The following is a 55,935-nucleotide window of genomic DNA, read 5'->3' on the forward strand; positions in this document are numbered from 1 at the left end:
CCGGGCTGCCCCCCCAAACCCCACACCCCCCGGCGGGGCTGCAGATCCCCCCCCCCCCGCGCTCCCCACCCCCCCCCCCCCCCCCCCCCCGGGGGGGGGGGGGGGCGCCCCCCCCCCGAAACGGGACGGGCAGGGGCGGAGGGGGCGAACAAACCCCACCCCAGCCCACCCGGCACCCGCACAATGACCCCATGCCCGACGACCTCGACGCCCTCGAAACGCTCCGCACCCGCTGGACCCGCGCCCTGGAGGGATCCCGCAACCCCGCCGCCCCGGACCGGACCCCGGACCCGACCCCGACCCCGGACCCGACCCCGTACGCGGACAACCTCCTCACCCGCTGGCGGGAGCCTCAGCGCCGCTACCACACCCTCACCCACCTCACCGCGGTCCTCGACCACATCGACGTGCTGGAGGAGTACGCGGACGCCCCGGACCTGGTGCGCCTGGCCGCCTGGTTCCACGACGCGGTCTACCTGCCGGACCGCTCGGAGAACGAGGAACGCTCGGCCCGCCTGGCCGAACGCGCGCTCCCCGAGGCCGGGGTCTCCTCCCCCGACACGGCGGAGGTGGCCCGCCTGGTCCGCCTCACCGTCGGCCACGCCCCCACGGACGACGACCGCAACGGCCAGGTCCTCTGCGACGCCGACCTGGCCGTCCTGGCCTCGGCCCCGTCGGCGTACGCGGAGTACGCGGCAGCCGTCCGCGAGGAGTACGCCTTCGTCCCGGACGAGGCGTTCCGCGCGGGCAGGGCGGCGATCCTGCGCCAACTCCTGGACCTGCCGAGCCTGTTCAGGACGCCGTACGGTAAACGGGAGTGGGAGGAACCCGCCCGGGAGAACCTCCGCGCGGAGCTCACACGTCTCGGCACCGACTCCGGGTGACCGGGGCCTCGCGGTGACTGCACCGACGTAACCATGAGGAACCATGAGGCCCCGAACAATCCAGTACGTACCGGAGCCCCATCGCGCCTATCCTCACCGGCATGCGAGACATGGGCGGGGACCAGGTGTCGGAGGCCGTGGCGGGCAGCGCGGCACTGCTGCGGACGGTGACCGGGCGAGACTGGGAGGGCGTCAACGCGGGTCGCCTGGACTGGAGTTGCCGCAGGACGGCCGAGCACATCTGCCTCGATCTCCTCATGTACGCGGGCCGGCTGGCCGTGCGCGCCCCGGGCTACGTCCCCTTCGAGATCGTCATGACCCACGGCACCGACAACGCGGGCGTCGTCGATGTGATCGAGACGACCGGTGCCCTGCTGACCGCCGCGATCCGCACGGCACCCCGCGAGGTGCGCGCCTTCCACCCTGCACCGTTCCGCAGTGCGAACCGCGAGGGCTTCGCCGCCATGGGCGTCGCCGAGGTCCTGCTGCACACGCACGACATCGCCGAGGGCCTCGGTATCGCGTACGAGCCCCCGGCCGAACTCTGCGAGGGGGTCCTCACCCGGATCTTTCCGCACGTCAGGCCGGGACCCGACCACTGGCGCACGCTGCTCTGGGCGACCGGCCGCGGCGAACTGCCCGGCCGCGCCCCGGTCACCGAGTGGACCTGGAGCAACAACCTGGTGATCGCTGCCGAGCGGCTCACCCTGCAGGGCGTCACGCCCGCAGCCGCCGCCGATCTGCGCGCGGGCGGCACGGGCGGCTTCGAGTGGATCGAGGGCGGCCCCTTCGAGGGCACACGGGACGCCGCCGGAATGGTCATGAAGGCGTACGAGGCGGGGGTGCACCGCCCTGAGTGGGGCCTCTTCGTCCTGGTACGGACGGCGGACGGCCGAGCGGTCGGCGGCATGGGCTTCCACGGCGCCCCCGACGAGGAGGGCCGCGCCGAGATCGGCTACGACCTGGTGGAGGGCGCCCGCGGGCAGGGTTACGCCACCGAGGCGCTGCGCGCCCTGGCCGGGTGGGCCCTCGCGCGTGACGACGTGAAGTCGCTGTTCGCGACCGTCGACCGGGCCAACGTGCCGTCCCAGGGCGTGATTTCCCGCGCCGGGTTCACGCGGGTGAGCGGGGACCTGGGGCAGGACGGGGAGCAGTACGCGTACGAGCTGCTGAGCTGAGCACGCCGGGCCCGTAACGCATCCGAAGTCACGAACCCCCCGGCCCCGCCCACCTCTTGGCCCTCCGCAGCCCCGCCCCGTACAGCAGCCGCACCACCTCGCGGCTGCTGACCTCCACCGCGCCGGCGCGCACGGCGTCCTCGTACCGGTGCGAGGGGATGTCATAGTGATCGCGCTCGAACGCGCGCCGGGGGGCGCCCAGGTCCTCGGCGAAGGCGTGGAGTTCGTCGTACGAGACGTCGCTGATCAGGTGGGACCACACGCGGCCGTGTCCCGGCCAGGTGGGCGGATCGATGTAGACGGTCACGAGGGCGGGGTCCCGCCGCCCGCCGCGCCGAGCAACCCGACCGACGCCACCTTCACGCCGGCCTGGTGGCACACCCAGTGCGGGTCGGGACCCAGCTCGGGTTCGACCTCCAGGGCGTGCGGGTCGCCGGAGCCGCAGACAGGGCACAGCGGCCAGCGCCCGTACCGTTCGAGGAGACCGTCCTGTACGTCCTGGGCGACCAGGCCGGTCACGTACTCCGCGCCGTCCGGCCACTGCTCGACCCACCAGCGGCGCTGCACCACCGACTCCTCGACGAGCGAGACGACATCGGCGTCGGCGACCTCGCGCGCGGCCAGATCGGCGAGGACGCGGGCGCGAGCCGCGTGCAACGCCTGCTCCAGAGGACTGACAGGGCCGCTGCCGGGGTCACGGGTGGGATCACCGACGGGGTCGGTGGGGTCGCCGATGGGGTTCATGCACCTATTGTGCGCACCCTTGACCGTATGCCCCAGCGGAAAATATCTTTCAGGCGTGACCAATGAAGTGAAGGAAATTTTCGCCGGTGAGGCACCGCCCGCCCCGGCCGCCCTGGCGGCGAAGGTCCGGACGCTCGCCCCCTCGATGACGCGCTCCATGCAACGGGTCGCGGAGGCCGTCGCCGCCGACCCGGCGGGCTGCGCGGCTCTCACGGTCACCGGCCTGGCGGAGCTCACCGGCACCAGCGAGGCGACGGTGGTCCGCACCGCCCGCCTCCTCGGCTACCCCGGCTACCGCGACCTGCGCCTCGCCCTCGCCGGGCTCGCCGCCCAGCAGCAGTCGGGCCGCGCGCCCGCCGTCACCGCGGACATCGCGGTCGACGACCCCATCGCCGACGTGGTCGCCAAGCTCGCCTACGACGAGCAGCAGACCCTCGCCGACACCGCGGCCGGGCTCGACATGACCCAGCTCAGCGCGGCGGTCACCGCGCTCGCCACGGCCCGCCGTATCGACATCTACGGACAGGGGGCCTCCGGCCTCGTCGCCCAGGATCTCGCCCAGAAGCTGTTGCGCATAGGGCTCATGGTCCACGCGCACAGCGACCCGCACCTCGCCGTCACCAACGCGGTGCAGTTGCGCGCCAAGGACGTGGCGATATCCATCACCCACTCCGGCTCCACCGGCGACGTCATCGAACCCCTCCGGGTCGCCTTCGAGCACGGCGCGACGACGGTCGCCATCACCGGCCGCCCGGACGGGCCCGTGACGCAGTACGCGGACCACATCCTCACCACCTCGACGGCCCGCGAGAGCGAGCTGCGGCCGGCGGCGATGTCGTCCCGGACGAGTCAGCTGCTGGTGGTGGACTGCCTGTTCGTGGGGGTCGCCCAGCGGACGTACGAGACTGCGGCGCCGGCGCTGTCGGCCTCGTACGAGGCACTGGCGCACCGGCACAGCCCGCGAGGGCGCTCGCGCTAGCCGGCCCGGGCAAGCTGGATGCCACTGGATGCCACTGGATGTCGTTGGAGTACTACGGGCCCGTCGTGGCTGGTCGCGCTCGCGCGGCGGAGCCGCACATGTCTCCGCCCCGCGCCCCCGAAGGGCGCCTTCTCACCACCGCGCACGGAAAGAGCTGCTCCTCATGACCTCCAACGCCAACCACCACGACCTCCGCGATCTCCGCGCCGAGTTGGAGACCCTCACCACCGAGGCGTTCCGGCCCGAGCTCGCCGAGATCGACCAGTTGCCCACGGTCGAGATCGCCCGGCTCATGAACGGCGAGGACGCGACCGTCCCGGCCGCGGTCGCCGCGCGGCTCCCCCTGATCGCCGCCGCGATCGACGACGTCGCGGAGCGGATGGCCCGGGGCGGACGTCTGATCTACGCGGGCGCGGGCACGGCGGGCCGGCTCGGTGTCCTTGACGCGTCCGAGTGCCCGCCCACCTTCAACACCGACCCGTCCGAGGTGGTGGGCCTGATCGCGGGCGGCCCGCGCGCGATGGTCACCTCGATCGAGGGCGCGGAGGACTCCAGGGAGCTGGCGGCGCGGGACCTCGCGGATCTCGCCCTGACGCCGGACGACACGGTGGTCGGGATCTCCGCCTCCGGCCGCACCCCGTACGCCATCGGCGCGGTCGAACAGGCCCGCAAGCAGGGCGCGTTGACCATCGGCCTGGCCTGCAACGCGGACAGCGCGCTGGCGGCCGCCGCCGACCACGGCATCGAGGTCGTCGTCGGTCCCGAGCTGCTGACGGGCTCCACCCGTCTGAAGGCGGGCACGGCACAGAAGCTGGTCCTGAACATGCTCTCGACGATCACGATGATCCGCCTCGGCAAGACGTACGGGAACCTGATGGTCGACGTACGCGCCTCGAACGAGAAGCTCCACGCCCGCTCCCGCCGTATCGTCGCGCTCGCCACAGGCGCCGCGGACGACGAGATCGAGCGGGCGCTGGCCGCCACGGACGGCGAGGTGAAGAACGCGATTCTCACCATCCTGGGCGGCGTAGACGGCCCGACGGCCGCCCGCCTTCTGGAGGAGAGCCACGGCCACTTGCGCGCGGCGCTGGCGGCGGCGCCCCACTGACCAGCACCCTCAGGTGGTGCGCACTCCGAAAGACCCCACCGCCCCCGCCGCCACCGCGGCAGCCCTGCTCCCCCTCCTCGGCGGCCCCGCGAACATCACCTCCGTGGCCCACTGCATGACCCGCCTCCGCGTGGGCCTGCGGGACCGGAGCCTCGTCCAGGAGGAGTCCCTGCGAGCCCTCCCCGCCGTCCTCGGCGTGGTCACGGACGACGACACGTACCAGGTCGTACTGGGTCCCGGCACCGTCGCCCGGGTGACCCCGGAGTTCGAGGCGCTCCTCACGACGGCAGGTGAACTCGCCGCCAAAGGAGCCGAGTTGAAGGAGGCTCAGGGCCGGCGCAACGCCACCCCCACCAAGCTCCTCCTACGCCGCGTCGCGAACATCTTCGTCCCGCTGATCCCCGCCCTGATCGGCTGCGGAGTCATCGCGGGCCTCAACGGCCTGCTGGTCAACCTCGGTTGGCTCCCGTCCATCACCCCCGCCCTCGCCGCCATCGCCTCCGGCTTCATGGCGCTGATCGCGGTCTTCGTCGGCTACAACACGGCGAAGGAGTTCGGCGGCACCCCGATCCTGGGCGGCGCGGTCGCGGCGGTCATCGTGTACGCGGGGGTCGCGAAGGTGACGGCGTTCGGGATGACACTGGCGCCGGGCCAGGGCGGCGTACTCGGCGCACTGGCCGCCGCGCTCCTCGGCACGTACGTCGAGAAGTGGTGCCGCCGCTGGGTCCCCGAGGCCCTGGACGTCCTGGTCACCCCCACTCTCACGGTCCTGCTCACCGGCCTGGTGACCCTGTACGCCCTCATGTACGCGGCCGGCGAGCTCTCGACCGCCATCGGCACGGCCGCCGACTGGCTCCTCGCCACCACCGGCGCCTTCGCCGGCCTGATCCTCGGCGGCCTCTTCCTCCCCCTCGTCATGCTCGGCCTGCACCAGGCCCTCATCCCCATCCACACCACCCTCATCGAACAGCAGGGCTACACGGTCCTGCTCCCCATCCTCGCCATGGCGGGCGCGGGCCAGGTGGGCGCGGCCCTGGCGGTCTACGTCCGCCTCCGCCACGACCGTTCCATGCGTACGACCATCAAGTCGGCGCTCCCGGCGGGGCTGCTGGGCGTGGGCGAACCCCTCATCTACGGTGTCTCGCTCCCCCTGGGCCGCCCCTTCCTGACCGCCTGCGCGGGCGGCGCGGCGGGCGGCGCCTTCATCGGCTTCTTCGCGACGCTCGGCGACAAGGTGGGCTCGACGGCTATCGGGCCCTCGGGCTGGGCGCTGTTCCCGCTCCTGGCAGGCAGCGGAGGACTGGCGACGACGGCCGCGATCTACGCCGGCGGACTGCTGACCGGCTATGCGGTGGGCTTCGGGGCGACGTACGTATTCGGTCTCGGGCCCTCCCTCAAGGGCGCCTTGATCGGCACGGCGAGGGGGACTCTCGATGGCGCTGTGAATGACACTGTCACTGGCACTGGCAGTGGCAATGGCTCTGTCAGCAGCTCTGTCAGTGGCGCTGTCAGTGGCGTGTGCGACCCTTCGGGAAGTCAGGAGAACGCCCGGGGAGGGAACCGAACACCGTGAACCACGCACAGCTCACCGCTCTCGGCCGCGCCCTGCGTGTCCTTGGCGAGCACGGCGACGCGCTGAGCGCCGACACCACCGACGCGAAGCTGCACGAGGTGAAGGCGGACCTGAAGAGGGCCCTCGACCTGCTCGACGAGACGGTCACGACGGCCGCACCCACCACCCGCTGCTCCGAGCACCCGAACGGCCCGGTCGACAAGGCCGCCGCCGACCTCTGCCTGCTCTGCGAGACCCGTCGCCGCACCGCCCGCCGCTCCCAGGTGAACGACGCCTACTCGCACGGCCGCCCCCTCGGCCCGGAAGAGGCCCCCGAGCGCACGAAGTCCCGCTACGGCCTGCGCGAAGACCGCCCCCAGCCCCAGCAGCGCTGGCTCCCGGAAGTCTGGAACGGGCAGGCCTGGCAACTCTGCGGCACCCCCCGCCGCGACCGCATCGAAGCCGAGCGCTACCTCGCCGCCGAGCGCAAGACCCCCCGCCCAGGCATGGCCTACCGCCTGATCCACGAGTTCACGGACTACGAGGTGCTGCGAATCTGGGGCACCCCGGTAAAGATCGACATCGAACCGATGGGCAACCTCTAGACACCGCGCCCCGCGCCGATGCGCTCCGCACCCGTCGGGCGGCCTAGTCCGAACTTGGCGCGGCCGTGCCGTCCGAGGACGTTTCGGGTTTCGTGCGGAGGATCTCGCGGGCCTGCTCCGCGGCACGGGCGACAGCTTCACTGACGAAGTCGAGGAAGCGGGCGACGTTCTCCAGGCGGGTGGCGGCCGGGGTGCCCGGGACGAGGACGCCGACGCCCTGCCGTGCGATCTCGACGATCTGGGCGGTGGACCGGGCGCTGGCCATCATCGACTCGTACCAGATGTCGTCGTCGACGACATAGCGCTCGCGGCGGCGTTCGTCGCGTTCCCGGCGGACCATGCCCTGGCTCTCCAGGAACGCGATCGCCTTGGAGACGGACGCCGGGCTGACCTGGAGGCGCTGGACGAGTTCGGACGCGGTGAGGCTGCCCGAGTCGGTGAGGGTGAGGCAGGCCATCACCCGGGCCGTCATCGTGGTCATGCCCGAAGCCATCATGACGGTGGTGAACGTCTCCTCGTACGCGCGCACGGCCTCGGCGTCACGCCCGTGGGCCTGCGGGGGCGCTTCCACACCTCGGGGCGCCGCCTGCGTGCGCCGGTGGGCGCGGTGCTCGGTGGCGCGGTGGGCCAGGTCGGCGCGGTAGGCCGTGGGGCCGCCGTTGCGCATCACCTCACGTGTGACCGTCGAGGTCGGGCGATCGAGACCTCTGGCGATCTCCGCATAGGCGAGGCCGTCGGCCAGCCCCAGCGCGATCTGCCGCCGTTCCTGCTGGGTGAGCCTGCCTCCGGGCATTTCGGTCTCCTTCGTTCTCCTTGATGCCTCCAGCATAGCGTTCACCTTCAATCCATTGCAACGAGCCGCTAGCCGTTGTTGCATTAGCTTCGAGAGCCGTTGCAACGATTAACCAGCTTTCACCTGCGCTAATGCCGCTCGTTCGCAACAAAGGCATTGAAGGATCATCGAACGCAACGTAGCTTTTCCATCAACGGAAACAACGAACCAAGGAGAGCACCATGCAGAAGTTCGACACCCCCGCCCCGGTTGCCGCCGTCCTGGACATCCCCGCCGGACGCGTCCAGCTCATCGCCGCCGACCGGGCAGACACCACGGTCGAAGTCCTGCCGACGGACGCTTCGAAGGGCCGCGACGTGAAGGCGGCGGAGCAGGTCACGGTCGCCTACGACGACGGCGTCCTGCGGATCGGGACCGCACCGGCGAAGAACCGGATCCTCGGCCCCACCGGATCCGTCGAGGTGACCATCCAACTGCCCACCGGTTCCCGCATCGAGGCAAAGGCCGCCGCCACCGAACTCCGGGGTGTCGGACGCCTCGGCGACATCGCCTTCGAAGGCGCCTACCGCAAGATCAAGATCGACGAGGCCGCCAGTGTCCGCCTCACCGCGATCGACGGCGACGTCGAGGTCGGCCGGCTCCACGGCCCCGCGGAGATCAGCACCGCAAGGGGCGACATCCGGATCACCGAGGCCGTGCGCGGCACGGTCGAACTGCGCACCCAGTCCGGCGACATCTCGGTTGCCGCCGCCACCGGCGTTTCCGCCTCCCTGGACGCCCGCACCGGCCACGGCCGCGTCAGCAACGCCCTCAAGAACGACGGCACCACCGAACTCGACATCCGCGCCACCACCTCCCACGGCGACATCACGGCCCGCAGCCTCTGACCACCGCCCGCCACCGCGCCGCCCACCGCCCGCCGCCTCTGAGCCTCCACACCTCTACACCTCTACGCCTCTACGCCCCTAAAAGGAGCACTCATCATGACCAACCCGGCCATCGCGGCGAACGGGCTGCGCAAGTCCTACGGGGACAGGACAGTTCTCGACGGCATCGACCTGACCGTCCCCGAAGGAACCGTCTTCTCCCTGCTCGGCCCGAACGGCGCCGGCAAGACCACCGCCGTCAAGATCCTCTCCACCCTCATCACCGCCGACGCCGGTGACCTGCACGTCGGCGGCAACAACCTGGCCACCGACCCGCAGGCGGTGCGCGCCGCGATCGGTGTCACCGGCCAGTTCTCCGCCGTCGACGGCCTGATCACCGGCGAGGAGAACATGCTCCTCATGGCCGACCTGCACCACCTGCCCAAGGAGGAGGGAAGGCGGGCCAGCGCCGAACTCCTAGAGCGTTTCGACCTCACCGAGGCCGCCAGGAAGCCCGCCTCCACCTACTCCGGCGGCATGAAGCGCCGCCTCGACCTGGCGATGACGCTGGTCGGCAACCCGCGGATCATCTTCCTCGACGAACCGACCACCGGCCTCGACCCGCGCAGCCGCCACAACATGTGGCAGATCATCCGCGCGCTCGTCTCCGACGGCGTCACCGTCTTCCTCACCACCCAGTACCTGGAAGAGGCCGACGAACTCGCCGACCGCATCGCCGTGTTGAACAACGGCAAGATCGCCGCCGAGGGCACCGCCGACGAACTCAAGCGGCTCATCCCCGGCGGACACGTCCGCCTCCGCTTCACCGACCCGACCGCCTACCAGTCCGCCGCCACCGCACTGCGCGAAAGCACCAGGAACGACGAGGCACTGTCCCTCCAGATTCCCAGCGACGGCACCCAGCGCGAACTGCGCGCCATCCTCGACTGGCTGGACTCCGCCGGCGTCGAGGCCGACGAGTTGACGGTCCACACCCCCGACCTCGACGACGTGTTCTTCGCCCTCACCAGCCCCACCAGCATCCCCAACCAGCCCAACCAGCCCAACCAGCCCAAGGAGAACGTCCGATGAGCACCCTCTCCCTCGCCGTACGCGACTCCAACACCATGCTCCGCCGCAACCTGCTGCACGCCCGCCGCTACCCCTCCCTCACCCTGAACCTCCTCCTCACGCCGATCATGCTGCTCCTGCTCTTCGTCTACATCTTCGGCGACGTGATGAGCGCGGGCATCGGTGGCGCGGACCGCTCCGACTACATCGCCTACATCGTCCCGGGCATCCTGATGATGACCATCGGCTCCACCGTGATCGGGGCCGCGGTGTCCGTCGCCACCGACATGTCCGAGGGGATCATCGCCCGCTTCCGTACGATGGCGATCCACCGCGGCTCCGTGATCATCGGGCACGTCGTCGGCAGTGTGCTGCAGGTGCTCGCCAGTCTGGTCCTCGTCGGTGCCGTCGCGGTGGCCATCGGCTTCAGGTCCACGGACGCCACGGCCCTGGAGTGGCTGGCAGCCTTCGGACTCCTCGCCCTCTTCGCCCTGGCGCTCACCTGGATCGCGGTCGGGATGGGCATGGCCAGCCCGAACGCCGAAGCGGCCAGCAACATGGCGATGCCGCTGATCCTCCTCCCGCTCCTCTCCAGCGCCTTCATCCCGGCCGACACGATGCCGGGCTGGTTCCAGCCGATCGCCGAGTACCAGCCCTTCACCCCCGCCATCGAAACCCTGCGCGGTCTGCTCCTCGGCACCGAGATCGGCAACAACGGATGGCTCGCCATCGCCTGGTGTCTCGCACTGACCGCGCTCGGCTACCTCTGGTCGACCGCGAAGTTCAACAGCGACCCGAAGTAACCGCCATGACAGCGCGGGCCGCCTCCCGCAACTCGTCCCGCCCCAGGGCGGCGTACCCCCGACACCGCGTCGGCGTACGCCGCCCTGGCGGCGATCCCGGACGGCTGCTTCAGGGGAGGCGCGCCTCACGGTTCCTCTCCCGTACCCGCGCCCGCAACACCTCCTCCTGCGCCGCAGGCCCTGTCGACTCCGGCGGGCAGTCCCACTCCCGGCCCCCGCCCATGGGCCGCAACTGAGCGTTCCCGCCCACATGCCCCATCACCTCGCCGACCCGCCCGTCCCGTACGTCGACGACGTGCGCCCCGACCGGCGGCCGCTCCCCGCGCAGCACGGACGCCAGCTTCTCGGCCGTACGTACGTTGCAGCGCCCCAGGACGACCAGGGCGAACGGCTCGTCGCTCGCGCCGGTCACCGGGTCGACACACAGGGACGGCAGGACGACACCCACGCCCGTGAGCGCATCCCGAAGCGAGGCGACGACCTCTTCCGTCGATCGCAGCATTCCTTCACCTCCACGCAGAGTTCACTGTTCGCAACACAGCGTGTCCATCACCCGCCTAACCTGGCCAGACAGGGCGCCCCAACAACATCGACTGTCGGACAGGGAGTTGCCGTGGCAGGACCGAAGGACCTCGACCCGTCGTCATCCCCACGCGCCCTGCTGGGCGCCGAGCTGCGGCATGCCCGGGAGAAGGCCGACCTCAGCCAGGAGGAGTTGGGGCAACGGCTGTTCGTGAGCGGCTCGTTCATCGGGCAGTTGGAGGCAGGCACGCGGCGGATGCAGCCGGAGTACGCCCGGATGCTGGACGAGGTGCTGGGGACGGAGGACTTCTTCGCGCGGAACTGCCGTGCGGTGGCGAAGTCCAAGTATCCGGAGCACTTTGCGGAGGCGGCGGAGGCGGAAGCCACGGCGACGGAGATCCGGCAGTACTCGACCATGCTCATCCCCGGGCTGCTCCAGACACCCGCGTACGCGCGAGCCGTGTGCCGCGCGTATCAGCCGACGGCGCCGGACGAGACGATCGAGGAGCTGGTGTCCGCCCGGATCGATCGGGCCCGAGTCCTCGACGATCCAACAGAGCCGTTGTTGTGGGCGGTGGTTGACGAGGCCGCGTTGCGCCGGACGACGGGCGGTCGCGAGGTGATGACGGAGGCCCTGCGCCACGTCGTCGGCCTGATCCGTCGGCACCGGGTCATCGTGCAGGTGCTGCCGTTCGAGGCAGGGGCACACCCAGCGATGCAGGGCCCCATCAAGCTGATGGACTTCGAGGACGCCCCTCCACTCGTCTACTTCGAGGGTGTCGGCACCGGTCGCCTGGAGGACGACCCGGCCACCGTCAGGCACCACCGCCTCACCTACGAACTCCTCTCGGCCTGCGCGCTGTCCCCCGAGAAGTCCCTGGCCTTGATCGAGGAGATGGCGCAGGATTACGCGCATGAGGAGCATCCCTGAGTACAACCCGGACACGGCCACTTGGTACAAGTCCAGCTACAGCGGCGGCAGTGGCGGCGACTGCCTGGAAGTCGCCCGCTGGCGCAAGTCGACGTACAGCGGCGGCGATGGCGGCGACTGCCTCGAAATAGCCGACGGCCACCCCACCCTCGTCCCCGTCCGTGACTCCAAGACCCCCCTGGGCCCGAAGCTCACGTTCCGAGCCGAGGCATGGTCGGCCTTCGTCGAGAACCTCAAGCACGACTGACTCACCGCCGCCCCGAAGCTCAAGCCTCCCGATTGTCCCGTCGTCGCGGTCCATTGAGGTCAGAATCTGACCTCAATGGTTCCTAGCGTGGCTCTCGACCGACGGACCGGGAACCACGGAGGGCCAAGACCATGACCGACGCCATGACCGTCAACGCGAAGACCACCACCGGCGAGCGCGCCGACCTGCTGGAGGCGCTGGCCAAGCAGCGGCACTTCCTGCGTTTCACCACCCGCGACCTCACCGACGAGCAGGCCGGGCGGCGCACCACCGCGAGCGAACTGTGCCTGGGCGGCCTGATCAAACACGTCACATCGGTGGAACGGAACTGGGTGGACTTCATCCAAAACGGCCCGTCGGCCATGGGGGACTTCACCGCCATGACCGAGGCCGACTGGGCCCGGCGGGCCGACGAGTTCCGGATGCTGCCCGGGGAGACACTGGCCGGCGTACTGGCGGACTACGCCGAGACGGCCCGCCGTACCGACGAACTGGTTGCCGCCCTGCCCGACTTGGACGCCGCCCACCCCCTGCCGAAGGCCCCGTGGTTCGAGCCCGGGGCGCAGTGGTCGGCCCGCAGGACGCTGCTGCACCTCGTCGTCGAGACCGCCCAGCACTCAGGTCACGCCGACATCATCCGCGAGTCCCTGGACGGCTCCAAGAGCATGGGCTGATCGGGAGAGGCAACCCGGCCCCAACTCCCCGACCAGACCGCCCCGAAGCTCAAGCCCCCAGCTCCGAGCCCTCTTTCTGAGGATTGGGAGGCGGGCCCCAACCCGCCCTCCCACCCCGCGAGTTGACTTGAAGCAACCGACTTGCCACGGACAGTCACAAGGGCTTAGCGTGCCCGCATAACGAACAGCCCCCGCCAGGTGCGGCAAACACCTGCGGGGGCTTGACCAACAAGATCGAAAGAGACTCGATCCCATGGCTGACGCCAAGCTTAATGCTGCCTTCCTGCCTACGCACGCTCTCCCACACCCAATGGCCAATCCGGGTTACGGAAAGCGTTCGGCCCCTGACCAACTACCCCGAACAGCCCACGACTTCGCGCACCTCCCGCCCCGCGAAGCGGCCATCGCGGCGTACATCGACAAGCTCCCCGGCGGCGCCGACATCTCCGTAAAGACGCTGGCCAAGACACTCCCGTACGGACAGTGCGCCCTGCGCACAGCCCTCAACAACCTCCAGCGGGCGGGCCACTTGCGCCGGGGTCGCGAACACCTGGCCGACTCGGGCAGCCCGCGCTGGATCACCCGATCGTGGTTCTCCCGTACGCCACGGGACGACGACTGGTGGACGTCGTTCACGCGAGGCGACGTACCGCAGGAGGCGCCGGAAGCTCCTGCCAGGCCCACCCGCTCCCGCGCATACATCCTGCTGGCGGCGCTGGGCCGGGCGACCCCGGCGCTGTCTCTGTCCGCCGCGGCCTGCGCAGAGCTCGCGCCCCTGCTGACGGAATGGTTCGCGAGGGGCGCCACCGACGAACACGTACTCCAGGCCCTGACCTCGGGCCTCCCGACCCCGGTCCACAGCCCGGCCGCCCTCGTCCGCCGCCGCCTGACGTCCAAGCTCCCACCCGAACCCGCCCCCACTCCCGCACGCCCGCCCCTCCGCGTCCTGGAGTGCGCGAAGTGCGGGGTCCCGGGCCGCCCGGAGGCCCTGCCGGGCGGCATCTGCGGCGCATGCCGGGGCGAGGCCGCCCCGCCCCGGCATACCGCCCCTCTGCCGTCCTCCGCAGTCCACGCCCACGCCGCCGCGGCCCGCGCGGCGATGGTCGACCGACGAGAAAGGCCACGCCTATGACCGCTCCCACGGTCCGAAAACACCCAGCCGGGGCACCATGGTGGGAAGGAGGCGACACCACCATGACCTTTGGCACCAGGCGCCCGCAGATGTCCGTCGAGGACTTCGAAGAGCTGGCAAGTAAGGCCCCGAAGAACGTCCAGCTCGAATTCCTCGATGGACGGCTGTACGTGAAGGGTGACCACATCGAGGTCGACGACTTCGAGGAACTCGCCCGCAGGGCACCTGAGGGCGTCAAGCTCGAACTCATCGACGGAAAGCTAGAGGTCAAACCGTTGCCGGATCAGCGCCACAGGGCCATTGTGGTGTGGCTCAGCCGGCTGTTCATGCAGCACCGCCCTGAACTGGCCCTGTACCCGGAGCAAGGGCTCAAGATCGGCGCCTACCGCAAAGGCAACGCATGCGCGGACGCGGCGTTGGCGCCGCTCGATCACTTCATCGCGCAGGACGGCGAATGGGCCGATCCGAAGGGTGTCCTCATGGTCGTCGAGGTCACCTCCCGAGACCGTGACACCGACCGGCGCGACCGCATCGACAAGGTGCGCGGATACGCGGAAGCAGGCATCCCCGTCTACCTGCTCATCGACCGGGACAACGACACCCTCGTCGTGCACAAGGACCTGAAGAACGGGACGTACCAGCAGAGCCCGTCGTACCCGTACGGAGCCGTGGTCGAGCTCCCCGTCCCCGTGAACATGACCCTGGAAACCGAGAAGCTCAAGGACTACGCCGACTGACCCGCCCTCTCAACGCCGAAGGGCGGCACCCCCAGGAGAAGAGGTGTCGCCCTCGGCGTAAAGGCCCTACGAGCGGAGCCGAGGGTCAGCTCAGTGACTTCAGCGCCGACGGGTCGTACGCCGCCAACTCGTCGTGGCGTCCGTCCAGGACCTTCGCTGCCCACTCCGGGTCCTGGAGCAGGGCGCGGCCTACCGCGACGAGGTCGAACTCGTCGCGGTCCAGGCGGTCCAGGAGGTTGTCGAGGCCCGCTGCCGCCGCGCCCTCGCCCGCGAAGGCGCGGAGGAAGTCGCCATCGAGGCCGACCGAGCCGACGGTGATGGTGGGCTTGCCCGTCAGCTTCTTCGTCCAGCCGGCCAGGTTGAGGTCCGAGCCCTCGAACTCCGGGAGCCAGTAGCGGCGCGTGGAGGCGTGGAAGGCGTCCACTCCGGCATCGGCGAGCGGAGTCAGCAGGGCGCCGAGTTCCTCGGGGGTCTCCGCGAGGCGGGCGTCGTAGGCCTCCTGCTTCCACTGCGAGTAGCGGAAGAGGATGGGGAAGTTGGGGGAGACCGCGGCGCGGACCGCGGCGACGATCTCGGTCGCGAACTTCGTACGGGCGACCAGGTCGCCGCCGTACGCGTCGGTGCGGCGGTTGGTGCCCTCCCACAGGAACTGGTCGATCAGGTAGCCGTGCGCGCCGTGCAGTTCGACGCCGTCGAAGCCGATCCGCTCGGCGTCGGCCGCTGCCTCGGCGAACGCGGCGATGACGTCGTCCAGGTCGGCCTGGGTCATCTCCTTGCCCGCACCCGCCTTGCCGTCGAGCCGCAGACCGGACGGGCCGACCGCGGGGGCGTCCGCGAACGGCGGGTCGCCGGCGCTGCGGACCATGCCGATGTGCCAGAGCTGCGGCACGATCTTCCCGCCTGCCGCGTGCACCGCCTCGGCGACCTTCGCCCAGCCCGCCAGCTGCTCCTCGCCGTGGAAGCGGGGAATCCTGTCACTCTGTCCGGCCGAGTCGTGACCGACGTACGTGCCCTCGGTGACGATGAGGCCCACGCCCGCGGCGGCGCGGCGGGCGTAGTACGACGCCACGTCCGCGCCGGGAACTCCGCCCGGGGAGAACTGGCGGGTCATCGGCGCCATGACGATCCGGTTCGGGACGGTCAGGCCGTTGAGGGAGACGGGGCGGGCCAGGATCTGGGCCGCGCGGGAGGGGGCGGTTGTCACGTGAGGGCTCCTGGGGGAAAGAGGTCGGTCGGATGTCGGGCAGAAGGGCGGGATGCGCGTGCATAGGTATATGTGGTGGATATGTGCACGCGCATTGATCTCCGTCAGCAGCGTCAACCGCCTCGCCCGTCACCGCATTCCGGCCCCCGCACACCCACCGCGTGATCCAGCACACGAGTCCGGACCCGCATCGGCCCGACCCCGCAAACGCCCGAGGGCGGCACCCCCTGGAAGAAGGGGTGCCGCCCTCGGTACGAAGGACGGTGATCAACCGGGAGCCGAGGCCCCGAGGTCGATCAGAAGTCCATGTCACCGCCCGGCATGCCGCCCGGAGCGCCGCCGGCAGCGGCCTTCTCCGGCTTGTCGGCGATGACGGCCTCGGTGGTGAGGAACAGCGCGGCGATGGAGGCGGCGTTCTGCAGGGCAGAGCGCGTGACCTTCGCCGGGTCGATGATGCCTTCGGCGATCATGTCGACGTACTCACCGGTCGCGGCGTTCAGGCCGTGGCCGACGGGCAGGTTGCGCACCTTCTCGACGATGACGCCACCCTCGAGACCACCGTTGATGGCGATCTGCTTGAGCGGGGCCTCCAGGGCGAGCCGCACGGCGTTGGCGCCGGTCGCCTCGTCACCCGTGAGCTCCAGCTTCTCGAAGACCGAGGAGGCCTGGATGAGGGCCACGCCACCACCGGCGACGATGCCCTCCTCGACGGCCGCCTTCGCGTTGCGAACGGCGTCCTCGATGCGGTGCTTGCGCTCCTTGAGCTCGACCTCGGTGGCGGCACCGGCCTTGATGACGGCCACGCCGCCCGCGAGCTTCGCCAGGCGCTCCTGGAGCTTCTCGCGGTCGTAGTCCGAGTCGGAGTTCTCGATCTCGGCGCGGATCTGGTTGACCCGGCCGGCGACCTGGTCGGCAGAGCCGGAGCCGTCGACGATCGTCGTCTCGTCCTTGGTGATGACGACCTTGCGGGCACGGCCCAGCAGGTCGACACCCGCGTTCTCCAGCTTGAGGCCGACCTCCTCGGAGATGACCTCGCCGCCCGTGAGGATGGCGATGTCGCCGAGCATGGCCTTGCGGCGGTCACCGAAGCCCGGAGCCTTGACGGCGACGGACTTGAAGGTGCCACGGATCTTGTTGACGACCAGCGTCGACAGAGCCTCGCCCTCGACGTCCTCGGCGATGATCAGCAGCGGCTTGCCCGACTGCATGACCTTCTCCAGGAGCGGGAGCAGGTCCTTGACGTTGGCGATCTTCGAGTTGGCGATCAGGATGTAGGGGTCGTCGAGGACGGCCTCCATACGCTCCATGTCGGTGGCGAAGTACGCCGAGATGTAGCCCTTGTCGAAGCGCATACCCTCGGTGAGTTCCAGCTCCAGACCGAAGGTCTGGGACTCCTCGACGGTGATGACGCCTTCCTTGCCGACCTTGTCCATCGCCTCGGCGATGAGCTCGCCGATCTGGGTGTCGGCGGCGGAGATGGAGGCCGTGGAAGCGATCTGCTCCTTGGTCTCGACATCCTTGGCCTGCTCGAGCAGGGCACCGGAGACGGCCTCGACGGCCTTCTCGATACCACGCTTGAGGGCCATCGGGTTGGCACCCGCGGCTACGTTGCGCAGGCCCTCGCGGACCAGCGCCTGCGCCAGAACGGTCGCGGTGGTCGTACCGTCGCCGGCGACGTCGTCCGTCTTCTTGGCGACTTCCTTGACCAGCTCGGCGCCGATCTTCTCGTACGGGTCCTCGAGCTCGATCTCCTTGGCGATGGAAACACCATCGTTGGTGATCGTGGGGGCGCCCCACTTCTTCTCGAGGACGACGTTGCGGCCCTTGGGACCAAGGGTCACCTTGACGGCGTCGGCGAGCTGGTTCATCCCGCGCTCGAGACCGCGCCGCGCCTCCTCGTTGAACGCGATGATCTTGGCCATGTGAAGTGGTCCTCCCGGACTGGGGTGGATTGCTCCGGACCGCGCCCGCGCCCGCGACGGACGGCCTGCCTGCCATGCGGTTCCTTGCCCCACCTGGCCTGCGGGCCTCACTGACCCGGTCCTCGTTGTCACTCTCACCTGCAGAGTGCTAACGCCAATGATTAGCACTCGCCCCTACCGAGTGCAAGCGGCTCGGGAAGATCCCCAGGTGAAGCAGGGGGCGCGCACGGCGCGAACACAGCCCGAGGGACCGATCGGCAGCGGGCAGACCGAGGGCTTGAACCCTGGTGCGGGCAGCGGGCAGAGCGAGGGCCCGCAGCTGGTGCGGGCAGCGGGGCAGACCGAAGGCCCGAACCTGGTGCGGGCAGCGGGGCAGACCGAAGGGCCCGCACCCCTGGTGGAGGTGCGGGCCCTTCGTCACGTCGAACAGAACAATCAGTCGGCGCGTGCTTCAGCCGGTCGCCAGCCGGACCATGTCCGCCTGCGGCCCTTTCTGGCCCTGCGAGATCTCGAACTCGACCCGCTGGCCCTCTTCAAGGGTGCGGTAGCCGTCCATCTGAATCGCGCTGTAGTGGACGAATACATCCGCACCACCGTCGACCGCGATGAAGCCGTACCCCTTCTCCGCGTTGAACCACTTGACGGTGCCCTGAGCCATGCCTAACTCCCCTATTACTGGCCCTTGCACAGGACCGCACTTCGCGGGCCCGGGTCAGACCTCACTCCCCAATGATTGGGGGTGTGCGCCGGAACGCGTCGACCGCGGCTGAATGTATCTGTCCAACTGCCCTCTGCAACAGGTCAATCGGACGAGAATTCTGAGCGCGACCGATCGGGAATATGCGTAGAATTCGCAAAGATTCAGGGCAAGTCGGGCCCCGTAAATGCCGTAATCGGCTCAAAAAGGCGGGGCACTTTGGCCGCTTCTTGTCGGGCATCGGGCAAGGACTCATATGCGCCCGGCATAAAACCGACTCGAAAGCGAAGCAGCTTCCCCAACTGTACCGCGCTCAACCATACAGAATTGCCCCCTCCGCTTCTCTCACGGAGGGGGCAATTCAATGAACTCTCGGTGATCGCCATTACCCAAGGTAATGTTGATCACCGTGCGTGATGGCGGGTGACGGTCAGCCTCCGGCGACGGCCGGGATGATCGAGACGCCCGCACCGTCCGGCGTCGCCGTCTCCAGGCCCTGCTCGAAGCGGACGTCGTCATCATTGACGTACACGTTGACGAAGCGGCGCAGCTTGCCCTGGTCGTCCAGGACGCGTGCGGCGATGCCGGTGTGGTTCTGCTCCAGGTCGGCGATCACCTCGCCGAGGGTGCCGCCCTCGGCCGTCACCTCGGCCTTGCCGCTGGTGTAGGTGCGCAGGATGGTGGGGATGCGGACGTTGACGCTCATTCGGTGTGACCTCCGGTCGGATGCTCAGGTGCGGCGGGACAGCGCCCCAGGGGCGCGGGGCCGGGCCGGCGGAGCGCGGCCGGCCCCCGCCGGCCCGCGGCGCGGTTACGGCTTTCCGGCGGAGCGCCCCCGCTCATGATGCGAGGCCGGCCTCTCGGAAGGAGTCCAGGTTCGGGCGGATGGTCGCGGTGAGCCCGGTGTCCGAGGCCACCGCGTCCAGGGTCTTGAGGCCGTCGCCGGTGTTGAGGACGACGGTGGTGAGGGTCGGGTCGAGCAGACCGTTCTCGATCAGTTTCTTCGCCACACCCACCGTCACGCCACCCGCGGTCTCGGCGAAGATGCCCTCCGTCTGGGCGAGGAGCTTGATCGCCTCGACGACCTGCTCGTCGTTGACGTCCTCCACGGCGCCGCCGGTACGCCGCGCGATGTCGAGCACGTACGGCCCGTCGGCCGGGTTGCCGATGGCGAGCGACTTGGCGATGGTGTTCGGCTTCTGGGGCCGTACGACGTCATGGCCTGCCTTGTAGGCGACCGACACCGGTGAGCAGCCCTCGGCCTGGGCGCCGAAGATCTTGTACGGCTTGTCCGCCACGAGCCCGAGCTTGATCAGCTCCCGCAGGCCCTTGTCGATCTTCGTGAGCTGGGAGCCGGAGGCGATCGGGATGACCAGCTGGTCGGGGAGCTGCCAGCCGAGCTGCTCGCAGATCTCGTACGCGAGGGTCTTGGAGCCCTCCGCGTAGTACGGCCGCAGGTTGACGTTGACGAAGCCCCAGCCCTCGCCGGCCGGGTCGCCGATCAGCTCGGAGCAGAAGCGGTTCACGTCGTCGTAGTTGCCCTCGATGCCGACGAGCTCGCCGCCGTACACCGCGGCCATGACGATCTTGCCCTGCTCCAGGTCGTGCGGGATGAAGACGCAGGAGCGGAAGCCGGCGCGGGCCGCGGCGGCGCCCACGGCGCCCGCGAGGTTGCCGGTGGAGGAGCAGGAGAGGGTGGTGAAGTCGAAGGCACGGGCGGCCTCGATGGCCTGGGCGACGACGCGGTCCTTGAAGGAGTGCGTCGGGTTGCCGGAGTCGTCCTTGACGAAGAGCTTGCCGGGGGTGACGCCCAGCGCGCGGGCCAGGTTGTCGGCCTTGACGAGCTTGGTCCAGCCGGGGTTGATGTTCGGCTTCTCCGCGACGTCCGCCGGGACCGGCAGGAGCGGTGCGTAGCGCCAGATGTTCGCGGGGCCCGCTTCGATGCGCTTGCGGAGGTCCTCGGTCTCGTAGGCCGAGAAGTCGTACGCGATCTCCAGCGGCCCGAAACACTCCTCGCAGGCGAAGAACGGACCGAGCGGTACGCGGTGTCCGCACTCGCGGCAGGAAAGCGCGGCGGCGGGGCCCAGATCGACGGTCTTCGCGGAATCCGGGGAGGTCACGGTGTTCGTGGTGCTTGCAACTGTCTGCGCAGCCATGGAGGCGAGGCCCTTTCTCCTCATCTTCCTCACGACGCACTTCGCCGTGAGACGGATTTGGCACCTTCCCGAGCCGGGAGCCCCGCCACGTCGATGTGACAAGAACCAGCTGGAGGGTTGCCGGGGCTTCAACGGGCCGTATCCCTCTGCCCCTCTGGATGAGCGGTATTCAGTTGTGCGCCGGACGACCCCCGACATGCGATGGTCATCAGCGTTGTTCAAGACTGTAACCGAAGGCCTGGATGGTGGAGAGAGCCGTCCGAACCGCGAGATGCCAGCGACCCACCGAACGCTGCCGCGGAGACGGGCACAAGCATCCCAATGAACGCAAGGGAGAGCCGCACGTGCTTGAAGACGTCGAGCGCTGGCTGAGCACGCGCTCCTGGTCCGTGACCGACCGGCCGCTCAAGAAGCTCATAGCCGCGAAACGATCCACCAACTCCACGGTGAGCGTGGTCCTGCCCGCGCTCAACGAGGAGGCCACGGTAGGCGAGATCGTCTCCATCATCCGCCGCGATCTGATGACCCGCAAAGTGCCCCTCGTCGACGAGATCGTCGTCATCGACTCGGGCTCGACGGACCGCACCTCCGAGGTCGCCGCCGCCGCCGGCGCCCGGGTCGTTCACCGGGACGAAATACTTCCCCGCATCCCGACCGTGCCCGGCAAGGGCGAGGTCCTGTGGCGGTCACTCCTGGTGACGAGCGGTGACATCGTCTGTTTCATCGACGCGGACCTCAAGGAGTTCTCCTCGGACTTCGTGTCCGGGATCGTGGGACCGCTGCTCACCGATCCGGGTGTGGACCTGGTCAAGGCGATGTACGACCGCCCGCTGAACCTGCCGGGTGAGCCCACCTCCGGCAGGACCGCGGCCGGTCAGGGCGGCCGGGTCACCGAACTGATGGCCCGCCCCCTGCTGAACATGCACTGGCCGCAGCTGGCCGGCTTCGTCCAGCCGCTCGGCGGCGAGTACGCGGCCCGCCGTACCCTCCTCGAACAGCTCCCGTTCCCCGTCGGATACGGCGTGGAGCTCGGCATGCTCGTCGACGCGCTGCACCTGGTGGGGCTCGACGCGCTCGCCCAGGTCGATGTCGGTGTGCGCAAGCACCGGCACCAGGACGGCCAGGCGCTGGGCCGGATGTCCGCCGCGATCTACCGCACCGCACAGCTCCGGCTCGCCCGCGGCCATCTCATCCGGCCGGCCATCACCCAGTTCGAACGGGGCGAGTCCGGCTTCGAGGCGCGCACCTACTCCGTCGATACGGAGGAACGGCCTCCCATGGCGGAAATCTCGGAGTATCAGTCACGCAAAGCGGCGTAATCCGGCGGCTGTATACGTCTGCGCAGTACCCCGTCCGTACGTTTGAGCGTTTCCGGGCCGGGCTAGATTGACGCGTATGGCTTCCACCGCTTCGACTGCTGCTTCCACGGCATCACCGCAGGGCTCCCACGGGATCCTCGTCGCGTCCAACCGCGGCCCGGTCTCCTACGACGTGCGCGAGGACGGCGAGCTACAGGCCAGGCGCGGCGGCGGCGGCCTGGTCTCGGGCCTGTCGGCGATCGGCCCGGACGCGGGCGCCCTGTGGGTGTGCTCGGCGCTCGGCGACGGGGACCGCGAGGCGGTGCGGCGCGGGGTCGGCGAGGACGGCGTACGGATGCTGGACATCGACGCCGAGGTGCACGCGGACGCCTACAACGGCATCGCGAACTCCGTGCTGTGGTTCGTCCACCACATGCTGTACCAGACGCCGCTGGAGCCGGTCTTCGACGTGGAGTTCCGGCGCCAGTGGGCGTCGTACGAGGCCTACAACCGGGCGTTCGCGCAGGCGCTGGCCGACGAGGCGGCCGAGGGCGCCGTGGTGGTCGTACAGGACTACCACCTGACCCTCGTCCCCGGCATGCTGCGGGAACTCCGCCCGGACCTGCGGATCGGTCACTTCTCGCACACGCCGTGGGCGCCGGTCGACTACTTCCGCATGCTCCCCGACGACATCGCCGAGCAGGTGCTGCGCGGCATGCTCGGCGCGGACCGGCTCGGCTTCCTCACCCACCGCTGGGCTTCCGCGTTCACCGCGTGCGCGCAGGAGCTGGCCGGCGGCCTCGGTGACACCCGCGTCGGTGTGCACGGGCTCGGCGCGGACGCGGACTTCCTGCGCCGGCGTTCGCACGAGGCGGATGTCGCCGACCGGATGGCCACCCTGCGTGAGCAGATCGGCGAGGGCCGGAAGGCGATCGTGCGGGTCGACCGCACCGAGCTGTCGAAGAACATCGTGCGCGGACTGCTGGCCTACCGGCAGCTCCTGGAGGACCGGCCGTCCTGGCGCGAGCGGGTCGTGCACGTCGCCTTCGCCTACCCCTCACGCCAGGACCTCGCCGTGTACCGCGACTACACGGCCGAGGTGCAGCGGGTCGCCGACGACATCAACTCCACGTACGGCACGCCCGGTTGGACCCCGGTCGTGCTGCACGTCAAGGACGACTTCGCCCGCTCCCTCGCCGCGTACCGGCTCGCCGATGTGGCCCTGGTCAATCCGATCCGGGACGGCATGAACCTCGTCGCCAAGGAGGTGCCGGTCGTCTCCGACGAGGGGTGCGCGCTGGTGCTGTCCCGGGAGGCGGGGGCGTACGAGGAGCTGGGCGAGGACGCGATCGTGGTGAACCCGTACGACGTGGTCGGCACGGCGCGGGCCCTGCACGAGGCGTTGTCGATGGGCGCCGGTGAGCGGGCCGAGCGCACCAAGCGCCTCGCCGCCGCGGCCACGGCGCTGCCTCCGGCCCAGTGGTTCCTGGAGCAGCTGCGGGAGTTGGAGAGCGGGTCCTAGCCGAGCCGCGCCGCCAGGGCCCTCAGCAGTTGTACGACTCCTGCCGGGCCGTCGACCACCAGGTCGGCCCGCTCCGCCAGTTCCGCGACCTCCGCGCTGCCGCTGCACACCAGGAGGCCCGGAATGCCTTCGGCGCGGAGCTTGTCCACGGCGGTGAAGGCCGGGAGGTCACCGAGGTCGTCACCGGCGTAGAGGACGGCTTCGGCGCCGGTCTCGCGGAGGTGCGCGAGGAGGGCGACGCCCTTGTCCATCCCCGGCGGGCGGAGTTCCAGGACCATGCGGCCCGGTTCGACGATCAGGCCGTGCCGGCCGGCCAGCTCGGTGAGGGGCTCGCGCAGGGCCTCGAACGCCGCCTGCGGGTCCGCCGCGCGCCGGGTGTGTACGGCGACCGCCCGGCCCTTCTCCTCGATCCAGGTGCCCTTCCAGGCGCCGGCCGTGTCCAGGAACCCCGGCAGCTCGGCGCGGACGGCGGCGACGCCGGGGTGCGGGGCGGGGGCACTGACCGAGCCGGTCCGCGCGTCCCAGCGCTCGGCGCCGTAGTGCCCGAGCACGACCAGGTGCTCCAGTCCCGGCACACCCGCGAAGCCGCCGTGCTCGACCGCCACGGCAGCCGGGCGGCCGGTGACGACCGCCACGGAGGCGACCCTCGGGGCGAGGGCCGCGAGTGCGGGGACCGCGTCCGGGTGGGCGCGGGCCTGCTCCGGGTCCGGGACGATCGGCGCGAGCGTCCCGTCGAAGTCGAGCCCGATCACCGCGTGCCCCGGCCGGGCGAGGATGGCGTCGAGGCCGGCGCGGCCGGCGGGGGTGGTGGGGGTCGGCAGGAGATCCGCGTGGCTGGCCATGGGGGGAGCCTATCGGCGCGGGCGTGGGGGGTGATTTCCTTCGCCCCCTCCGCCCCTGCCCGTCCCTTGCTTCTGGGGGCTGCCGCCCCCAGACCCCCCGCATCGCGCTGAACGCGCTCGTCCTCAAACGCCGGACGGGCTGAAAAATCCCCCCTCACCGCTCCCCCCGCCGCGCCTCCCGAACCCGCCGCAGCCGATTCACCGTCACCGGATCGTGCGCCAGCGCCCGCGGGTCGTCGATCAGGGCGTTGAGCAGTTGGTAATACCGCACAGGTGCCAGCCCCAGCTGCTCCCGTATCGCCCGCTCCTTCGCCCCGGGCCCCCCGAACCCGCGCCGCTCCATGGCGAGAATCCCCCGCTCCCGCGGACCGAGCTCCTCCCTGGGTTGCATGGGTTGCATGGATTCCATGGGTTCCATGGACAGAACCGTAGCCCCGGCCACTGACAGCGGACAGCGCTACGCCGCGTTGTCCGCCGCGTCGGCCTCCGCCTGCAGCGACCCCAGCACCGCCGCCGGACTCCCGCTCTCCTCCACGGCCTTCCCGATCTGCGTCTTGATGTCGGCGCTGACACCGGCCCAGGAGGTCTTGCCGACGGGATACAGCTCGGCGGTGGCGAGTTCGTCGAGGAAGGGGGCGAGATCCTGGTCCTCGCTGTCGGCGGCCATGGCCTCGGAGGCGGACGTGGTGACCGGCAGCAGGTCGTACTCACGGGAGAAGTCGAGCACGTTCTTGTCGCTGTAGACGAAGTCGAGGAAGTCCCCGACCTGCTCGGCATGGCCGTTCTGCTTGAAGGCCATCATCCAGTCGGCGACGCCCAGCGTGGACTTGCTCAGGCCGTCGGCGCCGGGCATCGGCACCATGCCGAAGTCCACGCCCCCGGCGGCGGCCATCTTCATCAGCGTGGGATGCCCGCTGAGCATCCCGACCTCGCCCCGCGTGAACGCGGCGAAGGCGTCCGCCCGGTTGAGCTTGGCGGGATCGGTGGGCCCCGTGAGCCCCTTGCCGACGAGTTCGTCCTTGAGCCAGGTGAAGGCCTTGACGTTCTCCTCGGAGTCGATGGAGTACGTGCCGACGTTGTCGGTGTAGCCACCGCCGGCGCTCAGCATCCACTGAAAGGTCTCTGCCTGCGCCTCCTCGGGCCCCAGCGGCAGCGCGTACGGGAACGTCACGCCGGCGGCCTTGAGCACCTCGGCGTCGGAGGCCAGCTGGTCCCAGGTCTTCGGCGGGGTCAGGCCGGACTGGGCGAAGAGGGTCTTGTTGTAGAAGAGCAGCCGGGTGGAGGAGGCGAACGGCAGGCCGTACTGCGCTCGTTCCTGCTCGCCCGCGTCGGTGAGCTGGAGGGCGAAGTTGGCCTGGACGGGTATGGAGAGCAGTTCGTCGGCCGTGTAGAGCTCGCCTTGGGCGGCGTAGTCGGCGTAGGCGCCGATCTGCGCCATGTCGGGGGCGTTCCCGGCCGCGACCATGTCCTTGACCTCGCGGTCGACGTCGGTCCAGGAGTAGACGCTGACCTCGACCTTCACCCCCGGGTGAGCGGCTTCGTACTCCTTGACCAGGCTGTCCCAGTACTTCTGGGAGCTGTTGGCGTCGGAGTCGCCGTAGTCGGCGGCCACCAGCCTCAGCGTCACGTTTTCGGAGTCGCCGGAGCTTCCGCAGCCTCCGAGGGTGGCTGTCATGCCCAGTGCGGACACCGCCGCGATCATTCCTGTCCTACGCCGCCGCACCGCTTCGCCCCAACCCTTTTGTTGATTCGCCGTTCAATATTCCGGCATAAGGTCTACACCACAGGTCTACACCACGTAAGTGGACTAGACCTCTTCCGGGTTGACGGGCCACACTGTCCCTCGTGAGACATGTCATCGCCCTCGATGTGGGCGGCACCGGGATGAAGGCCGCCCTCGTCGGCGCCGACGGCGAGCTCCTCCACCAGGCGCGCCGGGCGACCGGCCGCGAACGCGGGCCCGACGCCGTCGTCGAGGGCATCCTCGGCTTCGCGGCCGAGCTGCACGCGTACGGCGAGCGGCACCTCGGCGAGGGGGCCGCGGCGGCCGGTGTCGCCGTCCCCGGCATCGTCGACGCCGAGCGCGGCATCGCCGTGTACTCGGCCAACCTCGGCTGGCGCGACGTGCCCATGCGCGAACTGCTCGGCACCCGGCTCGGCGGCGTGCCGGTGGCGCTCGGACACGACGTGCGCACCGGTGGGCTCGCGGAGGGGCGGATCGGCGCGGGGCAGGGAGCGGACCGTTTCCTCTTCGTGCCGCTCGGCACCGGCATCGCGGGCGCGATCGGCATCGGCGGCAGCGTGGAGGCCGGCGCGCACGGCTTCGCCGGCGAGATCGGCCACATAGTCGTACGCCCCGGGGGAACCCCGTGTCCGTGCGGCCAGCACGGCTGTCTGGAGCGGTACGCGTCCGCCGCGGCCGTCAGCCAGGCCTGGGCGGCGGCCTCCGGAAACCCGGAGGCGGAGGCGGCGGACTGCGCGAAGGCCGTCGAGTCCGGTGACGAACGGGCCGTACGGGTCTGGCGCGACGCCGTCGACGCGCTCGCCGACGGGCTCGTGACCGCGCTCACTCTGCTGGACCCCCGCACGCTGATCATCGGTGGCGGTCTGGCCGAGGCCGGGGAAACCTTGTTCACACCACTGCGGGCCGCGGTCGAGCGGCGCGTGACCTTCCAGAAGCTGCCGTCCATCGTCCCCGCCGCCCTCGGGGACACCGCCGGGTGCCTCGGCGCCGGACTGCTGGCCTGGGATCTCCTGGCCGGCACCGGCCTTGCTCACTCCACTGACTCCCCTGACTCCCCTGACCCCTCGGAGGTAACCACCTGATGGCCACTAGCAAGGTTTTCGCCGGTGCACAGGTGGTACTGCCCACCGGGATCGTGGACGGCGGCCGCGTGATCGTCGACGGCGCGCGGATCGTCGGGAGCGCTCCCGCGGACGCCGAGACGGTCGATCTGTCCGGACACTGGCTCGTCCCCGGCTTCGTCGACCTCCACAACCACGGCGGCGGTGGCGCGTCCTTCACCTCGGGCACGGTCGAGGACGTCCTCAAGGGCATCCACACCCACCGCCTGCACGGCACCACCACGACCGTCGCCTCCACGGTCACCGGCGACATGGACGGCCTCGCCCAGCGCGCCGGGCTGCTCTCGGAGCTGGCTGAGCAGGGCGACCTCGCGGGCATCCACTTCGAGGGCCCGTTCATCTCGCCGTGCCGCAAGGGCGCGCACTCCGAGGAACTGCTCCGCGACCCGGACCCGGCGGAGGTCCGCAAGCTCATCGACGCGGCGCGCGGCCAGGCCCAGATGGTCACCCTCGCCACCGAACTGCCGGGCGGCATCGACTCCGTACGCCTGCTCGCCGAGCACGGGGTGATCGCGGCCATCGGCCACACGGACGCGACGTACGAGCAGACGGTCGAGGCCATCGAGGCGGGCGCGACCGTGGCGACGCACCTGTTCAACGCGATGCCGGCGCTCGGTCACCGCACGCCGGGCCCGATCGCGGCCCTCCTGGAGGACGACCGGATCACGGTCGAGCTGATCAACGACGGCACACATCTGCACCCCGCCTCCCTGGAGCTGGCGTTCCATCACGCGGGCCCCGGCCGGGTCGCTTTCATCACCGACGCCATGGACGCGGCCGGCTTCGGCGACGGCCGCTACATGCTCGGCCCGTTGGAGGTCGAGGTCGCCGAAGGCGTCGCGCGGCTGGTGGAGGGCGGCTCGATCGCGGGCTCCACGCTCACGCTCGACCGGGCCTTCAAGCGCGCGATCACCATCGACAGGCTGCCCGTCGAGGACGTCGTGGCGGCCCTCTCCGCCAACCCCGCCCGCCTGCTGGGCATGTACGACAAGGTGGGCTCCCTGGAGCCCGGCAAGGACGCCGACCTGGTGATCCTCGACTCCGCCTTCGAGCTCAAGGGCGTGATGCGCAGGGGCGAATGGGTGGTGGACCCCCAACTGGGGTGATGCTTCCCGCTGTTGAGGGCGGCGCCGTCGTCCTGCCGTCGGTCAGCTGTCCACCCAGCCGTTGACCAGCCACAGCTGGTCGAGCAGGACGTCGCACTGGTTGCCCTGCTCGCACGAGATCTTGATGGTGTTGGTGCCCTTGTTGAGCTGGACGTAGTTGTAGGTCTGCGTCCAGCCCTTCTCGTAGTCGCCTTCGGCGGCCTTCCCGTAGTTGTCCAGGCCGACCGGCGTGTCGGAGGCCGTGCCGTTGATCGTGAGGGTGGCGGTGGCGTCCTTGCCGGGGACGCTGTAGCCCGTGTACAGCGTGTACTTGCCGGACTCGGGGATACCGCTCACGCTCCAGGTCACGGATGCGCCGACCTGGTTGAAGTTCGTCACGTAGACGCCGCCGTCGGCCTTGGCACCCTTGATGTCCGAGGCCGTGGTGGCACCCGCCAGGTTCAGGACCTTCGCGTCGGCCTTCGGCAGTTCGGCCGCGGGCTGGTCGCCGGCGGACTCGCTCGGCGACGCGCTCTGCGAGGTCGACGGCGTCGAGGAGGCATCGGTGCCGGCGGCCTTGGCGTCGTCGCCCGAGTCGCTGCTGAGCATGGCGACGCTGATGCCGATGACGACGGCGGCGAGCACGGCGATCGCACCGATGAGCAGACCCTTGGTGTTCGGCCCGTTCGATCCACGGCCGCGCCCGCCACCGTCGCCGACCGGGGAGTGCCGGGTCGTGGGCGCGCCGCCGGGAACGGTCTCGGGCGCGGCGTAGTTCGCGTGCGGCTGACCGTAGGCCTGGGGCTGCTGCGGGATCTGCTGGCCGTATGCCTGCGGCGGCTGGCCGTACTGCGCGGTCGGGGCCTGCTGGCCGTACGCGGCCTGCCCGCCCTGCTGAGGTCCGTTACGACGCTCGCCGACCGCACGCACCCGGTTCACCGAGCCGGGGTAGCCGTAGCCGCCGCCTCCACCGGGCGGGGTGGCTCCGTTGGCCTGGCCGTCCTCGTACAGATAGCCGAACGGGTCATCGTCCTCGGGCGTGCTCGCGCCGTTGTTGCCGGGCGTCATCCCTTGGTCTCCTAGCGGGTGCGGTACAGATACGGACGGTGCAGATTCACTGCGTGGATGAATGGCGAGCCTACCCGGTCTCGCTGGGCCAAACGGGTGCCCTCACCGCTTCGACCCACTGACCTGCGGCTTATCCGGCTCTGCGATGTGCTTTGGGACGAGACCGTTTCTCGATGTACATCCGCTCGTCCGCGGACTTCAGCACCTCGTCCGCCGTCATACCGCAGTGCGCCCATCCGATTCCGAAGCTGGCGCCCACCCGGACGGCACGGCCGTCGACCCTGATGGGCGGGATGATCGCGTTCCGCAGCCGTACGGCGAGGTCCTGCGCGTCGGCCCGGCCGAGCCCGTCGGCGAGCACCACGAACTCGTCGCCACCGAGCCGGGCGACCGTGTCGCCGTCCCGGACACCATGGGTCAGCCGGCGCGCGACCTCGATGAGAACCACGTCACCCGCGTTGTGCCCGAACCGGTCGTTGATCGACTTGAAGCCGTCGAGGTCGCAGAAGAGGACAGCGAGCCCCTTGGCGCCGTCGTCCGTCTCGCCCTCGGGCGCGATGGTGTGCACGTGGTGGTCGAAGGCGTCGTACGCCTCGGAACCGGGCCAGGAGCCCAGGGCGTGCCCGCTCCCGTCGTAGGCGACCTGGCCGCCGCCGTGCCCGTCACCGTTGCCGTTCCCGGCGTACGGGTCGTGCTCGCCGCTCGGGAGCGCCCCCATGGCAGCCTGCTGCCCGTGCGTGTAGGCCGCGTCGAGCGACTCGATCGCGCCGGGGGGCAGCGTCTGCGGGCGCTGGCAGAGGCGGGAGCTGAGCCGGGAGCGCAGCTCGGCGGAGTTCGGCAGGCCGGTGAGGGAGTCGTGGGAGGCGCGGTGGGCGAGCTGGAGCTCACGGCGCTTGCGGTCCTCGATGTCCTCGACGTGGGTGAGCAGAAACCGGGGGCCGTCGGCGGCGTCCGCGACGACCGAGTTGCGCAGCGACACCCAGACGTAGGTGTCGTCGCGGCGGCAGAGCCTCAGCTCGGCGCGGCCGCCCTCCGCCGAGGTCCGCAGCAGCGTGCCGATGTCCTCCGGGTGGACGAGGTCGGAGAAGGAGTAACGGCGCATCGCGGAGGCGGGGCGGCCGAGCAGGCGGCAGAGCGCGTCGTTGGTCCGCAGGATCCGGCCGTGCTCGTCGCCGCCCATCTCCGCGATGGCCATGCCGCTCGGCGCGTACTCGAAGGCCTGCCGGAAGCTCTCCTCGCTTGCCCGCAGCGCCTGCTGCTCCCGCTCGAGGCGGACAAGTGCGCGCTGCATGTTCGCTCGTAGACGCGCGTTGCTGATGGCGATGGCGCCCTGGAACGCGTACATCTGGAGCGCTTCACGCCCCCACGCGCCGGGCCGCCGTCCGTTGCGCGGCCGGTCCACGGACAGCACGCCGATCAGCTCGCCGCAGCCGCTGCCGGTGACACCGGGGCTGTACATCGGTGCGAAGAGGCGGTCGGCGGGGTGCCACTCGTCCTCGAAGCGGGGCGCGGGACCGTCGGTGTACCACTGCGGCACGTCGTCCTCGTCGAGGACCCAGCCCTCGGAGTGGGGTATGAAACGCAGGTCGCCCCAGGCCTCGCCCATGGTCAGCCGGCGGTCCCAGGAGGCGCGGGAGCCGACGCGGCCGGTGATGAGGGCCTCGGCGGCGGAGTTGCCGGCGAACGCGGCGACCACGAGGTCACCGTCCGGGCGTACGAGGTTGACACACGCCAGCTCGTACCCGAGGCCGGTCACCACTCCGTCGGCGACGGTCTGCAGCGTGTCCGCCAGGCTGCGGGCGGTGTTCATGTCCGCCATCACCGTGTGCAGTTGCCGCAGGGTCGCAAGACGGACGTAGGGCTCCGACTCGGTCTCCATTCGCCCTCCCCTCGAGACCTTGCAGCAACTCCAGGGTTCTCTTGGCGTACCTGGTTTTCTTCGGCTTACCGCTTGGTAGCTACGCACCTAGCGTCCCAGCCACTGAATCACAGCGCGCTGCCCACTCGGTACACAGGGTCAACAAAATATGGCTCCTGTGACTCAAGTCACAGCGGAACGTGAACAATTGAGTGGGGTTTCTGCAGTTTCTCCGTGCACCTATTGAGCGCATATGGGAGAGCTGTGCAATCGCTGTGCGCGATTATGTCTGTTGCATGCCGCGGGGTGTGGCGGCGGGCGTCCGGGGCCGGTTTTCCGTCGGTGCTCGGTCGGCGGACCAGGGGTGGTCCGTCGGTGGTCCTAGGACCTGGCTCGGGCCGGGGACCGATGTGCGGCCCCTAGGTCGGAGACTAGCGTTCCGGCGTGCCGAACACTCCCCCCGCGGCTCCCGCTGTCGCTTCCCTTGTCGCTCCCGCCGCCGCCTCCCCCACTGGTCCCCCGCACGCTGCCGCCGTGCATGCTGAGGGGGTGAGCAACGACGAGTTCCGCGCCGCCCTGTCCCGGCTGGCCGCGGGCGTGGTCCTGGTGACCGCGCACGAGCCCGCGACGGACCCGGACGGACCGGGCGGCGAGGACGCCGGCATGACAGCGACGGCCTTCATGTCCGTCTCCCTGGACCCGCCCCTGGTCATGGTCAGCCTGCGCGACGGCTCCCGTATGGACGACCTGCTCGCCGAACAGCCCCTGTGGGCCGTCTCCGTGCTCTCCGAGAGCCAGCGCCACATCGCGGGCCGCTTCGCCATGAAGGGCCGCATCAGCGACCGCCTCCTCTTCGAGGACATCCCCTACGTACGGGGAAAGGCGTCCGGCGCGCTGCTGGTGGGCGGCTCACTGGCCACCCTGGAGGTCAGAACCGAGCAGCGGGTGGCCGCCGGGGACCACACCCTCGTCATCGGCCGCGTACTGACGGCTGCGGTACCGAGCGCGGACGGCGGCCCGTTGACGTACTTCAAGGGCAGGTACCGGCAGTTGGGCTGAGCCCGGTCGACCGGGCGGGCGGGGCGGTGCGGGCTGGGTGGATGCGGGCTGGGTGGTGCCTTATCCCCAGTCGCGCCCGTTGCGTCCGCGCTTGGTGTCGGAGCGCTGCTTCTTCTCGCGCAGCCGCCGCTCGTTGATCCCACGAGGGATCCGGGTGGCCCTGCGGGGCTTGGGCGGGGGCGCGGAAGCCTCGGCGAGGAGGGAGGCCAGCCGTACGGCCGCGGTCTCCCGGTTGCGCCACTGCGAGCGATGCTCGGAGGCGCGGACGGTGATGACCCCGTCGACGAGCCGCCCGGCGAGCCTGTCGAGGGCGCGCTCCTTCCAGACGGGCGGCAGCGCGTTGGTCTTCGCGAGATCGAAACCGAGCTCCACCTGTGTGTCGCTCGTGTTGACGTGCTGTCCGCCCGGCCCGCCGGAGCGCGAGAAACGCCACATCAGCTCGGCCTCGGGGAGGGAGACGGAGCCGCGAATGACGTAAGGACCGGACATGAGGTACATGGTCGCTCGGATGTCCGGTCCACGTCACCAGGTTTTCAGCGGCACCTGGTCTCCTGGGTAAAGAAAGTAAAGCGGAAGGAACCTTCGGTACCCCTCGTGGCGTTCTTGGAGGTAGCTGTAGCTTCGTGCCCGTACGAAGCCAAAACGTACGAGCAGTGTGCACGTACGCAATGAGGGAAGGGACTCCCAACAATGGCTGTAAGCCTGTCCAAGGGTGGCAACGTCTCGCTCACCAAGGAGGCTCCGGGCCTGACCGCCGTCACCGTGGGCCTCGGCTGGGACGTCCGCTCCACCACGGGCACCGAGTTCGACCTCGACGCCTCGGCGATCGCGGTCAACCCCGAGGGCAAGGTCTACTCGGACGCCCACTTCATCTTCTTCAACAACAAGCAGACCCCGGACCAGACGATCGTGCACACCGGCGACAACCGCACGGGCGAAGGCGCGGGCGACGACGAGGCGATCAACGTCAACCTGGCGGGCCTCCCCGCCGACATCGACAAGATCGTCTTCCCGGTCTCCATCTACGACGCGGAGACCCGCTCGCAGAACTTCGGCCAGGTCCGCAACGCGTACATCCGCATCGTCAACGCGGCCGGCGGCGCGGAGATCGCCCGCTACGACCTCTCCGAGGACGCGGCCACCGAGACCGCCATGGTCTTCGGCGAGCTCTACCGCAACGGCGCCGAGTGGAAGTTCCGCGCGGTCGGCCAGGGCTACGCATCGGGCCTGACGGGCATCGCGCAGGACTTCGGCGTGAACGTCTGACGTTCGCCGCGGCACACCGCAGTGGTCAACGGCCGCCCGTCCGGGGAGGGTTCCCCGGACGGGCGGCCGTGCCGTCTGCACACGCTCTCCGCCACTCGACGTCACCCACGGCGGTCGGGGCCACTGTCGGGCCCCCGTCCCTGTCCGGCCGAGAGGGCCGTCAGGGCTTCGCCGGCTTCCCCTCCCCGTACAGCCAGTCCTGCCAGACCGCGCCGAAGTCGGCGTCCGGCGCGGACTTCTCCACGTACGCCGTGAAGTCGGCGGTGTCCGCGTTGCCGTGACGGTGGGCGGTGGCCCAGCCCTGGATGATGTCGTGGAAGGTGTCGTCGCCGACGGTCTGCCGGATCTTGTGGAGTACCATCGCGCCGCGTTCGTAGACGGGGCTGTCGGAGAGGTGCGCGGCGCCGGAGGGCTTGGCGGGCGGGAAGGCCCAGACGGCCTCGTCGAGCTGCGGGTCGTCGAAGTAGTCGCCCTTGTAGAGGGAGTTGAAGATCTCGTCGGCGGTGTCGCCGTCGTGCTCCTCCTGCCACAGCCACTCCGCGTAGGTGGCGAAGCCCTCGTTGAGCCACATGTCCCGCCAGGTCTTCGGCGTGACCGAGTCGCCGTACCACTGGTGGGCCAGTTCGTGGACGAGGAACCCGGTGTCCGGGGCGCCGGGGAAGACCGGGCGGTTCTGGGTCTCCAGGGCGTAGCCCGCGTCCCCCTCGCGGTCGACGATCGCACCGGTGGAGGAGAAGGGGTACGGGCCGAAGTGGGCCTCCTCCCACTCCAGGACCTCGGGGAGGCTCGCGAGCACTTCCCTGCTCGCGTCGGCCTGCGTCGGGTCGACGGCGACGATCACCGGCAGACCGTTCTCCGTCGTGGAGCGGGTGATGTCGTACCGGCCGATCGCGACCGTCGCCAGATAGCTCGCCATCGGTTCGGCGGTGTGCCAGGTGGCGGTCGTACGGCCGTTCAGCGTCGTCTCGTCCGTCAACTCGCCGCCCGAGACGGCCCGCAGGCCCTCGGGGACGGTGACCTTGATGTCGTACGAGGCCTTGTCGGAGGGGTGGTGGTTGCCGGGGAACCAGGTCATCGAACCGGTGGGTTCGCCGAGCGCGAGGGCGCCGTCCGCCGTGCGCAGCCAGCCCTCCTCCGAGCCGTCCGGGTCGGTGAGTGTCTCGGGGGTGCCGGAATAGCGGACCGTCGTGCGGAAGGTGTCGCCCTTGTCGAGGTCGTCGTGCGGGCGCACGGTCAGCTCGTGGCCCGCGCGGTTCCAGCGGGCGTTCTCGGCGTCGCCGCCGGTCGCCGCGACGGTCACGGCGGAAACGTCCAGCCCCAACAGGTCGAGGTTGAAGGCGCTGAGGTCCTGGGTGGCCCTGGCCGTGATCTCCGCCGTCCCGGTCAGGTGCTTGGTCCCCGGGTCGTAGGCGAAGGTCAGGCCGTAGTGCGTGACGTCGTAGCCGCCGTTGCCCAGCTTCGGGAAGTACGGGTCGCGTACGCCGGAGGCGCCCGGCCTGCCCTGCACACCCCCGCTGCACGCGGTGAGCACCAGGGCGATGGCCAGGGCAAAAGGCGCCGCGGCGGGCAGGGCGGAGGGGGATCGGGGCACGTCCGCGATCCTACGAGGCCATGACACCATCACCTACGTGCTCGACATCGGCTACGCCCTCTCCAACCGCTTCCCCGACCCCCCGCAGACCGACTACCGCCGCGCGGACGTCCACGCGCTGCGTCACGACCTGTTCTGCGGAGACGTCTATCTCGCCGACACCAAGGCGGACCGGGAGCTGTCCACAGCCTGGGGATGGGTGCCGGTGCTCGACTTCGCGTGGGCGCTGTGCGACATCGTGGAGCAGCTCGACCGGGATCCGCGCGGGAGCCGGGCCTCGCGGCCGCAGCGCGCGGAGCTCGACTTCACGGAGTCGACCGACCGGATGCTCTTCGAGCGGCGCTTCGGGTGGGTGGACGTCGAGGCGGACTGGATGCGGGTCGAGGAGGCGCCGCTCACCTTCTCGCACGCCGAGCTTCGGCGTGAGGCGCGGGACTTTCTGCACGACCTGATCGCCGACCTAGTCGATCTCCATGAGGGGCTCCGTGACAACCCGGCGGTGTGGACGCTGGAGGCTCGGTTTCCTCGGGTGGCGTGAGGGTGGGTGCGGGGGAGTTTTTTCGCCCCTCCGCCCCTGCCCGTCCCTTGCTCCTGGGGGCTCCGCCCCCAGACCCCCGCTGTCGCGCTGAACGCGCTCGTCCTCAAACGCCGGACGGGCTGAAACGGGCGGCGGGGGCGAAACACCCCCTACTCCACCCGCACCCCCAACTCCGCCGCCAACACCCCCGCCAGATCCACCAGTTGAGCCGGACTGATCACCGCCCCCGCCAACCGGTCCACCCCCCGCGCGATGGTGAACTCGGCGGCCCCCCGCAGGTCCACGTCCGTCAGCGTCGCCCCCGTGAGATCCGCTTCCTTCACCAGGCAGTCCACGAACTCCACGCGCTCGAGCCGAGCACCCCCGAAGTCCGGCTCCACCAGGACGCACCCCTGGAAGACGACGTCCTTGAGGCGGGCCTTGCGCAGGTTCAGGTAGTCGATCTTGCCGCCGCGCACCAGGACGCGCTCCAGTACGGAACCGTGCAACTGCACCCCGCCCAGACGGGCGTCGACCAACTCGACATCGCGCAGAGTCGACTCGGCGAGGTCGGTGCCCACGCCCCGTATGCCCGTCAGGACCGAGTCGAGGACGCGTGCGTGATGCAGCCGCGTCTCGTCCAGCGCGCACCCGGTCAGCGCGCAGTCCATGAACCGCGCGCCCCCGCCGTCCTGCCCGACGAAGTCCACGTCCCGGAACTCGAGGCCGTCGTAGTCCCCGTCGGGCTCCAGCCCCGCACCGTCGTACGGCTCCAGGGGCGGCAACCGCACCTCCGGCCGCCGCGCTCCCTTGACCTGTTTCCTCGCCTCGCCCGCCGCTTTCCGCACCATGCCCCCATCGTGCACCCCACCACTGACAACGGCCGCGACCTGCGTTTTCCCCCTCCCATGTCACATTCCAGCCTTCTCGATCAGTCGTAACGGCAGAAGGGCAACGCCCCCGGAGCAAACACCCCGGAGCAGAGGGAGACTCCAGCCATGCCTCACATCACCGTCGTCGGCGGCGGCTTCGCCGGACTCACCGCCGCCATCACCGCCGCCGAGACCGGCGCCAAAGTCACCGTGTACGAGGCCCATCACACGCTCGGCGGCCGGGCCCGCACCGCCGAGGGCTCCTAACAAGACCAACGAAGGGCGGCTGGGCGTCCGTCATCGACCGGATGGCGGCCCGCGCCTGGAATCTCGGCGTCCGGATGGAGACCCTGGCGAGGGTCGACGCGCTTCCCGAGGACGGCCCCGTCATCGTCGCCACCTCCCTCGACGCCGCCCGCCGCCTCCTCAAGGACGACTCACTGACCTGGGCGAGCGGCCGTACCGCCCTCATCGACCTGGCCGTCCGCAGCCGGCGCGGCGACGCGTTCGCCGTCTCCGACCTGGACGCACCCGGCTGGATCGAGAGGTTCACCGCGCAGGACCGCAGCCTCGCCCCGGCCGGCGAGCAGCTCGTCCAGGGGCAGATCCCGATCGCCCCGCACGAGTCCCGGGCCGACGGCATCGCCCGCGCCGAGCACCTGCTCGACCTCGCCTTCGACGGCTGGCGCGAGCGCGTGACCTGGCGGCGCGAGGCCACCGCGAACGGCCGTACCGGCGCGGTCGACCTACCCGGCACGAGCTGGCGCGACCGGCCCGCCATCGACCGCGGTGACGGCGTCTACCTCGTGGGCGACCAGGTCGCCGCCCCCGGCGTGCTCTCGGAGGTCTCCTTCAACAGCGCGCTCGAAGCGGTGACCCTGGCACTCAAAATCCGGCAACGCCTTGACCTCAAGCAAGCTTGAGGTCAGAAGCTGGGCCCACAAAGGCGCACAAAGAACCGACGACAGACAGCAACGCCAGACAGCAATGCCCGACAGCAATGCCCGACAGCACGCCGGACAACAGACGACGGAGCCCCTCATGCGCGCCATCCGCCAGCACACCTTCGGCCCGGCCGAGACTCTCTCGTACGAGCGGACCGAGGACCCGGAGCCGGGGCCCGGCCAGGTCCGGATCGCCGTCGCCGCGGCCGGTGTTCACCTTCTCGACACCGCGATCCGGGAGGGCATCCGGGGCCCGCTCCCGGAACTGCCCACCCTGCCCACGATCCCCGGCCGTGAAGTCGCCGGCACCGTCGAGTCCCTCGGCGAGGGCGTGGCCGACCTCTGGCTCGGCAAGCGCGTCGTGGCGCACCTGGGCTTCGCCCCCGGCGGCTACGCCGAGCTGGCGGTCGTCGACGTCGACCGCCTCCACGAGATCCCCGGGAACCTGGACTTCGCGCAGGCCGTCGCGATGATCGGCACGGGGCGTACGGTGATGGGGATCCTGCAGTTCACCGAGCTGGGCCCCGACTCCGTGGCCGTGATCCCGGCGGCCGCGGGCGGTATCGGCACGCTCCTCGTGCAGTACGCGAAGCACGCGGGCGCCACCGTGATCGGGCTGGCCGGCGGCCCGGAGAAGGTGGCCCGGGTACAGCGCAACGGCGCCGACCTGGCCGTCGACTACAAGGACCCGGACTGGCCGAAGAAGGTCCGCGCGTTTCTCGGCGGCACCGAGGCAACCGTCGTCTTCGACGGGGTGGGCGGTGACGCGGCCCGCGAGTCCGTCGCCCTGCTGGGCCCCGGCGGCACCCACCTCGTCTTCGGCTGGTCCGGCAAGGGCCTGCGCGACGGCGCCCCGCTGCTCGTCGAGGGGGTCTCCCAGGAGGTCCTGGGGGCCGCGATGATGCGGAAGGCGGGCGGCCCGAATCCCGTTCACACCCTGGAGCTGCGCTCCCTGGCCGAAGCCGCCGCCGGCCGCCTGACCCCGGCCGTCACCCGCTTCCCACTGGCCGAGGCGGCAGCAGCTCACCGCGCCCTGGAGAACCGGGACACGATCGGCAAGGTGGTACTGGAACCGTGAGCAACGGTCAGGCCCGCGAGCCCCGGCCCTGGGAACCATGAGCAACAGACAGACCCGCGAGCCCCGGCCCTGCAACCGCGAGCAACGGTCAGCCCCCAGAGCCCCAGCCTGGAGCCGCGAGCAACAGGCAGTCCTCCCGCGAGCCCCGGCCCCGGCGCGGTGAGCGCCGGCGAGAGTCAGGCCCCCGAGCCCAGCTTCGCGAGCGCGTCGTCCGTCAGCCGGTACACCGTCCACTCGTCCTGCGGCCGTGCGCCCAGCGCCTCGTAGAACTCGACGGCCGGCCGGTTCCAGTTCAGCACCGACCACTCCAGCCGCTCGTAGCCGCGCTCCACACACATCCGCGCCAGCTCGGTCAGCAGCGCCTTCCCGTGCCCGCCGCCGCGCACCTGGGGCCGTACGTACAGGTCCTCCAGGTAGATCCCGTGCACCCCGCGCCAGGTCGAGAAGTTCAGGAACCACAGCGCGAACCCGACCACCTCCCCTGTCGCGTCCTCGGCGACATGCGCGAACGCGGCGGGCCGCTCCCCGAACAGCCCCTCACGCAACTGCTCCGCAGAGGCCCGCACCTCCTCCAGCGCCTTCTCGTACTCGGCGAGTTCACGCACCAGGGCGTGGATGACGGGGACATCGGCGGGGGTGGCTGGGCGAATCATGGCGGCAGTGTCACATACGGGTGCGGGGCGGACCCTTCCTGGGCCCGCCCCGCACCCGCCGGTGGCTGTCTCAGCGGGTGACCGCCTTCGTGGCCTTGCTCACCGCCGAACCGTCCTTGTGACCGGTGCGGTGCGCGATCACCTTGACGGTGATCTTCTTGTTGGCCTGGGCCGACTTCAGGACCAGCGTGGACTTGGTCGCACCGGCGATCGCCTTCCCGTTCGCGTACCACTGGTACGAGTACGAGGTCGCCGCCGGGCTCCACGTGCCCTTGCCCGCGGTCAGCTTCTTGCCGACCTTCGCCGTGCCGCTGATCACCGGCGCCTTCGTCGCCTTCGGAGCGGCGCCCTTGGCGACGGTCACCGCCGCCGAGGTCGCCGAGCCGCTCTTCCAGCCACCCTTGACGGCCGTGACGGTCACGGTCAGCTTCTTGCCGAGGAGCGACGCCGGGATCGTGTACGCGGAGGCCGTCGCCCCGGCTATCGCGGTGCCGTTCGCCTTCCACTGATAGGTGTACGACGAGGGGGCGGCCGACCAACTCCCCGTCGCCGCCGTGACCTTGACGCCGACCGCCGACGTGCCGGTCACCTTGGGCAGGGCGGTGTTCTTCAGCTCGGGCTGGGTCACGGTGAAGGTGCCGTGCTGGTACTCCCAGCCGCGGGTGAGCACGCTGACCGACCAGACGCCGGTGGCCGCGCCGGTCAGGTCGAGGGTCGCCGTGACCGTGCGGTTGTCGGCGGACACCGACTCCGTCTTCGCGGTCACCGTCCTGCCGCTCTGGCTGAGCCGGACCGTGGTGTCCGCGCCGAGCGCGGTGCCGGTCACGCTGAGCGTGACCTTGCCGCCGCCGGCACCCGTGCCGGGGCTCACCGCGGTGACGGTCACGTCCTCGGTGCCGCACTGGACGAACGAGCAGGTCAGCTTGGCGCTGTAGGAGGTGCTGGACGCCTTCTCCGGCAGGCCCAGGAGGAACACGGTCGGGGCGCTCTCGGAGGCCCCGCGGGATACACCGCACTCGTAGCCGGACGAGCTGTTGAAGCAGCCGTTGGTCCAGGAGGACGTGGTGTAGAGGGCGGGCACCGCCGTGGTGGTGGCCCCGGTGGTGTCCTTGATGTCGGCGGTGAAGTGGTCGGAGCTCGCCGTGGGCAGCGCCGCGCACACGGCGGTGTGCGACTCGTCGAGGGTGCCGGTGACCGGCCCGTACCCGTACGCGACGGAGGGGACCTCGGTGCATTCGGGCGCCGGCCCGTCGGCGGTGGCGATGCGCAGGGCGTCCAGGTGGTAGGCGGGCGCGGCCTTCAGGGTGGCCGGGGTCTGCACGAGCACCTGGTGGGTGGTGGATCCGGTGACCGCGCAGGAGCGGTTGCGGAACGAGCACTCGGTGACGCCGTCGCCGTCCAGGACCGCGATGTCGGCGGTGCCCAGCGCGTCCCGCACGTCCATGTGCACGACGTCGGTCGCGGCGTCGGTGGTGACCTGGTGGCAGCGCAGGGTGCCCGGAACGTCGTACGAACCGGCCACGGAGGGACCGCCGACCTTCGCGGCAGCCGTCTTCAGACAGCCCGCGGAGGAGGCGCTCGCGGTCACGTCACGCCGGGTCAGCGTGTATGTGGCGGCCTTGTCCCGTCCCGTGACGAGCACCGTGTGGGCCTTGCCCGGGGTGAGGCCGCAGATCGTCCAGCCGTTGGTGGTGGCGGCGCGGTTGCAGACGCGCTTGCCGGTGGAGTCGACCACGGAGAAGCCCGCGGTGACCGTGCCCGACGTGGCGGCCAGTTGGAAGACCTCAGCGCCCGTGTGGGCGTCGGCGGGAATGCTCAAGCAGTGCGAGAAGACCCCGTCGCCCGTGGTCAGCGTGGCCTTGGCACCGCCGTCGGTGAAACTTCCGGCGGGCAGCACGGGGCAGTCGTTCTCGGCGTCCGTGCGGTGGAGGGCCACGGTGTAGGGACCGGTGGGGGTGACGCCTTGGTCGGAGTGGACCAGGGCACGGTAGGGCGCTGTGCCTGTGAGGGCGCAGTCGCCGTACGCGAGCTCTTCCGCGTCGCACTGCTCGGTGCCGTCGCGGTCGAGCACCTCGACCGTCGCGTCGACCGGGGTGGAGCCGAGCGGGGTGAGTGCCGCGACCACGGCCCCCTGCGGAGCGTCCAGCTCCAGGCAGTCGTACTGCCCTGCCGTGCTCAACTCGCCCTGGTGAACCCCCATGCCGGTGTCCACGCAGCCTTCACCGGAGGCGCGGTCGAGGACGATCAGCCCGTCGCGGGAGTCCCTGAAGGGGTACGAGCCGTCGAGGACGGCGGTGTAGGTGCCGGCGGCCGGCAGCCGGCACGGATCATTTGCCCGGCACATGGTCATGCCGTCGGCGTCGTACACGTGGACCGGGCCTGTCTCCCCGGTCTCGTTGACGTAGTGGACGAGGAAGGAGCCGGCCTTCGCGGCGGTGAACGTGAAGCAGGGGTTGGTGTCGAAGTCCTGCGGTTCCAGGGGGCCGTAGGGCCGCACGGGCGCGGTACGGCAACCCTGCGGGTCGTCCAGCCGACGGACCTTCACGGCGAACTCGGCGGGAAAGCCCCGCTCCCCGTACGAGACCTGGGACAGCACCCGGTAGGGGCCGTCGCCGGACAGCACACAACTGTCCTCGCCGTCCTCGGGGAAGTGCGGGCAGATCCGGGCGCCGGTCTCGTCGGTGATCCAGGCGATGTGGTTGCCGGACACCTTGGATCCGTGGGTGAGCCGGACGCGGTCGCCTGCCTCGGCCTCGAAGGGCTGGCAGTCGATCTCGACCGGGCTCACCGACGTACGGCTCACGGTCGGCAGGTCCCAGCTCGTGCCGGTCTCCTCGGCGCAGCCCTGCGTGGAGCCGAGCGGGACGACGGTGACGGCCGTCTCCGATTCTCCCCAGCCGTTGTTGACCACCTTGACGGTGTAAGTGCCCGCCGTGGGCAGGTCGCACCAGCCCTCGGCGTAGAACTCCTCGTCGAAGCAGTCCACTTCAGCACCGTCGGCGGAGAGGACCTGGGTGTACGCCTCGTTGCCGCTGTCGTCGAGCGAGACCAGGTGCAGGCCCGCAGCGGTGGCCGTGACACTGAAGCAGGCGCTGCCCTCGGCCGCGACGGTGGCCTTGCCTACCGCCTCACCCGGGTCACCGAACGGCGCGATGGCGAGCGGCGCGCACTCGGCGTCCGCCGCCGGTTCCACCGCTCGGGCCGCGCCCGTGCCGGTCGACGTCAGCAGCGCGACGAGGACGGTCAGCGCGAGCAGCAGCACCGAAGCGGGCGTGCGTCTCGCGGACATGCGGGCACGCGGACAGGGTTCGGGCATCTGATTCCCCCGGATAGGTCGAGCCCCCCGGCTCGATGGTCAATGAAGCGATGCTCGCACACAGGTGTGACAGAGCACTCATGAGTATCGGGGGACAGCAGATGCCCTACGAGCCGAGCGGCTGTGCCTTGCAAGCCGTGCGGCTGTGCCCTACGAGCCGAGCGGCTGGAGTCGTCAGTGCCGCCCCGCCACCCGGTCCGCCGCGCGGGCCAGTCGTGACGACTGGGCGCTGTGCGTGGTCAGTTCGCGTCGGTCGGCCGTGCGGTAGGTGGCGTACATGCCGTGGACGCCGATCCAGCGGAAGGGCTCGGGCTCCCACTTGCGGACCTTGTGGTCGACCCAGGGCAGGCCGGTCAGTTCCGTCTCGCCCGACTGTCCGGAGTCCCGCTGGACGAGGTCGCGCAGGGTGCGGGCGGCGAGGTTGGCGGTGGCGACGCCGGAACCGACGTAGCCGCCGGCCCAGCCGAGCCCGGTCGAACGGTCCAGGGTCACCGTGGCGCACCAGTCGCGGGGCACGCCGAGGACGCCCGACCAGGCGTATTCCACCCCCACTCCGGTCAGGGACGGGAAGAAGCGGACGAGGATCTCGCGCAGTGCCTCGACGGTCGCGGGCTGCGTACGGCCGTCGTTGTCGGTGCGTGAGCCGAAGCGGTACGGGACTCCGCGACCGCCGAGTGCGATCCGGCCGTCGGCGGTGCGCTGGGCGTACATGTACGCGTGCGCCATGTCGCCGAGGGTCTCGCGCCCCTCCCAGCCGATGGTCTCCCACTGCTCGGCGGTCAGCGGCTCGGTCGCGATCATCGACGAGTTCATGGGCAGCCAGGTCCGCTTCTGCCCCTTGAGCGAGGCCGTGAAGCCCTCCGTGCAGCGCAGGACGTAGGGCGCGCGCACCGTGCCGTACGGCGTCACCGCGTGCTTCGGCCGGATCTCCGTGACCGGCGTCTGCTCGTGGATGGTGACACCGAGGCCCTCGACGGCGGCGGCCAGGCCCTTCACCAGTTTCACGGGGTGCAGCCGCGCCCCGTGCGGCGTCCAGCTGGAGCCCACCGCGCCCGCGACCCGGATCCGCTCGGCGGTCGCCACCGCGCCGTACAGCTCGCGGTCCTTCTCCCCGTACGACAGTTCGTGCTCGTGGAAGGCCTTCAGCCGGGCCAACTGGGCCGGCCCGTACGCCACTTCGAGTACGCCGCCCTGGTGGATGTCGGCGTCGACGCCCTCGGTCGCGGCGACCCGCAGCACCTCGCCGACCGTCTCGTTCATGGCCTGCTGAAGGCGTACGGCTGCCTCCTTGCCGTGCAGTTTCGCGTACCGGTCGCGCCCCGCGATGCCGTTGTAGAGCCAGCCGCCGTTGCGCCCGGAGGCGCCGTACCCGCAGAACTTCTGCTCCAGGACGGTGATCCGGAGGAAGGGCGCCGCCTTCTTGAGGTAGTACGCGGTCCACAGTCCCGTGTAGCCGCCGCCGACGATGACGACGTCCGCGGCGGCGTCACCCGGCAGGGGCTCGCGCGGCGCGGGGAAGCCGTCGTCGGCATACCAGAAGGAGACGCCGCCATTGACCGTGCTGCTGCTCATGGCCGGGACGTTAACGCCTGAGGGCGGCCAGTGTCTCCTTCGGATTCCATGCTTTTCCGCGCCCTCTGACCAGCGGATAGCAGGCCAGCCCGATCAGCACCGAGGTGAAATGCCCGAGATCGGTGAAGGTGCGGCCGGTCGCCAGCGGCACCCCGTACACGAGGAGCACGATCGCCACGTACGGATACCGCCAAGGCGCCGCGATCCGGTACGTCAGCACCGCGATCACTCCTGCCAGCGCGTAACTCACCCCGATGTCCAGGGTGTTGACCGCAGACTGCGGCGCCACTCCGTGCTGGATCGCCAGCAGCAGCGCCCCCTCGCTGATCAGCGTCGCCAGGACGTGCGCGGCCACACAGACGGCAAGCCACCGGGCGGTGCCGAGCCAGTGCTCCGCCTGGGCGTGGAAGACGGTGTACAGAAAGGCGTACGGCAGCCAGTACCCGCCGTCGATCCACATCGCACTGGAGATGAGCACCCGGATCGGGTTGCTCGACAGTTCGTGGATGTTGGTGGACCGCTGCCGCAGGAACTCCTGCTCGAACTGCGGCGACATCTGGTGCACGGCCACGGTCGTGACGAAGAGGATCAGCAGCCAGATGTACGTTCCCGGGGCACGGCTGAGGTACGACCAAACGGCGCGCGGAACTCGACTCATGGGGTGATTGTGGTGGTGTGGGACGCCCGGCTGCTGGAACGGGGGGCGGAGTTTCTGGAGCGGTGGGGGCTGCGGCAGGAGGGGCGGCCGATGGGCGGGCGGGTCGCGGTCGTGCTTCCGGTGGTGTGCGGGGACGGGACACCGGCCGCGCTGAAGGTTCAGGACCTCGACGACGAGACGGCGGGTGAGCCGCTCGCCCTGCGGACCTGGGGCGGCGAGGGTGTCGTACGGCTGCTGGACGACGATCCGGACACCGGCACGATGCTCCTGGAACGGCTCGACGAGGACCGGCCGCTGGCTGCCCTGCCGGACGTGATGCAGGCGACCGCGATCCTCGCGGACCTGCTCGCCCGGCTGACATCGGTGCCGGCGCCGGCGGAGCTGCGACGGCTCGGAGACCTGACGGCGGGCATGTTCGACCGCCTGCCGGCCGCACTGGCGGCGTCGGCCGCCGAGGACGACCGCCGGCTGCTGCGGAACTGCGCCGCCGCGCTGCGCGAGGTCGCCGGCGAACCCGGCGACCGCCTCCTGCACTGGGACCTGCACTTCGAGAACATCCTCGCCGCCGACCGCGAACCCTGGCTGGCCATCGACCCGAAGCCGCTCGCCGGAGACCCCTCCTTCGAACTGCTCCCCGCCCTCTGGAACCGCTTCGAAGACGGGCACCTCCGCCGCCGTTTCGACCTGCTGACGGAAACCCTTGGCGCCGACCGCGAGCGGGCCCGGGCCTGGACGCTGGGCCGGGTCCTGCAGAACTCGCTGTGGCGGCTGGAGGAGGGGGAGGGCCTGGACAGCCGGCAGGTGGCGATCGCGAGGTCGCTGCTGGGGTCGCGGCACTGAACTGGCGGCACTGAACTGGAGGGGCGTCGCGTCGGCCGGACACCCGCAGCGCAGTGAGGGCGTTCCGCCGACTTGGCGGAACGCCCTCACCCGGGTCCTCTATCCGACCGGCTCGGTCATCCGGTCATCCGGTCATCCGGTCATCCGGTCATCCGATCAGGGAGTTCAACGCGGCGAGATAGCCGTCGCGGTGGCCCGCCGCATTCGGGTGGTAGGACTCATTTACTTTGTCCCATTCCAGGCTGGTCAGCCAGACCGAGCCGGTTGAGCAGATGGTGTGCGGGTCGAATACCGGCCGGGCGTCCAGGAATGTGAACCCGGCCTCCGCGGCACGGGCGGACATGACACCTGCCAGAGTGTCGGCCGCCGAGTTCACGGCCGTGCGTTCGGTGTCACTCAGTCCGAGAATGCCGCAGGTCCCGTTGATGGTGTAGAACCGCGGATATCCGACGACAACGACTCGCGCATTGGGCGCCTTGGCCCGCACCGCCGCGTACGTCTGCGCGAGCGAGGCCGACAGCGTGGTCTGGGTGGCCTGCTTCGCCGCCTCGACGCCGTTGACACAGTCCTGGTCGTTGATGGTGAGGACGCAGTTCGCCAGCACATCGACGAAACCGACATCGTTGCCACCGACCTGAAGCGTCACCAGCGTGGTGTCCGCGGTCAGTTGGGGGATCTGCGTGCTGATCACGTCGGCGGTGGTCGCGCCGGAGCACGACGCCTCCACGAAGGCGACCGACGGGTGCTGGGCCGCCCACAGCCGGGAGTAGGCCAGCGGGCCCCGACGGCACAGGTCGTTGACGGCGTCGTCGTACGTCCGGGTCCCGGGGGCGACGGCGTACGAGTCGCCCAGGGCCACGTACTTGCCCTCGGCCGCCTGAGCCGAGCTCGATATCGTGACCGCCCCGACGAATGCCAGCAGGACGGTGAAAAGTACCCTTAATGAACGCACGGAAATACCTCTCCAAAGGAAGGTGAATTTGCCCCTATGAATAGCAGTTCAGGGCGTCCTCGCGCTGCCGCGTCCATGAAGAAGTGATGACGTTTTATGTGGCACGTGAGCACGGTGGCCGCCGGGCCCTGGCGACTGCCCCAACGGCCCGAGAATTCATCGTGACGACGGTTTACGACCACCGGGCCCGTTATCAATGACCTTGCCTGAAAGAGGCCGTTCAAACGGGTTGATACACGTTTCCGCCTCGGAGAAATCAAGTTCCGGCCGCCGATCCTGCCCCAGGTGGAGTCCCCGCGGGTCATGGATGATGTGCGGGTCGGAAGGAGATGTCATGGCGGGGGAGCCGAAGGCCCGTACACCCAATCGCTGGGGCGAGGGGGGCAAGCTGCGGGAGGAGATCCTGCTCGCGGCGGAGCGGCTGCTCGGGGAGACCGGGCGCGAGGAGGCGCTGTCACTGCGGGCCGTGGCCCGGGAGGTCGGGATCGCTCCGCCCAGCATCTATCTGCACTTCAAGGACCGCGCCGAACTGGTCGCGACACTGATGGAGAAGGCGTACGGGGAGTTCATCGCGGAGCTGCGCGCGGTGGGCGAGCGGCATCCGGCGAATGATCCGGAGGGTGCGCTGCGGGCGATGGCCCTGTGGTACGGGCGGTTCGCGCTGGAGAACCCGGCGCGCTACCGCCTGATGTTCGGGGTCGAGCAGGCCGTGCAGTCGCGGGAGCGGTTCGCCGGGCACCCCGTGATGAAGCTGATCGACGTGTGGGCTCGGGCCTTCGCGGCCTGCGGGTACGAGCTGGAGCCCGACCCGTTCGGCGCCCCCGGCACACCCCGCACCAGATCCGCCTGCGTCACCCCCGCCCGGATGTCCGCCGACCGCCGCGGGGCCCTGTTGTGGACCGGGCTGCACGGGATCACCACGCTACGGGTCACCATGCCCGTTCAACAGAGCCCGGATCACCTGCCGACCCTCGCGAACGACCTGGTCAGCGCACTTTTGGCCGGATAGCGTCCTTGCCCTGCCGACACGAGGGAGTACCGTGAAGCCGGTTACCTAACGCCGTTAGGTGACCGGCCCGAGGAACTACACGCTCACCCGAGCCTGGAGGTACTGCCTTGTCCGACACCGATCTCAAACCCCCCACACTGCCCATCGACCGAGGTACGTCCCCCCTTGATCCGCCGGGCGAATACGCGCACTGGCGTACGGAGGGGCCAATCCGTCGGGTGGCCCTTCCCCACGGGCCGGTCCACTGGCTGGTGACCCGCTACGACGACATCAGGTCCGTGCTCGCCCACCCCGCGGTCAGTTCCGACCTCACCCGCGAAGGCTTCCCGAACGCGCGGGCGGGCACGGTGAAGCGGGCTCCCGGCTTCTTCATCAGCGAGGACGACCCCGACCACGGTGTGCTCCGGCGCATGCTGACCCGCACCTTCATGCTCAAGAACATCGAGTCGATGCGACCCCGGCTGAGCCGGCTCACCGGCCGGCTCCTCGACGAGCTGGCCGAGCAGCCCCGGCCCGCCGACCTGATCGAGAACTTCGCGCTGCCCTTCCCCTCACTCGTGATCTGCGAGCTGTTCGGTGTGCCCTACGCCGACCGTGAGGTGTTCCAGCAGAACTCCAAGGTGCTGGTCGACCTCACGGTCACCGCCGAGACGGCCCTCGCGGCCCGCGACGCGATCACCGACTATCTGCTCGGGCTCCTGAAGGAGAAGGACCGCAATCCGGGCGACGACCTGTTCAGCGAACTCGCCGTGCGGCGGGTCCGGACCGGCGAACTCACCCCCGAACAGGCCGCGGGCATGGGCAGCCTGCTGCTGATCGCCGGGCACGAGACCACGGCCAACATGATCGGCCTGTCCACTGTCGCCCTGCTGCGCCACCCCGATCAGCTGCAACGCCTGCTCGCCGAGCCCGAGTCGGTGCCGACCGCGGTGGACGAGCTGCTGCGCTACCTGACGATCGTGCACAACGGCCTGCGCAGGATCGCCCTTGAGGACTTCGAGATCGGCGGTGTCACCGTCAAGGCCGGCGACGGTCTGGTGATCCCGCTCCAGTCGGCCAACCGCGACCCCGCCGTCTTCGACCTGCCCGACGAGCTCAACCTCAGCCGCGCCGCCCGCAACCACCTCGCCTTCGGCTACGGCGTCCACCAGTGCCTCGGCCAGCCCCTCGCCCGCGCCGAACTGCAGATCGCACTCCCCGCGATCTTCCAGCGCTTCCCCGGCCTGAAGGTCGCAGTCCCGTACGAGGAGATCGCCTTCCGCCGGCAGACGGTGGTCTACGGCATCTCGGAACTGCCCGTCACCTGGTGACGAACCCCACCGCGAAAGGACCAACCCCCCACATGAAGATCGAGATCGACCAGGACAAGTGCGTGGCCGCCGGGCAGTGCGTGCTCGCGGCCCCCGACGTCTTCGACCAGCGGGACGAGGACGGAATCGTCGTACTCCTCGGAACACCGTCCGAGGACCGGTACGAGGCCGTACGGGAAGCGGCGCAGCTGTGCCCCGCGCTGGCCATCACCCTGAGCGAGGAATGAGATGACCACCTCTGGACGGGTGGTCGTCGTAGGGGCCTCGGCCGCCGGGCTGACGACCGCCCAGACCGCCCGCTCCCAGGGCCATACCGGCGAGATCGTGCTCGTCGGGGAGGAACCCGAGGAGCCGTACGACCGGCCGCCGCTGTCCAAGCAACTGCTCAGCGGGGACTGGGAGCCCGACAGGCTGACCCTGCGGCCCCGCGCCGAGCTCGACAAACTCGCCCTCGACCTGCGGCTCGGCGTGCGGGCGAGCGCCGTGGACACCGCGGCAAGGACGGTGGCCCTGGCCGACGGCTCCTCCCTCCCCTACGACGCCCTGGTCATCGCCACCGGAGTGACCCCCGCACGGCTGCCCTTCGGGCACGGCCTGGACGGCGTGCACGTCCTGCGCGGCCTCCGTGACGCACTGCGGCTGCGCACGGAACTGCGCACCGCACGCCGACTCGTCGTCATCGGCGCCGGCTTCCTCGGCGCCGAGGTCGCCGCCGTCGCCCGCGGCCTCGGCGTCGCCGTCACCCTCGCCGACCCGCAGCCGCTGCCGCTGCTCCGGGCGCTGGGCAGCGAGGTCGGCGGCATGCTGGCCGACGTACACCGCGACAATGGCGTCGACCTGCGCTGCGGTACGGGGGTACGGGCGCTGCACGGGCGGGCGGGACGGGTCCGCGAGGTCGAACTCGACGACGGGACCACTGTGCCCGCCGACGCCGTCCTCGTCGCTATCGGCTCGAAGCCCGAGGTCGGCTGGCTGGCCGGCTCCGGCGTCCCGCTCGGCAACGGCGTGCTGTGCGACGAACAGGGCCAGGCCCTGCCCGGAGTGTTCGCCGTCGGCGACGTGGCCGCCTGGCGCGACCCCCGCACGGGCGGACACCACCGGGTCGAGCACCGGATGACGGCCACGGACCACGGCCGGATCGTGGGCCGGGCACTCGCCGGCGCCGCTCCCCCCGACTCCCCGCTGATCCCGTACTTCTGGTCCGACCAGTACGACCTCAAACTCCAGTCGTACGGCGTCCCGAGCGCGGACCGCGAGTTCACCGTCGTCGAGGGCTCCCTCGCGGAACGCCGCTTCGTGGCCGTCTACGGCGGCACCGAGGGTGCGGACAGCGTCATCCGCGCGGTGGTGGGCAGCGGTATGCCACGCCAACTCCGCGGCTGGCGGCAGGCGGTGGCGGAAGCGGCGCCCTGGCCTCAGCCGGCGAGCGTGGGCCCACGCTGACCAGGGCGTGCGACGCCGCGCACGTCTTCCTGGCCCGCTGCAGTCGGGCGCAGGGAATACCACCCCGCTTCAGCCGGGCGGAAGGAACACCGCCCCGCTTCAACCGGGCGGAAGCAACACCGCGAGTACCGCGTCCGGCACAGCCTCACGCCGGACGCGGTACTCACCAGAGGGCAGGGTCAGTGCTCAGCCGCCGTCCAGGCGCGAACGCAGAAGCCGCTTGCCGACTTCGGCACCCTTGCGGCTGTCGGCCTGGGCCTTGCGGAACAGGTCCAGGACTTCGGCGTCCTTCTCGCGCTCCGCATCCGCGATGTACGTCTCCAGGCGCAGCGCGTTGTTCAAGCACGCTTCCACGTACCAGATCAGGTTGTAGTCCTTGTCCGGCGTGCCCGTGACACCGCCGGTCTCCGTGCTGCTGGTCATACGGGCCTCCTTCGGGTTCCGGGGTCTTTGCTCTTCCGGTCCGGCTCGGGTACCCACCTCGCCCTGGCACACACTCCGGGGGCTGCGCCCCCACCTCGATCCACGCTCGTTGTTTGCGGCGGGCCCAGCCCGGTAGTCAGAAGAAGGCGGCCGACTGTCCAACCGCTCCCGGGAGGGTTCGGCAGTGAGCCCGCCACCGGCCGCCCGGGGAAGAATCCCGCAGGGCGGCCGGGTTCACGATCCGCCCCGGGAAGAGTCCCGCAGGGCGGCCGGGTCCACGACCCCTGCCTATCCGGTCCGGTACTTCTCCGCCCGCTCGGCGCGGAGAGTCAGACCGTGGCCGGGTGCGCCGTCGGCACCCGGGCGGATGCTGCCGCCCCGGGGGTCGAGGGCGCCGTCGAAGAAGAGGTCCTCGATGCGCACGTGATCGTGGAACCACTCCAGATGGCGCAGGTTGGGGATGGCGGCAGCCGCGTGCGCGTGGACGTGCGGGGCGCAGTGGCCGGAGAGTTCCAGTCCGGCGGCTTCCGCGAGCGCTGCCGCGCGCAGCCAGACGGTGATGCCGCCACACCGGGTGGCATCGGCCTGCAGGCAGTCCACCGCCCCGGAGCCGAGCAAGTGCCCGAAGTAGGCGAGGGTGTAGCCGTACTCCCCGGCGGTCACCTCCGGGGCGACGGCTGCCCGGATCTGTGCCAGCCCGGCCAGGTCGTCGGAGGAGACCGGCTCCTCGAACCACGTCACGCCGTGCTCGTCGAGGTGGCGGGCGATCCGGACCGCCTGTTTGCGGGTGTAGGCGCCGTTGGCGTCGACGTAGAACTCCGCCGCGTCGCCGATGCTCCGGCGGGCCTGTGTGATCCGCTCGCGGTCGCGCCCCTCGGCCCGTCCCCAGGACTCGCCGATCTTGATCTTCACCCGGGGAATGTCCTGTTCCTCGGTCCAGCGGCGCAGTTGACGATCCAGCTGATGCCGGTCGTACGTGGTGAAGCCGCCGCTGCCGTACACGGGGACGTCGGTGCGGCTCGCGCCGAGCAGCCGTACCAGAGGCAGTTCGAGGAGGCGGGCCTTCAGGTCCCACAGGGCGATGTCGACGGCCGAGACGGCGCCGGCGATCAGACCGGGGCGGCCGGCGTTGCGGACCGCCCTGTTCATCGCCTCGTTGGCGCCGGGTACGTCCCAGGCGCACCGGCCGCCCGTCACGACGTCGGCGAGTTGCTCCTCGACGACCTGGGCGGTCGCGGCGCCGCCGTAGGTGTACCCGAGTCCCGTGACGGCGCCGCTGTGCACCTGGACCACGATCATGGTGGTCGAGTCCCAGGCCAGTGTGCCGTCGCCCTCGGGAGCGTCGGTGGGGACGGTGTACACCGCGGTCTCGACCCGGTCCACGAGCGGTTCGCCGGTGCCGGCGGTGTGCGGGGGCATCACTCGTCCGGCTTGTCCTGGCGCTGTTTGCCGCCGGGGAGCATCTCCTGCACCTTCGCCTTCAGCCCCTGCCGGATCATGCCGCTGCGGTCACTGTCGCCCTTGATGACGGCGGAGGCCGCGGCCTCGATCTGGTCGAGGTCGGCGTGCGGCGGGATCGGCGGTACGGCCGGGTCGGTCAGGAAGTCGATGACGAACGGCCGGTCGGCGCCGAGCGCCCGCTGCCAGGCGTCCTCCACCTCCCCGGGCTTCTCCACCCGTACCCCGCCGAGGCCGATCGAGCGGGCGAAGTCGGCGTACGGCACGTCCGGGATCGCCTGCGAGGGCAGGAACTGCGGGGCGCCGGACATGGCGCGCATCTCCCACGTCACCTGGTTCAGGTCCTGGTTGTTGAGGACGGCGACGATCAGCCGCGGGTCCTCCCACTCGGGCCAGTACTTGGCGGCGGTGATGAGTTCCGCCATGCCGTTCATCTGCATGGCTCCGTCGCCGACGATGGCCAGCGCCGGACGGCCGGGGTGGGCGAACTTGGCGCCGATGACGTACGGCACCCCCGGCCCCATCGTGGCCAGCGTGCCGGAGAGCGAGCCGCGCATCGTGCCGCGCATCCGCAGGTGCCGTGCGTACCAGTTGGCGGCGGAGCCGGAGTCGGCGGCCAGGATCACGTCGTCCGGCAGCAGGGCGTCCAAGGCGTGCACGACGTACTCGGGGTTGATCGGATCCGCGTTCACGGCCGCGCGCCGTTCCATGACCTCCCACCAGCGGGCCGTGTCCTTCTCGATCTTCTTGCGCCACTTGCCGTGCTGCTTCCGCTTCAGCTGCGGCAGCAGGGCCCTGAGCGTCTGCTTCGCGTCGCCGACGAGGTTGACCTCGAACGGGTAGCGCAGCCCGATCATGAACGGGTCGATGTCGATCTGCACGGCGCGGGCCTGGCCGAACTCGGGCAGGAACTGCGTGTACGGGAAACTGGAACCGATGACGAGCAGGGTGTCGCAGTCCTGCATCAGCTCGTAGGAGGGGCGGGTGCCGAGCAGCCCGATCGATCCGGTCACGTACGGCAGATCGTCCGGCAGCGCGTCCTTGCCCAGCAGCGCCTTGGCCACTCCGGCGCCGAGCACATCGGCGATCTCCTCCACCTCGGTCCGGGCGCCGCGCGCACCCTGCCCGATCAGGATCGCGACCTTCTCACCCGCGTCCAGCACCTCGACGGCGCGCGCGAGGTCCGATGCCGCCGGTACCGGCGTGGAGTGCGTCACGCCGAGGCTGGACGGCACCATCTTGAAGGCGTGGGCCGGCGCCGAGTAGTCGAGTTCCTGTACGTCGGCGGGGATGATGACCGCGGTCACCGTGCGCTTGGCGTACGCCGTGCGCATGGCCCGGTCGATGACGTTGGGCAGTTGTTCGGGGACGGTCACCATCTCGCAGTACTCGGAGGCGACGTCCTTGTAGAGGCTCAGCAGGTCGACCTCCTGCTGATAACTGCCGCCCATGGCACTGCGGTTGGTCTGCCCGACGATCGCGACGACCGGAACGTGGTCGAGCTTCGCGTCGTAGAGGCCGTTGAGGAGATGGATCGCGCCGGGGCCCGAAGTCGCGGCGCAGACGCCGACCTTGCCGGAGAACTTCGCATATCCGACGGCCTCGAACGCGGACATCTCCTCGTGCCGCGACTGGACGAACACCGGCTTGTTTTCGGAGCGGCCCCAGGCCGCGAGAAGGCCGTTGATGCCGTCGCCCGCGTAGGCGAAGACATGGTCGACATCCCATTCGCGGAGCCGCTGGAGAACGTAGTCGGACACCTTGATGGACACAGGAGTTCCTCTCATCGCGCTGATTGCCGGTTGCGAATCCAGTAGGTCCCCGCGGTCGCCGCTGCCCCGAGCACAGCGGCGACCGCGCCCGCGGCCAGCAGGCGCCCGTCACGGGCGGATCCCTCGGGCCGGTCGGCGAGCTTCTCGGGGTGGTCGGCGGGCAGGTGGGGTTCGTCCATGGCGAGTGCCAGGGCTTCGGCCAGGTGCAGGGCGCGCCGGCCGGTGCCGCCCTGTTCGATCTGGGTACGGCAGCTGAAGCCGTCCGCAAGGACCAGGGAACCGGGGGCGGTCGCCCGTACGGCGGGCAGCACTCCTTGCTCCGCCACGGCCATGGACAGGTCGTAATGGTCTTGTTCGAAGCCGAAGTTGCCGGCGAGTCCGCAGCAACCGGCGTCCAGGACACCGGCGTCGATCCCGGCGCGCTTCATCAGTTCGCGGTCGGCGTCGTCCTTCGTGACCGCGTGCTGATGGCAGTGCGTCTGTACGGTCGCCGACCTGGTGAGCCGCGGCGGCTGCCAGCCTTCCGGTGCGTGGTTGAGGAGTTGCTCGGCGAACGTCCGGAACTGCCCGGCCAGGCGTTGCACGTCCTGGTCGTCCGGCAGCAACTCGGGGGCGTCGGCGCGGAAGACAGCCGTACAGGACGGCTCAAGGCCCACCACGGGTGTGCCGGCCTCCAGCCAGGGCCGCAGCACGTCGAGCGTGCGGCGCAACACCCTTTCGGCGGTGGCGAGTTGGCCGGTGGAGATCCAGGTGAGGCCGCAGCACACGGCCCGGGTGGGGACGGCGACGTCGAATCCGGCGTCCTCCAGGACCCGGACCGCGGACTTCGCGACGTTCGGGTGGAAGTAGGTGCTGAACGTGTCCGGCCACAGCAGGACCGTGCGCGGGTCCGCCGGATCGGGCTCCGCGCTCCCCCGCGCCTGCCACCACTGGACGAAGGACTCCTCGGCGAAGAGCGGCGCGTCGCGCTCCGCGGCGACTCCGGCGAGGCGTTTGCCGAGATCCGCGATGCCGGGCGCCCCGAGCGCGGCGTTGACCAGCCGGGGTGCCATCCGTGACAGCCGCGCCCACACCGGCAACCAGCCCATGGAGTAGTGCGCCGCCGGCCGCAGCCGTCCCTCGTAGTGGTGGGAGAGGAATTCGGCCTTGTAGGTCGCCATGTCGACCCCGACCGGGCAGTCGGACTTGCAGCCCTTGCAGGCCAGACACAGGTCCAGCGCGTCACGGACCTCGGTGGAGCGCCAGCCGTCGGTGACGGCGGAGTCGGCGTGCCCGTCGAGCATCTCGAACAGCAGCCGGGCCCGCCCGCGGGTGGAGTGCTCTTCCTCGCCGGTCGCCCGGTAGGAGGGGCACATCACACCGCCTTCGTGGGTACGGCAGTTGCCGATGCCGACGCAGCGCAGCACCGCCCGGTCGAAGGAGTGGTCGTCGTCCGGGTAGCTGAAGTGCGTGTCATGGCTGTGCGGGCGCCACAGCGGTCCCAGGCGCAGGTTCTCGTCCACGCGGTACGGGTCGACGACCTTGCCGGGGTTCATCCGGTTGTCCGGGTCGAACAGGGCCTTCACCTGCCCGAAGGCGGCCACCACCTCATTCCCGAACATGCGCGGCAGCAGTTCACCGCGCGCCTGCCCGTCGCCGTGCTCACCGGAGAGCGAACCTCCGTAGGAGGCCACCAGATTCGCGGCCCGCAAGAGGAACTCCCGGAAGTTCGTGACGCCTTCGGCGGTGGTGAGTTCGAAGGGGATCCGGGTGTGCACGCAGCCCTGGCCGAAGTGCCCGTACAGGGAGGGATGGTCGTAGCCGAAGTCGGCGAAGAGCTTCTTCAGGTCGCGCAGGTAGTCGCCGAGCACCTCGGGCGC

Annotated in this window: 53 protein-coding genes, 1 pseudogene and 1 riboswitch (1 of these 55 only partly in view); of the genes and pseudogenes, 28 read left to right on the top strand and 26 right to left on the bottom strand. The window is 70.4% G+C overall.

Annotated features, from left to right (window positions below; translation table 11 throughout):
* Window positions 1–191 precede the first annotated feature (191 nt).
* Both ACFYPC_RS30405 and ACFYPC_RS30410 read left to right on the top strand, forming a co-directional pair.
* Entirely contained in the window at window positions 192–884 is a 693-nt protein-coding gene (locus ACFYPC_RS30405) for a hypothetical protein (RefSeq protein WP_391889104.1), read from the top strand.
* 101 nt (window positions 885–985) lie between these two features.
* Window positions 986–2,062, top strand: coding sequence for a GNAT family N-acetyltransferase (locus tag ACFYPC_RS30410; RefSeq protein WP_391889106.1), 1,077 nt, complete (start codon window positions 986–988; stop codon window positions 2,060–2,062).
* 28 nt (window positions 2,063–2,090) lie between these two features.
* On the opposite strand, the gene ACFYPC_RS30415 is transcribed toward ACFYPC_RS30410, so the two are convergent.
* Window positions 2,091–2,369, bottom strand: a complete 279-nt coding sequence (locus ACFYPC_RS30415) for a DUF4031 domain-containing protein (protein ID WP_391889109.1) — start codon at window positions 2,367–2,369, stop codon at window positions 2,091–2,093.
* Window positions 2,366–2,806, bottom strand: coding sequence for a hypothetical protein (locus ACFYPC_RS30420; RefSeq protein ID WP_391889111.1), 441 nt, complete (start codon window positions 2,804–2,806; stop codon window positions 2,366–2,368). Before ACFYPC_RS30420 ends, ACFYPC_RS30415 begins: the two co-directional genes overlap by 4 nt.
* A gap of 55 nt (window positions 2,807–2,861) precedes the next feature.
* On the opposite strand from ACFYPC_RS30420, the gene ACFYPC_RS30425 reads away from it, so the two are divergent.
* The 4 genes from ACFYPC_RS30425 to ACFYPC_RS30440 all read left to right on the top strand — a co-directional run bounded on the left by ACFYPC_RS30425 (window position 2,862) and on the right by ACFYPC_RS30440 (window position 7,050).
* Window positions 2,862–3,785 carry a MurR/RpiR family transcriptional regulator gene (locus tag ACFYPC_RS30425; RefSeq protein WP_391889113.1) on the top strand — a complete coding sequence of 308 codons (924 nt, stop codon included), beginning with the start codon at window positions 2,862–2,864 and terminating at the stop codon, window positions 3,783–3,785.
* A gap of 163 nt (window positions 3,786–3,948) precedes the next feature.
* The gene (murQ, locus tag ACFYPC_RS30430) at window positions 3,949–4,893 is read left to right on the top strand and encodes an N-acetylmuramic acid 6-phosphate etherase (protein WP_391889116.1); all 945 of its coding nucleotides are present in this window, start codon (window positions 3,949–3,951) and stop codon (window positions 4,891–4,893) included.
* A 16-nt stretch (window positions 4,894–4,909) separates the two neighbouring features.
* Window positions 4,910–6,466, top strand: coding sequence for a PTS transporter subunit EIIC (locus ACFYPC_RS30435; RefSeq protein ID WP_391889119.1), 1,557 nt, complete (start codon window positions 4,910–4,912; stop codon window positions 6,464–6,466).
* Window positions 6,463–7,050, top strand: a complete 588-nt coding sequence (locus ACFYPC_RS30440; protein WP_391889122.1) for a hypothetical protein — start codon at window positions 6,463–6,465, stop codon at window positions 7,048–7,050. The genes ACFYPC_RS30435 and ACFYPC_RS30440 overlap by 4 nt, the downstream gene beginning before the upstream one ends.
* Window positions 7,051–7,093: 43 nt before the next feature.
* On the opposite strand, the gene ACFYPC_RS30445 is transcribed toward ACFYPC_RS30440, so the two are convergent.
* Complete coding sequence (locus tag ACFYPC_RS30445; protein WP_391889125.1) at window positions 7,094–7,843, bottom strand: helix-turn-helix domain-containing protein; 750 nt, start codon at window positions 7,841–7,843, stop codon at window positions 7,094–7,096.
* Window positions 7,844–8,064: 221 nt separating this feature from the next.
* Here ACFYPC_RS30445 and ACFYPC_RS30450 point away from each other — a divergent pair, with 221 nt between their 5' ends.
* From ACFYPC_RS30450 to ACFYPC_RS30460, 3 genes are all read left to right on the top strand, one after another.
* Entirely contained in the window at window positions 8,065–8,730 is a 666-nt protein-coding gene (locus ACFYPC_RS30450) for a DUF4097 family beta strand repeat-containing protein (protein WP_391889126.1), read from the top strand.
* A gap of 96 nt (window positions 8,731–8,826) precedes the next feature.
* A complete protein-coding gene (locus ACFYPC_RS30455; RefSeq protein WP_391889129.1) occupies window positions 8,827–9,801 on the top strand; it encodes an ATP-binding cassette domain-containing protein in 975 nt (324 codons plus the stop codon).
* Entirely contained in the window at window positions 9,798–10,583 is a 786-nt protein-coding gene (locus ACFYPC_RS30460) for an ABC transporter permease (RefSeq protein ID WP_391889132.1), read from the top strand. The genes ACFYPC_RS30455 and ACFYPC_RS30460 overlap by 4 nt, the downstream gene beginning before the upstream one ends.
* Window positions 10,584–10,692: 109 nt before the next feature.
* On the opposite strand, the gene ACFYPC_RS30465 is transcribed toward ACFYPC_RS30460, so the two are convergent.
* Window positions 10,693–11,085 carry a hypothetical protein gene (locus tag ACFYPC_RS30465; protein WP_391889135.1) on the bottom strand — a complete coding sequence of 131 codons (393 nt, stop codon included), beginning with the start codon at window positions 11,083–11,085 and terminating at the stop codon, window positions 10,693–10,695.
* A gap of 111 nt (window positions 11,086–11,196) precedes the next feature.
* Between ACFYPC_RS30465 and ACFYPC_RS30470 the strand changes: the two genes are divergently transcribed.
* The 5 genes from ACFYPC_RS30470 (at window position 11,197) to ACFYPC_RS30490 (ending at window position 14,826) form a co-directional block, all read left to right on the top strand.
* Complete coding sequence (locus ACFYPC_RS30470; RefSeq protein WP_391889137.1) at window positions 11,197–12,036, top strand: Scr1 family TA system antitoxin-like transcriptional regulator; 840 nt, start codon at window positions 11,197–11,199, stop codon at window positions 12,034–12,036.
* Complete coding sequence (locus ACFYPC_RS30475; protein WP_391889140.1) at window positions 12,020–12,283, top strand: DUF397 domain-containing protein; 264 nt, start codon at window positions 12,020–12,022, stop codon at window positions 12,281–12,283. Before ACFYPC_RS30470 ends, ACFYPC_RS30475 begins: the two co-directional genes overlap by 17 nt.
* 131 nt (window positions 12,284–12,414) lie before the next feature.
* On the top strand, window positions 12,415–12,957 hold the full coding sequence (locus ACFYPC_RS30480) for a DinB family protein (protein WP_391889143.1): 543 nt from the start codon (window positions 12,415–12,417) through the stop codon (window positions 12,955–12,957).
* Window positions 12,958–13,267: 310 nt separating this feature from the next.
* Window positions 13,268–14,089, top strand: a complete 822-nt coding sequence (locus ACFYPC_RS30485; protein ID WP_391889146.1) for a hypothetical protein — start codon at window positions 13,268–13,270, stop codon at window positions 14,087–14,089.
* A gap of 62 nt (window positions 14,090–14,151) precedes the next feature.
* A complete protein-coding gene (locus ACFYPC_RS30490) occupies window positions 14,152–14,826 on the top strand; it encodes a Uma2 family endonuclease (RefSeq protein WP_391889148.1) in 675 nt (224 codons plus the stop codon).
* A gap of 85 nt (window positions 14,827–14,911) precedes the next feature.
* On the opposite strand, the gene ACFYPC_RS30495 is transcribed toward ACFYPC_RS30490, so the two are convergent.
* The 5 genes from ACFYPC_RS30495 to thrC all read right to left on the bottom strand — a co-directional run bounded on the left by ACFYPC_RS30495 (window position 14,912) and on the right by thrC (window position 20,805).
* Complete coding sequence (locus ACFYPC_RS30495; protein WP_391889150.1) at window positions 14,912–16,030, bottom strand: NADH:flavin oxidoreductase; 1,119 nt, start codon at window positions 16,028–16,030, stop codon at window positions 14,912–14,914.
* Window positions 16,031–16,326: 296 nt separating this feature from the next.
* Window positions 16,327–17,952: a chaperonin GroEL gene (groL, locus tag ACFYPC_RS30500; RefSeq protein ID WP_391889152.1), complete on the bottom strand. Its 1,626-nt coding sequence runs from the start codon at window positions 17,950–17,952 to the stop codon at window positions 16,327–16,329.
* Window positions 17,953–18,403: 451 nt separating this feature from the next.
* A complete protein-coding gene (locus ACFYPC_RS30505; protein WP_007382895.1) occupies window positions 18,404–18,610 on the bottom strand; it encodes a cold-shock protein in 207 nt (68 codons plus the stop codon).
* A 469-nt stretch (window positions 18,611–19,079) separates the two neighbouring features.
* Complete coding sequence (locus ACFYPC_RS30510; protein ID WP_391889155.1) at window positions 19,080–19,355, bottom strand: MoaD/ThiS family protein; 276 nt, start codon at window positions 19,353–19,355, stop codon at window positions 19,080–19,082.
* A 133-nt stretch (window positions 19,356–19,488) separates the two neighbouring features.
* A complete protein-coding gene (thrC, locus tag ACFYPC_RS30515) occupies window positions 19,489–20,805 on the bottom strand; it encodes a threonine synthase (RefSeq protein ID WP_391889157.1) in 1,317 nt (438 codons plus the stop codon).
* A 17-nt stretch (window positions 20,806–20,822) separates the two neighbouring features.
* Window positions 20,823–20,970, bottom strand: a riboswitch (SAM riboswitch).
* A 179-nt stretch (window positions 20,971–21,149) separates the two neighbouring features.
* Here thrC and ACFYPC_RS30520 point away from each other — a divergent pair.
* On the top strand, window positions 21,150–22,124 hold the full coding sequence (locus tag ACFYPC_RS30520; protein ID WP_391889158.1) for a glucosyl-3-phosphoglycerate synthase: 975 nt from the start codon (window positions 21,150–21,152) through the stop codon (window positions 22,122–22,124).
* Window positions 22,125–22,200: 76 nt separating this feature from the next.
* Complete coding sequence (locus ACFYPC_RS30525; protein WP_391889161.1) at window positions 22,201–23,625, top strand: trehalose-6-phosphate synthase; 1,425 nt, start codon at window positions 22,201–22,203, stop codon at window positions 23,623–23,625.
* Here ACFYPC_RS30525 and otsB read toward each other — a convergent pair.
* From otsB to ACFYPC_RS30540, 3 genes are all read right to left on the bottom strand, one after another.
* Window positions 23,622–24,467, bottom strand: coding sequence for a trehalose-phosphatase (gene otsB, locus ACFYPC_RS30530; RefSeq protein WP_391889164.1), 846 nt, complete (start codon window positions 24,465–24,467; stop codon window positions 23,622–23,624). The genes ACFYPC_RS30525 and otsB overlap by 4 nt on opposite strands.
* Window positions 24,468–24,621: 154 nt before the next feature.
* A complete protein-coding gene (locus ACFYPC_RS30535; RefSeq protein WP_391889448.1) occupies window positions 24,622–24,876 on the bottom strand; it encodes a DUF3263 domain-containing protein in 255 nt (84 codons plus the stop codon).
* A 48-nt stretch (window positions 24,877–24,924) separates the two neighbouring features.
* A complete protein-coding gene (locus tag ACFYPC_RS30540) occupies window positions 24,925–26,169 on the bottom strand; it encodes an extracellular solute-binding protein (RefSeq protein ID WP_391889166.1) in 1,245 nt (414 codons plus the stop codon).
* A gap of 143 nt (window positions 26,170–26,312) precedes the next feature.
* Here ACFYPC_RS30540 and ACFYPC_RS30545 point away from each other — a divergent pair, with 143 nt between their 5' ends.
* Both ACFYPC_RS30545 and nagA read left to right on the top strand, forming a co-directional pair.
* Window positions 26,313–27,293, top strand: a complete 981-nt coding sequence (locus ACFYPC_RS30545; RefSeq protein WP_391889169.1) for an ROK family protein — start codon at window positions 26,313–26,315, stop codon at window positions 27,291–27,293.
* On the top strand, window positions 27,293–28,438 hold the full coding sequence (nagA, locus tag ACFYPC_RS30550; protein ID WP_391889172.1) for an N-acetylglucosamine-6-phosphate deacetylase: 1,146 nt from the start codon (window positions 27,293–27,295) through the stop codon (window positions 28,436–28,438). Before ACFYPC_RS30545 ends, nagA begins: the two co-directional genes overlap by 1 nt.
* Window positions 28,439–28,480: 42 nt before the next feature.
* On the opposite strand, the gene ACFYPC_RS30555 is transcribed toward nagA, so the two are convergent.
* Both ACFYPC_RS30555 and cdgB read right to left on the bottom strand, forming a co-directional pair.
* On the bottom strand, window positions 28,481–29,485 hold the full coding sequence (locus ACFYPC_RS30555; RefSeq protein WP_391889174.1) for a carbohydrate-binding protein: 1,005 nt from the start codon (window positions 29,483–29,485) through the stop codon (window positions 28,481–28,483).
* Between the two features lie 130 nt (window positions 29,486–29,615).
* On the bottom strand, window positions 29,616–31,364 hold the full coding sequence (gene cdgB / locus ACFYPC_RS30560; RefSeq protein ID WP_391889176.1) for a diguanylate cyclase CdgB: 1,749 nt from the start codon (window positions 31,362–31,364) through the stop codon (window positions 29,616–29,618).
* A 423-nt stretch (window positions 31,365–31,787) separates the two neighbouring features.
* On the opposite strand from cdgB, the gene ACFYPC_RS30565 reads away from it, so the two are divergent.
* Window positions 31,788–32,402, top strand: a complete 615-nt coding sequence (locus tag ACFYPC_RS30565) for a flavin reductase family protein (protein ID WP_391889178.1) — start codon at window positions 31,788–31,790, stop codon at window positions 32,400–32,402.
* Between the two features lie 60 nt (window positions 32,403–32,462).
* Here ACFYPC_RS30565 and arfB read toward each other — a convergent pair whose 3' ends face one another.
* A complete protein-coding gene (gene arfB, locus ACFYPC_RS30570) occupies window positions 32,463–32,891 on the bottom strand; it encodes an alternative ribosome rescue aminoacyl-tRNA hydrolase ArfB (protein WP_365432690.1) in 429 nt (142 codons plus the stop codon).
* A gap of 201 nt (window positions 32,892–33,092) precedes the next feature.
* On the opposite strand from arfB, the gene ACFYPC_RS30575 reads away from it, so the two are divergent.
* Entirely contained in the window at window positions 33,093–33,668 is a 576-nt protein-coding gene (locus ACFYPC_RS30575; protein WP_391889181.1) for a TerD family protein, read from the top strand.
* A 160-nt stretch (window positions 33,669–33,828) separates the two neighbouring features.
* Here the strand turns inward: ACFYPC_RS30575 and ACFYPC_RS30580 are convergent, their stop codons facing one another.
* A complete protein-coding gene (locus tag ACFYPC_RS30580) occupies window positions 33,829–35,289 on the bottom strand; it encodes a M1 family metallopeptidase (protein WP_391889449.1) in 1,461 nt (486 codons plus the stop codon).
* A 7-nt stretch (window positions 35,290–35,296) separates the two neighbouring features.
* Here ACFYPC_RS30580 and ACFYPC_RS30585 point away from each other — a divergent pair, with 7 nt between their 5' ends.
* Window positions 35,297–35,797 (top strand): hypothetical protein, encoded by a 501-nt coding sequence (locus tag ACFYPC_RS30585; RefSeq protein ID WP_391889183.1) that lies wholly within the window; start codon window positions 35,297–35,299, stop codon window positions 35,795–35,797.
* 149 nt (window positions 35,798–35,946) lie between these two features.
* Here ACFYPC_RS30585 and ACFYPC_RS30590 read toward each other — a convergent pair whose 3' ends face one another.
* Window positions 35,947–36,627, bottom strand: coding sequence for a pentapeptide repeat-containing protein (locus ACFYPC_RS30590; RefSeq protein WP_391889185.1), 681 nt, complete (start codon window positions 36,625–36,627; stop codon window positions 35,947–35,949).
* Between the two features lie 147 nt (window positions 36,628–36,774).
* Here ACFYPC_RS30590 and ACFYPC_RS30595 point away from each other — a divergent pair.
* A pseudogene (locus ACFYPC_RS30595) lies at window positions 36,775–37,571 on the top strand (FAD-dependent oxidoreductase).
* Window positions 37,572–37,689: 118 nt separating this feature from the next.
* Window positions 37,690–38,670, top strand: a complete 981-nt coding sequence (locus tag ACFYPC_RS30600) for a zinc-binding dehydrogenase (protein WP_391889187.1) — start codon at window positions 37,690–37,692, stop codon at window positions 38,668–38,670.
* A gap of 176 nt (window positions 38,671–38,846) precedes the next feature.
* Here ACFYPC_RS30600 and ACFYPC_RS30605 read toward each other — a convergent pair whose 3' ends face one another.
* The 4 genes from ACFYPC_RS30605 to ACFYPC_RS30620 all read right to left on the bottom strand — a co-directional run bounded on the left by ACFYPC_RS30605 (window position 38,847) and on the right by ACFYPC_RS30620 (window position 44,869).
* Window positions 38,847–39,323, bottom strand: coding sequence for a GNAT family N-acetyltransferase (locus tag ACFYPC_RS30605; RefSeq protein ID WP_391889190.1), 477 nt, complete (start codon window positions 39,321–39,323; stop codon window positions 38,847–38,849).
* A 70-nt stretch (window positions 39,324–39,393) separates the two neighbouring features.
* Window positions 39,394–42,612 carry a Tat pathway signal protein gene (locus tag ACFYPC_RS30610; RefSeq protein WP_391889192.1) on the bottom strand — a complete coding sequence of 1,073 codons (3,219 nt, stop codon included), beginning with the start codon at window positions 42,610–42,612 and terminating at the stop codon, window positions 39,394–39,396.
* Between the two features lie 201 nt (window positions 42,613–42,813).
* Complete coding sequence (locus tag ACFYPC_RS30615) at window positions 42,814–44,211, bottom strand: NAD(P)/FAD-dependent oxidoreductase (protein ID WP_391889194.1); 1,398 nt, start codon at window positions 44,209–44,211, stop codon at window positions 42,814–42,816.
* 10 nt (window positions 44,212–44,221) lie between these two features.
* Window positions 44,222–44,869: a rhomboid-like protein gene (locus ACFYPC_RS30620; RefSeq protein WP_391889196.1), complete on the bottom strand. Its 648-nt coding sequence runs from the start codon at window positions 44,867–44,869 to the stop codon at window positions 44,222–44,224.
* A gap of 3 nt (window positions 44,870–44,872) precedes the next feature.
* Between ACFYPC_RS30620 and ACFYPC_RS30625 the strand changes: the two genes are divergently transcribed.
* Entirely contained in the window at window positions 44,873–45,709 is an 837-nt protein-coding gene (locus ACFYPC_RS30625) for an aminoglycoside phosphotransferase family protein (protein WP_391889198.1), read from the top strand.
* A gap of 148 nt (window positions 45,710–45,857) precedes the next feature.
* Here ACFYPC_RS30625 and ACFYPC_RS30630 read toward each other — a convergent pair whose 3' ends face one another.
* Window positions 45,858–46,661, bottom strand: a complete 804-nt coding sequence (locus tag ACFYPC_RS30630) for an SGNH/GDSL hydrolase family protein (RefSeq protein WP_391889200.1) — start codon at window positions 46,659–46,661, stop codon at window positions 45,858–45,860.
* A gap of 334 nt (window positions 46,662–46,995) precedes the next feature.
* On the opposite strand from ACFYPC_RS30630, the gene ACFYPC_RS30635 reads away from it, so the two are divergent.
* From ACFYPC_RS30635 to ACFYPC_RS30650, 4 genes are all read left to right on the top strand, one after another.
* Window positions 46,996–47,670: a TetR/AcrR family transcriptional regulator gene (locus tag ACFYPC_RS30635; RefSeq protein WP_391889202.1), complete on the top strand. Its 675-nt coding sequence runs from the start codon at window positions 46,996–46,998 to the stop codon at window positions 47,668–47,670.
* Window positions 47,671–47,888: 218 nt separating this feature from the next.
* Window positions 47,889–48,980, top strand: a complete 1,092-nt coding sequence (locus ACFYPC_RS30640; protein ID WP_391889205.1) for a cytochrome P450 — start codon at window positions 47,889–47,891, stop codon at window positions 48,978–48,980.
* A gap of 32 nt (window positions 48,981–49,012) precedes the next feature.
* The gene (locus ACFYPC_RS30645) at window positions 49,013–49,207 is read left to right on the top strand and encodes a ferredoxin (RefSeq protein ID WP_391889207.1); all 195 of its coding nucleotides are present in this window, start codon (window positions 49,013–49,015) and stop codon (window positions 49,205–49,207) included.
* 1 nt (window position 49,208) lies between these two features.
* Complete coding sequence (locus tag ACFYPC_RS30650; protein ID WP_391889209.1) at window positions 49,209–50,423, top strand: NAD(P)/FAD-dependent oxidoreductase; 1,215 nt, start codon at window positions 49,209–49,211, stop codon at window positions 50,421–50,423.
* A 186-nt stretch (window positions 50,424–50,609) separates the two neighbouring features.
* Here ACFYPC_RS30650 and ACFYPC_RS30655 read toward each other — a convergent pair whose 3' ends face one another.
* The 4 genes from ACFYPC_RS30655 to ACFYPC_RS30670 form a co-directional block, all read right to left on the bottom strand.
* Window positions 50,610–50,846, bottom strand: coding sequence for a hypothetical protein (locus ACFYPC_RS30655; RefSeq protein ID WP_391889211.1), 237 nt, complete (start codon window positions 50,844–50,846; stop codon window positions 50,610–50,612).
* 288 nt (window positions 50,847–51,134) lie between these two features.
* On the bottom strand, window positions 51,135–52,265 hold the full coding sequence (locus ACFYPC_RS30660; RefSeq protein ID WP_391889212.1) for an enolase C-terminal domain-like protein: 1,131 nt from the start codon (window positions 52,263–52,265) through the stop codon (window positions 51,135–51,137).
* Window positions 52,265–54,076 carry a thiamine pyrophosphate-requiring protein gene (locus tag ACFYPC_RS30665; RefSeq protein WP_391889214.1) on the bottom strand — a complete coding sequence of 604 codons (1,812 nt, stop codon included), beginning with the start codon at window positions 54,074–54,076 and terminating at the stop codon, window positions 52,265–52,267. The genes ACFYPC_RS30660 and ACFYPC_RS30665 overlap by 1 nt, the downstream gene beginning before the upstream one ends.
* A gap of 11 nt (window positions 54,077–54,087) precedes the next feature.
* Window positions 54,088–55,935, bottom strand: the 3' portion of a protein-coding gene (locus ACFYPC_RS30670) for an FAD-binding and (Fe-S)-binding domain-containing protein (RefSeq protein WP_391889452.1). Its footprint extends 1,221 nt past the window's final position; only the last 1,848 of its 3,069 coding nucleotides appear in the window; the start codon falls outside the window, past its right edge — the gene reads right to left on this strand; the stop codon is at window positions 54,088–54,090.

Origin of the sequence: Streptomyces sp. NPDC005808, assembly GCF_042871385.1 — a bacterium.
Taxonomy (GTDB): Bacteria; Actinomycetota; Actinomycetes; order Streptomycetales; family Streptomycetaceae; genus Streptomyces.

Excerpts from the sequence above, each read along its gene's own strand:
- ACFYPC_RS30405 (WP_391889104.1), top strand. The coding sequence starts at position 192 with ATGCCCGACGACCTCGACGCCCTCGAAACGCTCCGCACCCGCTGGACC.
- otsB (WP_391889164.1), bottom strand. The coding sequence starts at position 24,467 with ATGGCCAGCCACGCGGATCTCCTGCCGACCCCCACCACCCCCGCCGGC.
- ACFYPC_RS30490 (WP_391889148.1), top strand. The coding sequence starts at position 14,152 with ATGACCTTTGGCACCAGGCGCCCGCAGATGTCCGTCGAGGACTTCGAA.
- arfB (WP_365432690.1), bottom strand. The coding sequence starts at position 32,891 with ATGTCCGGTCCTTACGTCATTCGCGGCTCCGTCTCCCTCCCCGAGGCC.
- ACFYPC_RS30615 (WP_391889194.1), bottom strand. The coding sequence starts at position 44,211 with ATGAGCAGCAGCACGGTCAATGGCGGCGTCTCCTTCTGGTATGCCGAC.
- ACFYPC_RS30455 (WP_391889129.1), top strand. The coding sequence starts at position 8,827 with ATGACCAACCCGGCCATCGCGGCGAACGGGCTGCGCAAGTCCTACGGG.
- ACFYPC_RS30555 (WP_391889174.1), bottom strand. The coding sequence starts at position 29,485 with ATGACGCCCGGCAACAACGGCGCGAGCACGCCCGAGGACGATGACCCG.
- thrC (WP_391889157.1), bottom strand. The coding sequence starts at position 20,805 with ATGGCTGCGCAGACAGTTGCAAGCACCACGAACACCGTGACCTCCCCG.
- ACFYPC_RS30655 (WP_391889211.1), bottom strand. The coding sequence starts at position 50,846 with ATGACCAGCAGCACGGAGACCGGCGGTGTCACGGGCACGCCGGACAAG.
- ACFYPC_RS30590 (WP_391889185.1), bottom strand. The coding sequence starts at position 36,627 with ATGGTGCGGAAAGCGGCGGGCGAGGCGAGGAAACAGGTCAAGGGAGCG.
- ACFYPC_RS30540 (WP_391889166.1), bottom strand. The coding sequence starts at position 26,169 with ATGATCGCGGCGGTGTCCGCACTGGGCATGACAGCCACCCTCGGAGGC.
- murQ (WP_391889116.1), top strand. The coding sequence starts at position 3,949 with ATGACCTCCAACGCCAACCACCACGACCTCCGCGATCTCCGCGCCGAG.
- ACFYPC_RS30510 (WP_391889155.1), bottom strand. The coding sequence starts at position 19,355 with ATGAGCGTCAACGTCCGCATCCCCACCATCCTGCGCACCTACACCAGC.
- ACFYPC_RS30605 (WP_391889190.1), bottom strand. The coding sequence starts at position 39,323 with ATGATTCGCCCAGCCACCCCCGCCGATGTCCCCGTCATCCACGCCCTG.
- ACFYPC_RS30575 (WP_391889181.1), top strand. The coding sequence starts at position 33,093 with ATGGCTGTAAGCCTGTCCAAGGGTGGCAACGTCTCGCTCACCAAGGAG.
- ACFYPC_RS30475 (WP_391889140.1), top strand. The coding sequence starts at position 12,020 with ATGAGGAGCATCCCTGAGTACAACCCGGACACGGCCACTTGGTACAAG.
- ACFYPC_RS30485 (WP_391889146.1), top strand. The coding sequence starts at position 13,268 with ATGGCCAATCCGGGTTACGGAAAGCGTTCGGCCCCTGACCAACTACCC.
- ACFYPC_RS30650 (WP_391889209.1), top strand. The coding sequence starts at position 49,209 with ATGACCACCTCTGGACGGGTGGTCGTCGTAGGGGCCTCGGCCGCCGGG.
- ACFYPC_RS30420 (WP_391889111.1), bottom strand. The coding sequence starts at position 2,806 with ATGAACCCCATCGGCGACCCCACCGACCCCGTCGGTGATCCCACCCGT.
- ACFYPC_RS30505 (WP_007382895.1), bottom strand. The coding sequence starts at position 18,610 with ATGGCTCAGGGCACCGTCAAGTGGTTCAACGCGGAGAAGGGGTACGGC.
- ACFYPC_RS30580 (WP_391889449.1), bottom strand. The coding sequence starts at position 35,289 with ATGGTGTCATGGCCTCGTAGGATCGCGGACGTGCCCCGATCCCCCTCC.
- ACFYPC_RS30465 (WP_391889135.1), bottom strand. The coding sequence starts at position 11,085 with ATGCTGCGATCGACGGAAGAGGTCGTCGCCTCGCTTCGGGATGCGCTC.
- ACFYPC_RS30620 (WP_391889196.1), bottom strand. The coding sequence starts at position 44,869 with ATGAGTCGAGTTCCGCGCGCCGTTTGGTCGTACCTCAGCCGTGCCCCG.
- ACFYPC_RS30610 (WP_391889192.1), bottom strand. The coding sequence starts at position 42,612 with ATGTCCGCGAGACGCACGCCCGCTTCGGTGCTGCTGCTCGCGCTGACC.
- ACFYPC_RS30660 (WP_391889212.1), bottom strand. The coding sequence starts at position 52,265 with ATGCCCCCGCACACCGCCGGCACCGGCGAACCGCTCGTGGACCGGGTC.
- ACFYPC_RS30450 (WP_391889126.1), top strand. The coding sequence starts at position 8,065 with ATGCAGAAGTTCGACACCCCCGCCCCGGTTGCCGCCGTCCTGGACATC.
- ACFYPC_RS30525 (WP_391889161.1), top strand. The coding sequence starts at position 22,201 with ATGGCTTCCACCGCTTCGACTGCTGCTTCCACGGCATCACCGCAGGGC.
- ACFYPC_RS30535 (WP_391889448.1), bottom strand. The coding sequence starts at position 24,876 with ATGGAATCCATGCAACCCATGCAACCCAGGGAGGAGCTCGGTCCGCGG.
- ACFYPC_RS30460 (WP_391889132.1), top strand. The coding sequence starts at position 9,798 with ATGAGCACCCTCTCCCTCGCCGTACGCGACTCCAACACCATGCTCCGC.
- cdgB (WP_391889176.1), bottom strand. The coding sequence starts at position 31,364 with ATGGAGACCGAGTCGGAGCCCTACGTCCGTCTTGCGACCCTGCGGCAA.
- ACFYPC_RS30445 (WP_391889125.1), bottom strand. The coding sequence starts at position 7,843 with ATGCCCGGAGGCAGGCTCACCCAGCAGGAACGGCGGCAGATCGCGCTG.
- groL (WP_391889152.1), bottom strand. The coding sequence starts at position 17,952 with ATGGCCAAGATCATCGCGTTCAACGAGGAGGCGCGGCGCGGTCTCGAG.
- nagA (WP_391889172.1), top strand. The coding sequence starts at position 27,293 with ATGGCCACTAGCAAGGTTTTCGCCGGTGCACAGGTGGTACTGCCCACC.
- ACFYPC_RS30645 (WP_391889207.1), top strand. The coding sequence starts at position 49,013 with ATGAAGATCGAGATCGACCAGGACAAGTGCGTGGCCGCCGGGCAGTGC.
- ACFYPC_RS30480 (WP_391889143.1), top strand. The coding sequence starts at position 12,415 with ATGACCGACGCCATGACCGTCAACGCGAAGACCACCACCGGCGAGCGC.
- ACFYPC_RS30635 (WP_391889202.1), top strand. The coding sequence starts at position 46,996 with ATGGCGGGGGAGCCGAAGGCCCGTACACCCAATCGCTGGGGCGAGGGG.
- ACFYPC_RS30410 (WP_391889106.1), top strand. The coding sequence starts at position 986 with ATGCGAGACATGGGCGGGGACCAGGTGTCGGAGGCCGTGGCGGGCAGC.
- ACFYPC_RS30600 (WP_391889187.1), top strand. The coding sequence starts at position 37,690 with ATGCGCGCCATCCGCCAGCACACCTTCGGCCCGGCCGAGACTCTCTCG.